55 protein-coding genes and 4 tRNA genes (1 of these 59 cut by a window edge) are annotated in these 57,541 nt (G+C 51.2%); 17 read left to right on the top strand and 42 right to left on the bottom strand.

Annotated features, from left to right (window positions below):
- Both tamB and B3Z23_RS06230 read right to left on the bottom strand, forming a co-directional pair.
- Positions 1–3,232 carry the 5' portion of an autotransporter assembly complex protein TamB gene (gene tamB, locus B3Z23_RS06235; RefSeq protein WP_294904354.1) on the bottom strand. The gene continues 659 nt to the left of window position 1, outside the view, so only the first 3,232 of its 3,891 coding nucleotides appear in the window; the start codon lies at positions 3,230–3,232; its stop codon lies off the left edge, out of view.
- Positions 3,229–4,974 (bottom strand): autotransporter assembly complex protein TamA, encoded by a 1,746-nt coding sequence (locus tag B3Z23_RS06230; protein WP_414716466.1) that lies wholly within the window; start codon positions 4,972–4,974, stop codon positions 3,229–3,231. Before B3Z23_RS06230 ends, tamB begins: the two co-directional genes overlap by 4 nt.
- Positions 4,975–5,468: 494 nt before the next feature.
- Between B3Z23_RS06230 and B3Z23_RS06225 the strand changes: the two genes are divergently transcribed.
- Positions 5,469–6,812, top strand: coding sequence for a hemolysin family protein (locus tag B3Z23_RS06225; RefSeq protein ID WP_294904349.1), 1,344 nt, complete (start codon positions 5,469–5,471; stop codon positions 6,810–6,812).
- 37 nt (positions 6,813–6,849) lie between these two features.
- On the opposite strand, the gene B3Z23_RS06220 is transcribed toward B3Z23_RS06225, so the two are convergent.
- The 3 genes from B3Z23_RS06220 to fklB all read right to left on the bottom strand — a co-directional run bounded on the left by B3Z23_RS06220 (position 6,850) and on the right by fklB (position 9,077).
- Positions 6,850–7,056, bottom strand: a complete 207-nt coding sequence (locus B3Z23_RS06220) for a DUF1107 domain-containing protein (protein ID WP_294904346.1) — start codon at positions 7,054–7,056, stop codon at positions 6,850–6,852.
- Positions 7,057–7,511: 455 nt separating this feature from the next.
- On the bottom strand, positions 7,512–8,258 hold the full coding sequence (gene cysQ, locus B3Z23_RS06215; protein ID WP_294904343.1) for a 3'(2'),5'-bisphosphate nucleotidase CysQ: 747 nt from the start codon (positions 8,256–8,258) through the stop codon (positions 7,512–7,514).
- A 198-nt stretch (positions 8,259–8,456) separates the two neighbouring features.
- Positions 8,457–9,077 (bottom strand): FKBP-type peptidyl-prolyl cis-trans isomerase, encoded by a 621-nt coding sequence (gene fklB, locus B3Z23_RS06210; protein WP_038023492.1) that lies wholly within the window; start codon positions 9,075–9,077, stop codon positions 8,457–8,459.
- A gap of 325 nt (positions 9,078–9,402) precedes the next feature.
- Here fklB and B3Z23_RS06205 point away from each other — a divergent pair, with 325 nt between their 5' ends.
- Positions 9,403–9,945, top strand: a complete 543-nt coding sequence (locus B3Z23_RS06205; RefSeq protein ID WP_294904340.1) for a LysM-like peptidoglycan-binding domain-containing protein — start codon at positions 9,403–9,405, stop codon at positions 9,943–9,945.
- A gap of 83 nt (positions 9,946–10,028) precedes the next feature.
- Here the strand turns inward: B3Z23_RS06205 and rplI are convergent, their stop codons facing one another.
- From rplI to rpsF, 4 genes are read right to left on the bottom strand one after another with little or no spacing between them, the layout of a single operon-like run.
- Positions 10,029–10,481 carry a 50S ribosomal protein L9 gene (gene rplI, locus B3Z23_RS06200; RefSeq protein ID WP_294904337.1) on the bottom strand — a complete coding sequence of 151 codons (453 nt, stop codon included), beginning with the start codon at positions 10,479–10,481 and terminating at the stop codon, positions 10,029–10,031.
- A gap of 39 nt (positions 10,482–10,520) precedes the next feature.
- A complete protein-coding gene (gene rpsR, locus B3Z23_RS06195) occupies positions 10,521–10,748 on the bottom strand; it encodes a 30S ribosomal protein S18 (protein ID WP_000135199.1) in 228 nt (75 codons plus the stop codon).
- Between the two features lie 4 nt (positions 10,749–10,752).
- Positions 10,753–11,073, bottom strand: a complete 321-nt coding sequence (gene priB, locus B3Z23_RS06190; protein WP_294903029.1) for a primosomal replication protein N — start codon at positions 11,071–11,073, stop codon at positions 10,753–10,755.
- A gap of 3 nt (positions 11,074–11,076) precedes the next feature.
- Positions 11,077–11,472, bottom strand: coding sequence for a 30S ribosomal protein S6 (gene rpsF / locus B3Z23_RS06185; protein WP_038023514.1), 396 nt, complete (start codon positions 11,470–11,472; stop codon positions 11,077–11,079).
- A gap of 347 nt (positions 11,473–11,819) precedes the next feature.
- Here rpsF and B3Z23_RS06180 point away from each other — a divergent pair, with 347 nt between their 5' ends.
- Both B3Z23_RS06180 and bsmA read left to right on the top strand, forming a co-directional pair.
- A complete protein-coding gene (locus B3Z23_RS06180; RefSeq protein WP_294903026.1) occupies positions 11,820–12,287 on the top strand; it encodes an Ivy family c-type lysozyme inhibitor in 468 nt (155 codons plus the stop codon).
- A gap of 104 nt (positions 12,288–12,391) precedes the next feature.
- Positions 12,392–12,742 carry a biofilm peroxide resistance protein BsmA gene (gene bsmA, locus B3Z23_RS06175; RefSeq protein ID WP_294903024.1) on the top strand — a complete coding sequence of 117 codons (351 nt, stop codon included), beginning with the start codon at positions 12,392–12,394 and terminating at the stop codon, positions 12,740–12,742.
- On the opposite strand, the gene rlmB is transcribed toward bsmA, so the two are convergent.
- The 14 genes from rlmB to nnr form a co-directional block, all read right to left on the bottom strand.
- On the bottom strand, positions 12,743–13,480 hold the full coding sequence (rlmB, locus tag B3Z23_RS06170) for a 23S rRNA (guanosine(2251)-2'-O)-methyltransferase RlmB (RefSeq protein ID WP_294903022.1): 738 nt from the start codon (positions 13,478–13,480) through the stop codon (positions 12,743–12,745).
- Positions 13,481–13,555: 75 nt separating this feature from the next.
- Complete coding sequence (gene rnr / locus B3Z23_RS06165; RefSeq protein WP_294903020.1) at positions 13,556–16,057, bottom strand: ribonuclease R; 2,502 nt, start codon at positions 16,055–16,057, stop codon at positions 13,556–13,558.
- Between the two features lie 14 nt (positions 16,058–16,071).
- Positions 16,072–16,515, bottom strand: coding sequence for a nitric oxide-sensing transcriptional repressor NsrR (gene nsrR / locus B3Z23_RS06160; RefSeq protein WP_038023521.1), 444 nt, complete (start codon positions 16,513–16,515; stop codon positions 16,072–16,074).
- 192 nt (positions 16,516–16,707) lie between these two features.
- The gene (locus B3Z23_RS06155; RefSeq protein WP_294903017.1) at positions 16,708–18,006 is read right to left on the bottom strand and encodes an adenylosuccinate synthase; all 1,299 of its coding nucleotides are present in this window, start codon (positions 18,004–18,006) and stop codon (positions 16,708–16,710) included.
- Between the two features lie 148 nt (positions 18,007–18,154).
- A complete protein-coding gene (locus tag B3Z23_RS06150) occupies positions 18,155–18,343 on the bottom strand; it encodes a DUF2065 domain-containing protein (protein WP_038023527.1) in 189 nt (62 codons plus the stop codon).
- Positions 18,344–18,400: 57 nt separating this feature from the next.
- Positions 18,401–19,405: a protease modulator HflC gene (hflC, locus tag B3Z23_RS06145; protein WP_294903014.1), complete on the bottom strand. Its 1,005-nt coding sequence runs from the start codon at positions 19,403–19,405 to the stop codon at positions 18,401–18,403.
- Positions 19,405–20,643 (bottom strand): FtsH protease activity modulator HflK, encoded by a 1,239-nt coding sequence (gene hflK / locus B3Z23_RS06140; protein WP_294903012.1) that lies wholly within the window; start codon positions 20,641–20,643, stop codon positions 19,405–19,407. Before hflK ends, hflC begins: the two co-directional genes overlap by 1 nt.
- 91 nt (positions 20,644–20,734) lie before the next feature.
- Positions 20,735–22,015 carry a ribosome rescue GTPase HflX gene (hflX, locus tag B3Z23_RS06135; protein WP_294903010.1) on the bottom strand — a complete coding sequence of 427 codons (1,281 nt, stop codon included), beginning with the start codon at positions 22,013–22,015 and terminating at the stop codon, positions 20,735–20,737.
- Between the two features lie 77 nt (positions 22,016–22,092).
- Positions 22,093–22,392 carry an RNA chaperone Hfq gene (gene hfq, locus B3Z23_RS06130; protein ID WP_038023537.1) on the bottom strand — a complete coding sequence of 100 codons (300 nt, stop codon included), beginning with the start codon at positions 22,390–22,392 and terminating at the stop codon, positions 22,093–22,095.
- Between the two features lie 99 nt (positions 22,393–22,491).
- Positions 22,492–23,442: a tRNA (adenosine(37)-N6)-dimethylallyltransferase MiaA gene (gene miaA / locus B3Z23_RS06125; RefSeq protein WP_294903007.1), complete on the bottom strand. Its 951-nt coding sequence runs from the start codon at positions 23,440–23,442 to the stop codon at positions 22,492–22,494.
- On the bottom strand, positions 23,435–25,312 hold the full coding sequence (mutL, locus tag B3Z23_RS06120) for a DNA mismatch repair endonuclease MutL (RefSeq protein ID WP_294903005.1): 1,878 nt from the start codon (positions 25,310–25,312) through the stop codon (positions 23,435–23,437). Before mutL ends, miaA begins: the two co-directional genes overlap by 8 nt.
- A gap of 51 nt (positions 25,313–25,363) precedes the next feature.
- A complete protein-coding gene (locus B3Z23_RS06115; RefSeq protein ID WP_294903002.1) occupies positions 25,364–26,947 on the bottom strand; it encodes an N-acetylmuramoyl-L-alanine amidase in 1,584 nt (527 codons plus the stop codon).
- Positions 26,944–27,420 carry a tRNA (adenosine(37)-N6)-threonylcarbamoyltransferase complex ATPase subunit type 1 TsaE gene (tsaE, locus tag B3Z23_RS06110; RefSeq protein ID WP_294903000.1) on the bottom strand — a complete coding sequence of 159 codons (477 nt, stop codon included), beginning with the start codon at positions 27,418–27,420 and terminating at the stop codon, positions 26,944–26,946. The genes B3Z23_RS06115 and tsaE overlap by 4 nt, the downstream gene beginning before the upstream one ends.
- 14 nt (positions 27,421–27,434) lie before the next feature.
- On the bottom strand, positions 27,435–28,931 hold the full coding sequence (gene nnr / locus B3Z23_RS06105; protein WP_294902998.1) for a bifunctional ADP-dependent NAD(P)H-hydrate dehydratase/NAD(P)H-hydrate epimerase: 1,497 nt from the start codon (positions 28,929–28,931) through the stop codon (positions 27,435–27,437).
- A gap of 814 nt (positions 28,932–29,745) precedes the next feature.
- On the opposite strand from nnr, the gene B3Z23_RS06100 reads away from it, so the two are divergent.
- Positions 29,746–30,603 carry a branched-chain amino acid aminotransferase gene (locus tag B3Z23_RS06100; RefSeq protein ID WP_294902997.1) on the top strand — a complete coding sequence of 286 codons (858 nt, stop codon included), beginning with the start codon at positions 29,746–29,748 and terminating at the stop codon, positions 30,601–30,603.
- A 142-nt stretch (positions 30,604–30,745) separates the two neighbouring features.
- Here the strand turns inward: B3Z23_RS06100 and B3Z23_RS06095 are convergent.
- Both B3Z23_RS06095 and B3Z23_RS06090 read right to left on the bottom strand, forming a co-directional pair.
- Positions 30,746–30,821: transfer RNA gene (locus B3Z23_RS06095), tRNA-Gly, on the bottom strand.
- A gap of 224 nt (positions 30,822–31,045) precedes the next feature.
- Positions 31,046–31,984 (bottom strand): LysR family transcriptional regulator, encoded by a 939-nt coding sequence (locus B3Z23_RS06090; RefSeq protein ID WP_294902995.1) that lies wholly within the window; start codon positions 31,982–31,984, stop codon positions 31,046–31,048.
- Positions 31,985–32,092: 108 nt separating this feature from the next.
- Here B3Z23_RS06090 and B3Z23_RS06085 point away from each other — a divergent pair, with 108 nt between their 5' ends.
- Together B3Z23_RS06085 and B3Z23_RS06080 are read left to right on the top strand one after the other, a co-directional pair.
- A complete protein-coding gene (locus B3Z23_RS06085) occupies positions 32,093–32,530 on the top strand; it encodes a DMT family transporter (RefSeq protein ID WP_294902992.1) in 438 nt (145 codons plus the stop codon).
- Positions 32,531–32,532: 2 nt separating this feature from the next.
- On the top strand, positions 32,533–33,009 hold the full coding sequence (locus B3Z23_RS06080) for a DMT family transporter (RefSeq protein WP_294904413.1): 477 nt from the start codon (positions 32,533–32,535) through the stop codon (positions 33,007–33,009).
- Positions 33,010–33,175: 166 nt separating this feature from the next.
- On the opposite strand, the gene B3Z23_RS06075 is transcribed toward B3Z23_RS06080, so the two are convergent.
- The 3 genes from B3Z23_RS06075 to orn all read right to left on the bottom strand — a co-directional run bounded on the left by B3Z23_RS06075 (position 33,176) and on the right by orn (position 34,064).
- Positions 33,176–33,251, bottom strand: a tRNA-Gly gene (locus B3Z23_RS06075).
- A gap of 39 nt (positions 33,252–33,290) precedes the next feature.
- A tRNA-Gly gene (locus tag B3Z23_RS06070) sits at positions 33,291–33,366 on the bottom strand.
- Between the two features lie 149 nt (positions 33,367–33,515).
- The gene (orn, locus tag B3Z23_RS06065; protein ID WP_087489682.1) at positions 33,516–34,064 is read right to left on the bottom strand and encodes an oligoribonuclease; all 549 of its coding nucleotides are present in this window, start codon (positions 34,062–34,064) and stop codon (positions 33,516–33,518) included.
- Between the two features lie 103 nt (positions 34,065–34,167).
- Between orn and rsgA the strand changes: the two genes are divergently transcribed.
- The 3 genes from rsgA (at position 34,168) to mscM (ending at position 39,553) form a co-directional block, all read left to right on the top strand.
- Positions 34,168–35,220, top strand: a complete 1,053-nt coding sequence (gene rsgA / locus B3Z23_RS06060) for a small ribosomal subunit biogenesis GTPase RsgA (RefSeq protein WP_294902989.1) — start codon at positions 34,168–34,170, stop codon at positions 35,218–35,220.
- An 87-nt stretch (positions 35,221–35,307) separates the two neighbouring features.
- Positions 35,308–36,204 carry an archaetidylserine decarboxylase gene (gene asd, locus B3Z23_RS06055; RefSeq protein WP_294902986.1) on the top strand — a complete coding sequence of 299 codons (897 nt, stop codon included), beginning with the start codon at positions 35,308–35,310 and terminating at the stop codon, positions 36,202–36,204.
- A 16-nt stretch (positions 36,205–36,220) separates the two neighbouring features.
- On the top strand, positions 36,221–39,553 hold the full coding sequence (gene mscM / locus B3Z23_RS06050) for a miniconductance mechanosensitive channel MscM (RefSeq protein ID WP_294904410.1): 3,333 nt from the start codon (positions 36,221–36,223) through the stop codon (positions 39,551–39,553).
- A 62-nt stretch (positions 39,554–39,615) separates the two neighbouring features.
- Here the strand turns inward: mscM and epmA are convergent, their stop codons facing one another.
- The 4 genes from epmA to efp all read right to left on the bottom strand — a co-directional run bounded on the left by epmA (position 39,616) and on the right by efp (position 41,822).
- Positions 39,616–40,593 carry an elongation factor P--(R)-beta-lysine ligase gene (gene epmA, locus B3Z23_RS06045; RefSeq protein WP_038023567.1) on the bottom strand — a complete coding sequence of 326 codons (978 nt, stop codon included), beginning with the start codon at positions 40,591–40,593 and terminating at the stop codon, positions 39,616–39,618.
- A 234-nt stretch (positions 40,594–40,827) separates the two neighbouring features.
- Complete coding sequence (locus B3Z23_RS06040) at positions 40,828–40,962, bottom strand: entericidin A/B family lipoprotein (RefSeq protein ID WP_038023569.1); 135 nt, start codon at positions 40,960–40,962, stop codon at positions 40,828–40,830.
- Between the two features lie 111 nt (positions 40,963–41,073).
- Entirely contained in the window at positions 41,074–41,205 is a 132-nt protein-coding gene (locus tag B3Z23_RS06035; protein WP_294902982.1) for an entericidin A/B family lipoprotein, read from the bottom strand.
- A gap of 50 nt (positions 41,206–41,255) precedes the next feature.
- Positions 41,256–41,822, bottom strand: a complete 567-nt coding sequence (efp, locus tag B3Z23_RS06030; protein WP_038023571.1) for an elongation factor P — start codon at positions 41,820–41,822, stop codon at positions 41,256–41,258.
- A gap of 40 nt (positions 41,823–41,862) precedes the next feature.
- Here efp and epmB point away from each other — a divergent pair, with 40 nt between their 5' ends.
- Positions 41,863–42,891: an EF-P beta-lysylation protein EpmB gene (gene epmB / locus B3Z23_RS06025; RefSeq protein ID WP_294902980.1), complete on the top strand. Its 1,029-nt coding sequence runs from the start codon at positions 41,863–41,865 to the stop codon at positions 42,889–42,891.
- Between the two features lie 148 nt (positions 42,892–43,039).
- Positions 43,040–43,468, top strand: a complete 429-nt coding sequence (locus tag B3Z23_RS06020; RefSeq protein WP_294902978.1) for a DUF1090 domain-containing protein — start codon at positions 43,040–43,042, stop codon at positions 43,466–43,468.
- An 83-nt stretch (positions 43,469–43,551) separates the two neighbouring features.
- Here B3Z23_RS06020 and B3Z23_RS06015 read toward each other — a convergent pair whose 3' ends face one another.
- From B3Z23_RS06015 to B3Z23_RS06000, 4 genes are all read right to left on the bottom strand, one after another.
- Positions 43,552–43,905 (bottom strand): DUF4156 domain-containing protein, encoded by a 354-nt coding sequence (locus B3Z23_RS06015; protein ID WP_294902976.1) that lies wholly within the window; start codon positions 43,903–43,905, stop codon positions 43,552–43,554.
- A gap of 308 nt (positions 43,906–44,213) precedes the next feature.
- Positions 44,214–45,860 (bottom strand): chaperonin GroEL, encoded by a 1,647-nt coding sequence (gene groL, locus B3Z23_RS06010; RefSeq protein WP_038023581.1) that lies wholly within the window; start codon positions 45,858–45,860, stop codon positions 44,214–44,216.
- A 47-nt stretch (positions 45,861–45,907) separates the two neighbouring features.
- Positions 45,908–46,201 (bottom strand): co-chaperone GroES, encoded by a 294-nt coding sequence (locus B3Z23_RS06005; RefSeq protein WP_029686522.1) that lies wholly within the window; start codon positions 46,199–46,201, stop codon positions 45,908–45,910.
- 320 nt (positions 46,202–46,521) lie between these two features.
- Complete coding sequence (locus B3Z23_RS06000) at positions 46,522–46,992, bottom strand: FxsA family protein (RefSeq protein WP_038023585.1); 471 nt, start codon at positions 46,990–46,992, stop codon at positions 46,522–46,524.
- A 368-nt stretch (positions 46,993–47,360) separates the two neighbouring features.
- Between B3Z23_RS06000 and aspA the strand changes: the two genes are divergently transcribed.
- From aspA to dicD, 4 genes are all read left to right on the top strand, one after another.
- Positions 47,361–48,794 carry an aspartate ammonia-lyase gene (aspA, locus tag B3Z23_RS05995; RefSeq protein WP_294902971.1) on the top strand — a complete coding sequence of 478 codons (1,434 nt, stop codon included), beginning with the start codon at positions 47,361–47,363 and terminating at the stop codon, positions 48,792–48,794.
- A gap of 136 nt (positions 48,795–48,930) precedes the next feature.
- On the top strand, positions 48,931–49,254 hold the full coding sequence (gene cutA, locus B3Z23_RS05990) for a divalent cation tolerance protein CutA (RefSeq protein WP_294902969.1): 324 nt from the start codon (positions 48,931–48,933) through the stop codon (positions 49,252–49,254).
- On the top strand, positions 49,230–50,966 hold the full coding sequence (locus B3Z23_RS05985) for a protein-disulfide reductase DsbD (protein ID WP_294902967.1): 1,737 nt from the start codon (positions 49,230–49,232) through the stop codon (positions 50,964–50,966). Before cutA ends, B3Z23_RS05985 begins: the two co-directional genes overlap by 25 nt.
- 51 nt (positions 50,967–51,017) lie before the next feature.
- A complete protein-coding gene (gene dicD, locus B3Z23_RS05980; RefSeq protein ID WP_294902965.1) occupies positions 51,018–51,584 on the top strand; it encodes a division control transcriptional repressor DicD in 567 nt (188 codons plus the stop codon).
- Between the two features lie 37 nt (positions 51,585–51,621).
- On the opposite strand, the gene B3Z23_RS05975 is transcribed toward dicD, so the two are convergent.
- From B3Z23_RS05975 to B3Z23_RS05950, 6 genes are read right to left on the bottom strand one after another with little or no spacing between them, the layout of a single operon-like run.
- Positions 51,622–52,458 carry a phosphodiesterase gene (locus tag B3Z23_RS05975; protein WP_294902963.1) on the bottom strand — a complete coding sequence of 279 codons (837 nt, stop codon included), beginning with the start codon at positions 52,456–52,458 and terminating at the stop codon, positions 51,622–51,624.
- Between the two features lie 5 nt (positions 52,459–52,463).
- Positions 52,464–53,432 carry an ABC transporter ATP-binding protein gene (locus B3Z23_RS05970; RefSeq protein ID WP_294902961.1) on the bottom strand — a complete coding sequence of 323 codons (969 nt, stop codon included), beginning with the start codon at positions 53,430–53,432 and terminating at the stop codon, positions 52,464–52,466.
- 12 nt (positions 53,433–53,444) lie between these two features.
- Positions 53,445–54,242 carry an ABC transporter permease gene (locus B3Z23_RS05965; protein WP_294902959.1) on the bottom strand — a complete coding sequence of 266 codons (798 nt, stop codon included), beginning with the start codon at positions 54,240–54,242 and terminating at the stop codon, positions 53,445–53,447.
- Positions 54,239–55,114: an ABC transporter permease gene (locus tag B3Z23_RS05960; protein ID WP_294902957.1), complete on the bottom strand. Its 876-nt coding sequence runs from the start codon at positions 55,112–55,114 to the stop codon at positions 54,239–54,241. The genes B3Z23_RS05965 and B3Z23_RS05960 overlap by 4 nt, the downstream gene beginning before the upstream one ends.
- Positions 55,115–56,122 carry an ABC transporter substrate-binding protein gene (locus tag B3Z23_RS05955; protein ID WP_294902955.1) on the bottom strand — a complete coding sequence of 336 codons (1,008 nt, stop codon included), beginning with the start codon at positions 56,120–56,122 and terminating at the stop codon, positions 55,115–55,117.
- A complete protein-coding gene (locus B3Z23_RS05950) occupies positions 56,115–57,140 on the bottom strand; it encodes a LacI family DNA-binding transcriptional regulator (RefSeq protein WP_294902953.1) in 1,026 nt (341 codons plus the stop codon). Before B3Z23_RS05950 ends, B3Z23_RS05955 begins: the two co-directional genes overlap by 8 nt.
- 299 nt (positions 57,141–57,439) lie before the next feature.
- Between B3Z23_RS05950 and B3Z23_RS05945 the strand changes: the two genes are divergently transcribed.
- Positions 57,440–57,515, top strand: a tRNA-Phe gene (locus tag B3Z23_RS05945).
- The last annotated feature ends 26 nt before the right edge of the window (positions 57,516–57,541 follow it).

Genomic DNA, 57,541 nt, shown 5'->3' with positions numbered 1-57,541 from the left:
GCCGGACATTATCCCCTACATGTATGATTAAATTACTGTTTATCGGAATTGATGCGGTTTTAGGCTGAATCGGCTTCAGATTATCATCCAGCATCACTTCATCAGAAGAAACACCTACAGCGCTCTCCGGGACCTGTTGTACGGTAATTCTTGCCCAGGGGACATCCACTTTACCGTCCAGATTGAAAGCCGATGGCGTGGCCTCAAATACCAGGTCCGGCGAGACATCCATCCTGACCATTGGCGGGACAGTCACCCGGACTTTTTCACCTTTGGCGGCGATCCGCGCCCGCCAGTTATCCAGCTGAGCCCAGTCGGCATTACCTGTCAGATTCAGAGAACCCTGTCGGGTCTGGATCTGTCCCTGCAGGGTCGAGCTGACTCCGGAGAATATCAGTTTCAGGTTTGCTGCGGTCATCTCTACCGGCATAAAATTGCCGCTTAGCACCATGTCAGTTAAGGCCGTCTGGCCGAATACCCGTGGATTTTGCAGATTACCGGCCAGCCGCAACTGACTATTCAGCATCCCCTTAATCTGTTCACCTTTCGCCAGGGCCGGATTAAACATTGCCAGTGACAGGTTAGCAATATTGACCGTACCACTGAGGTTACGCACCTTCTGTGGATCATTAATCAGAATGTTGCCGTCCAGTTGCCCATTATTGGCAATCTTCACCAGCCATCCCAGTTGGGCTTTACCCCCTACCAGTGAGGCTTTCAGGTTCAAAACATCAAAGGCGATCGGTAAAATATTGCCCTGAACATTCTGTTTTACCTCAACACCTTTACCGGTCAGGGTGACATTACCGGTAGGCAAGCCACCGGCCGCCGTCCAGTTCACCCGGGCATCACCACTAAATACCCCTTTAAGCTGGGTATCTGCCGGCAATACCGGCTTAAGCATCGCCAAATCGAAACGACTCAGTTGAATGCGTGCATGCCCGTCAGCACCCGCTACCACCGGTTCCGGAATACAAATCTGCGCATTCGGATTCAGCCAGCAATGGGGACCTACCGTAATGGTTTTCTGCACATTTTTATAATCCAGGCTGATGGCCTTACTTAGCCGCCACTCGCCCACAGGAGTGTCAAACCGTGTATTGCTGAGAGCGCCCTGCCAGCGTTGGGTCTGCCGGTCAAAACTCCCGTTTAGTTGCAATTGACCCGACACCGGTTCGCCTGCCACCGTCAGCTTCAGTTGGTGCTGTTTTTCGCTGCCACTGGCATCGAGCACAATACTGCTAATTTTTAATGCCGCCTGTTGTAGCTGCGAGACACGTAATGCCAGCTTACCGGCAATTTGCTGTGCCGAACTGACATTCCCTTTCAGGCTAAAGCTGCCGATACTCAGTTGCTGCCAACGCAGACCACGACCATTAAGATCGGCTTGCAGTTCCGGCTGTTGCAGCGTACCGCGGGCATTAATTGCTCCTGTCACTACTCCACCCAGTCCTGGCAGAGCATTGTTAAGGTGTGAGGCATCGATAGTAGCATCAAGGTTAATTTTATCGGCCAGGGTACCTTTCACCTCCAGCCGGTTTTGCCCCAGCAACAGGCTGATCCCCGGGATATTCCACTGGTTGTAGCTATTGCCGTAAAGCGAACCTTTTACGTTTACCGCATTCTGTTTCACATTACCGGTCAGCGAGAGTGATGGCACCCGAACCTGCCAGCTACCGCCATAAAGACTGCCGCGGGTCGTCATACTACCGTCAAGTTTCGCCGGCCAGTCCGGATACTGTTTAGTGGTATTAATGCCGCTCAGTGTCAGCTGGCTGTTCCAGCTAATCGCTTTGGTCCAGTCCACCAGCGCATGAAGATCAACATTGCCCTGTAACGCAGACACCCGTAACTTATCCAGAGAGAACTGATCGGTATTCCCTTTACCATCGAGGGCAATATCTGCAGGGGGTATGGAGCTACCGGACACCGAGGTCCGTAATGAGATGGTATAATCCGTCGCTTTACCCCCCGTATTCAGCGCCAGGTTTTTCACCAGCCAGTCAGCCTGACCCGTCAGCGGCCAGCGCAACTGAGAACTGTTAAGAGATAACGAGAACGGCAGCCCGGTCACTGCTGGCTGAGCCATTGCCTTCAACTGAGCCTTCACCGGTCCGGAAAGATTAAGATTCAGACTGACTTGTTTTTTGGCCGCTCCCTGCATCACCAGCTTCACTTTCTGGCCTTTCACCGGGTCCATATTGACATCACTGTTCAGTGTCAGATTCAGCGGCCAGTCACCACTCAGGGTCGCCTGACCGGTCACACTGAGTATTCCCTGCTGAGCATTCACTTTCAGGGTTTGTAAATCCACCTTATTATCGACGGCCTGAGCTTTCAGTAGCAGTTGGTTGACAGTGAGATCGGTATCCCCGGTCAGGCGCAGGTTTTCCCCGCGGATCTCTTCAATAGTCAGATCCAGCGGTAAACGAAACTCAGGCAGATTCAGTAATGGTTTAGCAAACAACGCTCTCAGCATCTCTGACGGTGATTGTTCCGGTACCGGCTGAGGTTTCGTCGTTGCGGTTTTCGGCTCTGAAGCCGCAGGATCATCGGTGCCGTTCGCAGCGGTTGCTGTCGGAGTTGTGGGTTGCCCTGCTGTCGCAGCAACATTCTGCTTCAGCTTATCCGTCTGTTTAGCCACTGCTTCTTCAGAAGCCTTTTGAGTAGTCGCTTTCGCTTTGGGTAGTGCCAGCAGCAGATCGGCGATTTTGGTCGGTGTCAGCGTTAGCTGACGCCCCTGCCAGTTAAGCCCGGTAGAGAAACTTCCAAGGGCAATTGCAGTATCATCAATTTTGACACTGACATTATCTAAACCAAGATGCCGCAATATAATGGGATAAGGTGTGGAGATATCCCCGCTACTGCTCTCTTCTTCCGGTTTCTGTGGCGAGGCGGGAGCCATCTGACTACTGTCCACCACCACGCTGACATCTTTCAGAGAAATATCGTTAACACAGACTGAAGAGTGCAGCAGGCATGAAGCATCCAGCGACAGGTGCAGTTCATCACCGGACACACTCACCCCGGGCATCTGGTATCTCAGCCCTTTGAGAGTAAGGTTGCTCCAGCCACCTTCTACCTGCTGTATTTGCAGCCCGGGCACCCAGCGAGCGGCACTGTTAAGCACCAGATGCAGGCCGGGTGCTGTACCAATCAGAAAACCCACCACCATCAGCAGCAGCAATAAAAATATCAGGATCCCTGTCAGGACTTTCTTCCATCGCGTCATAGTTCCGGCCCCAGCCCTATATAAAACTGTACTCCGTGATTATCTTTATCACCCACCGGGGCGGCGATATCCAGTTTGATAGGGCCCACAGGAGACGCCCAGCGGATACCAAATCCGGTCCCGGTTTTAATATCTGTATCTTTAAAATTATTCACCGCTTCACCAGAGTCAACGAACACCGCCCCCCACCATTTCCCGGTGAAGTTGTACTGATATTCAATTGAGCCGGTAGCCATCTTCGAAGCCCCGGTCAGCTTGCCGTCTGAATCACGTGGCGAAACTCCCTGATATTTATAACCCCGGATACTGCGATCCCCCCCGGCGAAAAAGCGCAAATCAGGAGGTATACGTTCAAAGTCACTGGTTTCTATCCAGCCAAAGTTGCCACGGAAAACAAAACGATGTTTTTCCGCCAGCGAGCGGATCCAGACATTTTGTGCCTGAAAAATAACAAAATTAACGTCTGATGCCCAGGTAGTGTCAGACACATCGACCGAATAGCGCTGAGAATCGCCCCAGGTCGGCATCATCCCGCCGCGCGAACGGGTTCGGTTAACACTCACCCCGGGATAGATCAGCATAGTCTTATCTGAAACGCTACCCTGGGTATAGTTGTCCAGACTCCAGCGTAAATTGAGCGCTTTTTGCCAGCCCGACTTATTTTCCCAGTAACGGGAAACCGCCAGCGTCGAGGTGTCTGATTTGGTATCATTCAGGTCAATACGCTTTAAGCCCCCCTGCAACAGATAATATTGCTCCAGCGGGCTTTTCAGTAATGGGATCTTGTAACTCGTGTCCAGCTGTTGCTCAGGCTGTGACAGGTAAGTGTTAACCGACAGACTGTGACCGTATTCATTAACCCAGGGTCGTTTCCAGCTTGCTTTAACATGCGGTCCGACATCGGTGGAATAGCCGATACCAGTCTCCACCGAGTTTTTAACCGCCGGAGTTAACGCTGCATTTATTGGCAAAACTTTAGTGGTATGAGCTTTATCAAACTCAGGAGCGGCCACGACTGAGCTGAACCAGCCCGTAGCAGATAACTGGCGGTTTAATTCCGCCAAATCAGAAGAACTGTAATAATCACCTTTATGGAAAGGGATCAGCTTGCGCAGATATTCTTCACGAATATTCGAGCCTTCAAAGCTGACATCTCCGAAGCGATAACGCGGCCCACTGTCATAATCGAGATCCCAGAAAGCCTCATGCCGGTCAACCGAAACACCCAGCTGGCTTTTTTTGAACTCACCGTCAAAGTAGCCTTTGCGCATGGCGATACTGGAAAAACCGCTTTTAAAACTGTCGTATTGTCCGTGATTCAGTACAGTCCCATTTTTCGGCCGCCCTTTATTCACCCACTGAGTGTAATCAGGATCTTTGCTGCCAGCCCCTTCGACCAAAATGGTACTGCCGGCAATTTTCACCGGGGGTCCTGCATCCACATTCACACGGATAACCGTATTTTTACCTGCCAACGCGCCAGGTGGTGTTGGGAAGGTGATTTCCGGCTGGTAATAGCCTAATGCTCTGAGACTCTCTTTAATCGAGTCGGTCAGGCGAGCCTCAAAACGAGTGTCATTGGAGACTTCTTCACTAGCTATTGCCGCCAGGCGAATCCGGACATTGTTTTGTAATTCGCCTGAAAGCCCTGTCAGCTGCAACTTAACAGTTGCAGCGGGAAGCGAAGGGGCTGCCAAAAGCAATACCGTCACACTATATAGCGATAAACGTAGACGTGGCACGCAAACTCCTGTTAATACCGGCCGTTTTCCCGGAGTCATCGCCCGGAATATATTTAAATACCTTATCTACAGCGTAGTCGTCCATCCGGCCCCGGGGGAAAAAACAACAAAAAAAGATAAAAATAACAGACTCATTGGGTATTGTCGGTAAATGCATCAATTAACACAACACCCATAGTAAGATAAAAAACCAATCCAGCAATTTTAAGCTGCAAAGTCACCCAAGAAGCTAAGATAAAAAACTGCCATTTTTCCTTTAACGATACATTCCCCTGGTGATGAAAAATTGTTCACCTTTCCCTCTGGCGGCGTCTCTGTGGCTGCTGTTATAATCGGCGCTCAGGAAAACCTGAATCGTTTCTGTCTGAGAGGTACGCTATTGAGCTGCCGGACAGACATTTTTGGCGCGGATAGCCGGTGTGGCCTTAATGCCATACGTGGATGTTTCTGTTGCCCACGCCAAAAATGACAAAAGTATAAAAATTGGACCTTTTATGTTAGATAGCTTATTTGTCATCTTATTACTGATAGTGATCAGTTCCTTCTTCTCTCTGTCTGAAATTTCGCTGGCAGCCGCCCGCAAAATTAAACTCAAATTACTGGCAGATGAAGGAGATGTGCGGGCGCAACATATCCTGAAAATGCAGGAATCGCCGGGCATGTTCTTCACCGTGGTACAGATTGGCCTGAATGCCGTCGCCATTCTTGGCGGTATCGTCGGCGATGCTGCGTTTTCTCCGGCCTTTAACTCGCTGTTTTTGCGTTTTTTCTCGCCGGAAATTGCCGACCAACTGAGCTTTATCTGCTCCTTTACCATCGTCACCAGTTTGTTCATTCTGTTTGCTGACCTGACACCGAAACGCATCGGTATGATTGCGCCGGAAGCAATCGCCCTGCGGATCATCCACCCAATGCGTTTTTGCCTGATGGTATTTCGCCCGCTGGTGTGGTTCTTCAACGGCATGGCGAACAATATATTCCGCCTGTTCAAAATACCGATGGTCCGTAAAGATGACATCACTCCTGATGATATCTATGCGGTGGTAGAAGCTGGTGCTCTTGCAGGGGTGCTCCGTAAGCAGGAACATGAACTTATCGAGAACGTATTTGAACTGGAATCACGTACTGTTCCATCGTCGATGACCTCCCGTGAAAATATTGTCTGGTTCGATCTGAACGAAGATGAAGCCACCCTGAAGTCGAAAATTGCACGCCATCCGCATTCAAAATTTTTGGTCTGCAACAACGATATTGACCATATAATCGGTTATGTCGATTCCAAAGAGTTATTGTTACGTGTACTCGGCAACCAGAGCCTGACCCTCAACAGTGGGGTGCAGATCCGCTCGGCACTGATAGTCCCGGATACCCTGACCCTGTCAGAAGCGCTGGAAAGTTTTAAATCAGCAGGTGAAGACTTTGCAGTCATTATGAATGAATATGCGTTGGTCGTGGGTATCATCACCCTGAATGATGTGATGACAACTCTGATGGGAGACCTGGTAGGCCAGGGCTTTGAAGAACAAATTGTCGCCAGAGATGCAAATTCATGGTTAGTTGAGGGTGGTACGCCTATCGACGATGTGATGCGGGTATTGCATATCGATGAGTTCCCGCATAACGGTAATTACGAAACCATCGGTGGCTTTATGATGTATATGCTGAGGAAAATACCGAAACGGACTGACTTTGTGATGTTCTCAGGCTATAAGTTCGAAGTGGTGGATATCGACAGCTATCGTATCGATCAACTACTGGTCACGAGGATAGACGAGCGACCTGCCGTTGTGGCTCCGGCGGGAACCGTGGTTGCTGAAGAGAGTACGACGGGCAACTAAACCCATAATCAGGGCGCCTGACGGCGCCCTGGCTTTTTTAACGATATTCTGCCTGTAAGCGCAGTACCAGCCGGTTAATCTCCGACATCACATTCAGTTGCTGCTTATCTTTTACAGACGGCAGTAACAGCCTGCCTTTATCGAAGTCAAAAGCCCCTATACCAGAAATATACAAACTGCCTTTAAATAACGTTTTGACGTATTTAGCGATTTGCAGAGGGTTATATCGCTGAAAAATCTTCATCCTTATGATCCTTACTTGCTGATGCCCTGACAGTCAGAGATCCATTAGCGGATTTCACTGTTATGACCACAACTTACTAAAAAAGTGCCCCACCGCTCAATCAGATAAACCACAAAATCATCATGGAATAGTCTTATATTTTGTATATTTATTATAATACAGTATAAAACCAATATCTGTGCAGTATCACACAAATCATTAACAACTGGTGAGCGCGTATCATGCAGGGAATATATTTCAGTAAAATGAAACAAGGATAAAATAGCAGGTAAGCGGTGCAGTTAAAGACCGGGTAAGGCAGTGTTCGCGGCAGATAACGAGGTTAAAGAAATATTTCTGCCGCACAAAAAACCACAACATCACACCCGCGAGGCCCCTGGCGTCTGCTGTTTTCCTGTGTTTTGAGCCTCTGCGGTAAGCGAAAGCAGCAGTTTATTCCGGGTAAACAGTGATTATCAGAACAGACTAACGCGAAAACCAGGGTTCAGGAACGACTCCCGGGGTGTGTAATCCAGCGTTTTTCCGGCCCAGTCCGTCACATGGGCTCCAGCCGCTTTTGCCACGGCATGGCCTGCTCCGGTATCCCAGATATTGGTGGGCCCGAAACGCGGGTAGAGCTGGGCCTTACCTTCAGCCACCAGGCAAAATTTCAGCGAAGACCCCACCGAAACGGTTTGATGTTCACCCAGCTGGCTAAGGTACTCTTTCAACTCGCTGTCAGCATCCGCATGCGAGCGGCTGACAACCACCAGCGGAGGGCTGGCCTGCTGAACATGAATCTGGCTGCGAACCCCCAGCTCTTCTTTCCACGCCTTACCCTCAGCAGCAAAATACATCAGATCACTGGCAGGTGCATAAACGACCCCCGCGACGGGTTCACCCTGTTCAATCAGAGCGATATTCACGGTAAATTCACCATTACGACGGATAAACTCTTTAGTACCATCCAGCGGATCAACCAGCCAGTAGCGCTGCCATTGCTTACGCTCTTCCCAGGAGACCGGGGACTCTTCCGACAATACCGGAATGTCCGGGGTCAGTTCCGATAACCCATCGAGGATCACATGATGAGCAGCAATATCCGCCGCGGTGACCGGTGAGTTATCCGCTTTGTGCAAAACTTCGGCGGGCTGGCTGGCATCATAGATCTGCATAATTTCCGCCCCGGCCGCTCTCGCCAACTGGCAAAGTTGTTCCAGCATGATTCACCTCGTTACAATCGGCATCCCGTGACAGAGATGCATCATTAATTTCAGTTTTTCAGTGTAACGTATTTTTCAGGGCGTGCAGAAGGCTGTTGATTGCAAAAGCCCGTGCTCCAATCCCCTTATATCGGCTGTATCACTAAATTTAAGCCAAAAAAAACCGGCACATCGGCCGGTTTATACTGAGCATTAGAATTACAGGATTTCCAGTAACTCAACTTCAAAGACCAGTGTGCTTAGCGGAGGAATCGATGCACCTGCGCCACGCTCACCATAAGCCAGCTGCTGAGGGATCACCAGTTCCCACTTCGAGCCTACCGGCATCAGGGTTAATGCTTCGATCCATCCAGCGATAACACCGCTGACCGGGAATTCAGCCGGTTCGCCACGCTGCACTGAGCTGTCGAATACCGTGCCATCGATCAGTTTACCGGTATAATGAACACGAACCCTGTCCTGACGTGAAGGAATAGGGCCCTCGCCCTGAGTCAGTACGCGAAATTGCAGACCAGATTCGGTGCTGCTGACACCTTCACGCTGGCGGTTCTCTTCAAGGTATTTCAGACCTTCGGCAGCCATCACCTGAGTACGTTCCTGACGTACGGCCTCAGCACGCTCATGAACTTCGCGCAGTGCACGGTGTACGACGTCCACAGGGACAGCCGGCGAGTTTCCTTCCAGAGCATCACGCAGACCGGCCAGTAAGGCTTCAGGCTGTAATCCCTGTAATCCTGATTCCAACAGCTGCTGCCCAACCTGCAGTCCAATACCGTAACTTGCCTGCGCTTCAACGCTATCAAAAGAAAGAGTCGTCATTTCCTGTTCCTGTTTTATCCTGGATAATTGAGACGGCAGCATAACAGCGCACGGCTCCGGGGTAAAACCGAACCTGCAACTGGTGACTTTTTTTTCTGAAAGAGAAACAATAGCAGGCATAAAGTGCAACTATCTGCGGGTCTGCTATAAACAATAGGTCAGAGTCGTAACGCAACAATCATTCGCCGTATAATAAGAGAGAGTACAAATGGGCCATTTTGCCCGCCGTCAGCACCCTACTATCCGAAGTCGCGTTGCAGATGCCATCAGGGCTATACAGCCCCATAGCCTGCGCCGTTTGTTCACTTCGTCAGAGGAAACAAGTATGCGGAAACAGGAAAATACCGCCGGCCAGTCTTCCCTTCTTAGTTCTGTCCGGCATTGGCCCCGGAAATTGCACTGGATGGATCCTCTGCCACTCAGCCATCGCTGGGGAATTTTTGCCGGCCTGATGCTGGTAGTCATCGGTTTTTTATTGCCAGGTCAGTCACAGCAGTTTCCGGTACAACGGCCGCTGAATCACAACTCAACAGTGATGCAGGCACAACTGGATAACAGCAGCGACAGCTCATCCTCTGTTCCGGCTCCGTCGTCAGATGACCCGCAGGGACAATGGCACAACTATCAGATAGCCGAAGGACAGACACTGGCCCAGTTATTCAGAGACAACAATTTGCCGGTCAGTGATGTGTTTGCGATGGCCAATGTTGAAGGGGCGGATAAACCGCTCAGTAATTTACAGACAGGTCAACAAATCCGGTTGCGAATCAATGCCAGAGGTACAGTCACCGGATTAACCCTTAACGGTAGCAACGGACCGGTGCTGTTTGTCCGTCAGAGTAACGGCAGTTTTATCCAGGCCCAGTAAAATCAGCGTGCGTCCGGCCTGGTCCGGCAAACGACAGAAACAAAAACGCCGGCATAACGCCGGCGTTTTTGTTGCACTGCAAATTAAGCAGCAGCAACGACATTAATCACCAGTTTAGCAACAACGTCGCTGTGAACCTGGAAATTAACTTCGTATTCACCGACAGAGCGCAGAACGCCTTCCGGTAAACGCACTTCGCTTTTAGCAACTTCAACGCCAGCCGCATTCACTGCGTCAGCGATGTCGCGTGCGCCGATAGAACCAAACAGTCTGCCACCGTCACCGGCTTTAGAATTGATGGTTACAGTACCCAGTGCATTGATTTTCTCTGCACGGGCGTTGGCAGCAGCCTGAGTTTCAGCTTGTTTAGCTTCCAGCTCAGCACGACGAGCTTCGAAAAACTCGATGTTGGTTTTGGTTGCAGGGACAGCTTTACCCTGTGGAACCAGGAAGTTACGAGCATAGCCCGATTTTACGTTAACCTGATCACCCAGGTTACCCAGGTTTGTTACTTTATCAAGCAGAATAACTTGCATTACCTTATCCTCTCAAAGTCGTTAATGGACAGTGGCCGATTACTGATGACGATCAGTGTACGGCAGCAGAGACAGGTAGCGCGCGCGCTTGATAGCACGGGCCAGCTGACGCTGGTATTTTGCGCGAGTACCGGTAATACGGCTCGGTACAATTTTGCCACTTTCAGTGATGTAGTTTTTCAGCGTTGCGATATCTTTATAATCGATCTCTTGAACGCCTTCCGCGGTGAAACGGCAGAACTTGCGACGACGGAAATAACGTGCCATTAGGCTAGTCTCCAGAATCTATCAATTCAATCTGCTCGGCATGTAACACTATTCTGCTTTGTCCTGTTTTTGCCTGATGACAATGCAGGAAACCGTCAAGAATGAGTGACGTGCCGACCGTTATATGTTGAGTAATCTGCAGATGTTCAGTACCACTGATAATGACAGGGATACGACACCGTGCATGCCGGGATAATCCGGCTTCCTCCTGCAGTGACTGGTGCTCAAGCACGAACTGACAGTGAGGAATTCCTGAGGGGCTGGTCTTTCTGACAACATTGCCACAGACAGTGCCGGACAAGCGCAGATGATTAGCCACCGTCATGGATTACTCTTCAGAATCCTCAGCATCTGAGTCATCAGAGGTTTCGTTAGCAAAGTCTTCACGACGATCACGACGTTCTTCTTTTGCTTTAACCATTGGTGACGCTTCAGTTACCGCGTTTTTAACGCGCATAACCATGCTACGGATAACGGCGTCGTTGAAGCGGAAGTTAGTTTCCAGCTCATCGATAACACTCTGCGGTGCTTCAACGTTCAGCAGAACGTAGTGTGCTTTATGCAGTTTGTTGATCGGGTAAGCCAGCTGACGGCGACCCCAGTCTTCCAGACGGTGGATCGTGCCTTCAGCACCGGTGATAGCACCAGTGTAACGCTCGATCATACCTGGAACCTGCTCGCTCTGGTCAGGATGGACCATAAATACGATTTCGTAATGACGCATCGGTTGCTCCTTACGGATTATTCAGCCTCCTGTCAGGGTCAGCCGCGGCCCATGGAAGCAAGGAACGTTTTTAAGTGCGGCTGAAAAATTGACGCGTAATAATACTGGCCGGGCGGGTGAAACTCAAGCAAATAAATCAGACCAACGACAGAAAACAGGTGACTGGTCGACAACAAGCGGCTGACGGTCAGGCTTAAGCCACATCATTACAGGACACGCAGTTCCGTAAATCTTCCCTGCAGGCCACCATAAGCAACGCCATCAGGTGAACAACGCGCCAACGTGCTATGATTTCCGGATCACCCACAACAATTCAGAAATGGCTACTGACTAAACAGGAGTAAGTGATGAATATGACATTCCGTAAAGCCTGTGCTGTCGCACTGCTCTCTGCGACTACCCTGCCCGTTGTTGCACAACCACTGCCAGGCCTCAGTTCCCTTATCGATAGCCAGCAAGGTCGCCGGGCCTTTTCACAGCTGATTGCCGGGCAGCATTTACCGGGCTGGGTAAAGAAAGGAGGAGTCGAAACGCCGATGCAGGAAGTGACTCTCAACAATACCACTTACCAGGTTTACTACAGTTGCAAACCTCATGATTGTGCCGCGGAACGTTTTGCCCTGATCTATTCACCGGCAGACAATAGCATGAGCGGATTATGGTCGCGTAATGATGAAAAACATCACAAAGAACAACTGCGATGGTTAAATATCAGTGATAAGTTTTCCGTGGATGGCAAGACCGTACTTTATGCAGCCATTAGCGGTAGTCTGGCTAATCATCCGCATGACTTTAATTTTTCTAACCAAAACTGAGTCCACTTTTCCACCGTGCGGCAGCAGATTCCTGCGGCCGCTATTGGATATCCGCAAGCCACACTGTGATTGCTGCCATTTGTTCTGCCAGGGTGAATGATAAAATGCCGCTACGTGTACTGTTCCTGTTTTCTGCGCTACTGCTGAGTAGCTGTGCTCTGGTCAATCCCACGCCGGTGCCACGTCCTCCGCTAAAGCCTTATGCCCAGGAACTGAGTCTGGCCCAGACGCTGGATTTGTGTAAAACAGCCAATGTGCACGTCACTGTGTACGGCTCGCCGGATGATGCCGAACGGACAATTTATGCCATGGCTAATCAGGCCGGAGTTCGCTGGTATCGGATTATTATGGTGAGTGACACGGTGGTACCAGGCAGGTGGTACAGTGAGGCAATCTTTTACAGTACTCAGCCCACAACCCGCAATGTCGGAAGCACAACGGGCGGGGGCTGCTAATCAGGAAGTCTGGCGCTGGCGCACGGCTTCAAACAGACAAACGCCGGTGGCGACCGATACATTCAGTGACGATACGCTGCCTGACATAGGAATACTGATCAGTTCATCACAATGCTCGCGGGTCAGGCGGCGCATACCATCGCCTTCTGCCCCCATCACCAGTGCCATCGGCCCGGTCATTTTACTTTGATACAGGTTGTGGTCTGCTTCACCCGCAGTCCCCACAATCCAGACGTTATACTCCTGAAGCAGACGCATGGTGCGTGCCAGATTGGTGACCCGAATCAATGGCACAGACTCTGCGGCACCACTGGCTACCTTTTTGGCGGTCGCATTCAGTGAAGCGGAGCGATCTTTCGGTACTATCACCGCGTGAACTCCGGCAGCATCAGCACTCCGCAGACAAGCACCAAGGTTATGCGGGTCAGTCACGCCATCCAGAATCAACAAAAATGGCTGTTCGATTTTTTCCAACAGATCGGGAAGATCCCCTTCCTGATAATGGCGGCCGGGTTTCACATTAGCAATGATCCCCTGATGTACCGCCCCTTCGGCTTTGCTGTCCAACCACTGACGCGTAGCCACCTGCACCACAATACCCTGACCTTCCAGTGCTGTGACCAACGGCTGCAGACGACGATCATCGCGTCCTTTCAGAATAAATACTTCCTGAAAACGTTGTGGATCACGCTCCAGTAAGGCCTCGACGGCATGAATACCAAAAATAATTTCGCTCATAACTCAGTTCAATGGTTGGACGTTGAATAACAGACATCTGTCGGGGGAGCGACAGATGTCCTGGAATAAAGGCCGTTAGTCAGCTTTTTTAGCCGCCGACTTTTCCTTTTTAGCTGCACGTTTCGCTTTAGTGGCAGCGGCGATTTTACGTGTTTTCTCCGAGACTTTTTTGACTTTCTTTACCGGAGCCTCAGCATTACTGCTGTTTTGCGTGGTTTTCTTTTTTGAACCGCGCTTTTTTGCCGGTTTCTTACTCTCAGTCCGGAAAGCACTGTCTGGCTCGAAGTTAGCCGCAGAACGGACTGCACGACGACGTTTACCGGCAGCCCCGGCGGTGGACGTTTTTTTCGCTTTTTCGCGGGCGGTTTTACCTGCCCCACGGGGCTGACGCTGGCTCGAGACTAACGCAAAGTCTATCTTACGTTCATCCATATGCACGGCTTCAACCCGAACTTCGACAATATCGCCCAGCCGGTAGGTATGAGCACCGGACTCACCGATCAATCGCTGCCCAATAGCATCAAACCGGTAGTAGTCATTATCCAGCGTCGAAACATGCACCAGACCATCGATAAACAGATCATCCAGCCGTACGAAGAAACCAAACCCGGTGACACTGGAGATAACACCGTTGAAGGTATTACCGACCTGGTCCTGCATAAAATCACATTTCAGCCAGTCAGCGACATCACGGGTCGCTTCATCAGCACGACGTTCAGTCATAGAACAGTGCTGACCCAGTTGTAGCATCTGTTGCAGATCGTAATGGTACCCCCCGGTCGGAGTCGTATTCCCTTCCAGTTCACCGGCATTTTTCGCCAGCAGATACTTAATCGCACGGTGCAGCAGCAAATCCGGATAACGGCGGATTGGTGAAGTGAAATGTGCGTAAGAAGTCAGGGCAAGGCCAAAATGGCCGCGGTTCTCCGGATCATAAACGGCCTGCTTCATGGAACGCAGTAGCATTGTCTGAAGCATTTCGGCATCCGGCCGATCGGAAATTTTTTCGAGTAATTCTGAGTAATCCAGAGGTGCTGGCTTAGTACCGCCGGACAGGCTGAGTCCCAGTTCGCTCAGCACAGTGCGGAAACTTTTAATGCTGTCATCAGACGGACGATCATGATCACGGAACAGTGCCGGTTCCTGATATTTTTCGACAAATTTCGCCGAGGCAATATTGGCCAGAATCATGCATTCTTCGATCAGCTTATGCGCATCATTACGGGCTGTACGTTCGACCCGCTCAATCCTGCGCTCGGCATTAAAGATAAATTTCGCTTCTTCGGTCTCAAACGAAATTCCACCACGTTGGGCCCGTGAAGTTTCCAGTACCTGATACATACGGTGTAATTCTTCCAGATCCCCGACCAGAGGCGCATATTGTTCCCGCAGCTCCGGATGGCCCTGCAGAATGCTCCACACCTTGTTATAGGTCAGACGGGCATGGGAGTTCATGACAGCTTCGTAGTGCTTATAGCCACTGAGTTTTCCTGAAGCAGAAATGGTCATTTCACAGACCATACACAGGCGATCCACCTGTGGATTCAGTGAACAAAGACCGTTAGACAGCACTTCCGGCAGCATGGGAACGACCTGAGAAGGGAAGTAGACCGAGGTTCCGCGGAGCTGTGCTTCATTGTCCAGTTCAGTGCCAGGGCGCACATAATAGCTGACATCGGCTATTGCCACCCATAACCGCCAACCACCACCACGTTTTTTCTGGCAATAGACGGCATCATCAAAATCACGGGCATCTTCACCGTCGATGGTGACCAGAGGCAGCTTGCGCAGATCAACACGACCAGCTTTGGCTTTTTCCGGGACCTGCTCGCTCATGGCGGCCATTTGCTGTTCAACAGTTTCCGGCCAACTATGGGGGATTTCATGGGTCCGCAGTGCCATATCCACTGCCAGACTGGTACCCATGGTATCGCCAAGAACCTCGATCACCCGACCAATAGCTTTGGTACGGCGGGTAGGACGTTTCTCCAGCTCCACCACTACCACCGCCCCCATCCGGGCATTAAGGGTGAACTCCGGCTCAATCAGAATATCGAAACTCAGACGGCTGTCATCCGGCACCACAAAACCAGCGCCGGCATCGACAAAATAACGCCCGACAATCTGGCTGTTACGGGGTTCAAGCACCCGTACAACCCGGGCTTCACGGCGGCCTTTACGATCAGCGCCTCCCGGCTGAGCCAGGATAACGTCGCCGTGCATGCAGAATTTCATCTGTTCGGCCGATAAATAGAGGTCGTCTTTGGAATTTTCTATCCGCAGAAAACCGTAACCATCACGGTGGCCAATAACTTTGCCACGTAACAGATCCAGACGCTCCGGTAAGGCATAGCACTGACGGCGGGTAAAAACCAACTGTCCGTCACGTTCCATGGCTCTCAGACGGCGACGCAAAGCTTCTGTCTGCTCTTCGCCACTGATATCCAGTTCGCGGGCCAGCTCTTCACGGCTGGCAGGTTTTTCCCGTTTATCTAAATGGGCAAGAATAAATTCCCTGCTAGGGATCGGATTTTCATATTTTTCCGCTTCCCGTTGCTGAAAAGGATCTTTTGACATAGGTTCCTCCAATGTCATGAATGTGTATTTACCACAGCGGCATCCGTGATAAGAATCTTATATAAATTGTCGTTATTTCGAACGATATCCGCCAGCGTATAGTTATCCAGTTCGCTCAGAAATTGTTCCATTGCACTATTTAACGCTGCTTTCAGGCGGCAAGCCGGGGTAATAGCACACTCCTCACAATTCACCAGTTGCAAAGGTTCCAGTTTCCGCACCACATCACCAAGATTAATCGCCTCTGCTGGCATTCCAAGGCGGATCCCACCATTTTTGCCCCTGCTGGCACGGACAAAGCCTTCACGACTTAACTGATTAATAATTTTAACCATATGGTGCCGCGAAACACCATAGACATCCGTCACCTCCGTGATACTGGTCATCCGGTGTTCCGGTAACGCCGCCATAAAGATGAGTGCCCGTAGGCCATAATCTGTAAAGCTGGTGAGCTGCACTGTTCCCTCGTCGTTTCTGCCGGACAAAAACTGTGTAGTGATTAAGAGAAAACCTCTGTCTACTGATAATAAACCAGAGCGCGGGGTTACGGAGAATTATTTAAAAAACCGGAGAACCAGGTCAGCAAACGGGGAGAAAGGAAAATGCTGGCAGGAAAGACAAAGGCCGGAAATATTCCGGCCTGAGTATGATTATGCATCAAACGGGTCGCGCAAAATCATAGTTTCACTGCGGTCAGGACCGGTTGAAATAATATCAACCGGAACGCCAGTCAGTTCTTCAATACGGCGGATGTAATCATGTGCTGCTTTTGGCAGACCTTCCGGTGTTTTCACACCAAAAGTACTTTCACTCCAGCCAGGCATGGTCTCATAAATGGGTTCAATCCCTTCCCAGCGTTCAGCAGCCAGTGGCGTGGTTGTGACTTCACGGCCATCCGGCATCCGGTAACCGACACAGATTTTCACGGTTTCCAGGCCATCCAGCACATCCAGCTTGGTCAGACAGAAACCAGACAGAGAGTTGATTTGCACTGCACGGCGTACCGCAACCGCATCCAGCCAGCCGGTACGACGACGGCGGCCAGTAGTTGCACCAAATTCGTTACCTTTTTGACCCAGGAACTCACCGATGTCATCAAACAGTTCTGTCGGGAACGGACCTGCACCCACACGGGTAGAGTATGCTTTCACGATACCCAGTACATAGTCAACATAACGTGGACCCAGGCCTGAACCGGTCGCCACGCCACCTGCGGTGGTGTTAGAAGAAGTGACATACGGGTAAGTGCCGTGGTCGATATCCAGCAGTGTCCCTTGAGCGCCTTCGAACATCACCAGATCACCGCGTTTACGCGCATTATCCAGCAGTTCAGAAACATCCACCACCATACCGGTCAGGATATCAGCAATCGCCAGCACATCATTCAGGACAGTCTGATAATCAACCGCTTCCGCTTTGTAGTAGTTCACCAGCTGGAAATTGTAATACTCAACAATCTCTTTCAGCTTGATGGCGAAAGTCTCTTTATCGAACAGATCGCCAACACGCAGACCACGACGGGCAACTTTATCTTCATAAGCAGGACCAATGCCACGTCCGGTGGTACCAATGGCTTTATCCCCACGCGCTTTTTCACGGGCCAGGTCCATCGCAACATGGTATTGCAGAATTAACGGGCAGGCTTCAGATAACAGCAGACGTTCGCGTACCGGTATCCCGCGATCTTCCAGGCCTTTCATCTCTTTCATCAGAGCTTCAGGTGACAACACTACGCCGTTACCAATAATACTGGTGACGTTTTCACGCAGAATACCTGATGGAATTAAGTGGAGGACGGTTTTTTCACCGTTGATGACAAGTGTATGGCCTGCATTGTGGCCACCCTGATAGCGAACAACATATTTCGCACGTTCAGTCAGAAGATCTACGATTTTACCTTTGCCTTCGTCACCCCATTGGGTGCCAAGTACGACGACGTTCTTACCCATTTTCCAAAACCACCGATTGCTTAAAAAAGGATTCTACCATCTGAAAACCGCTCTTTCAGCATTTTTAGCATACGATTGCGCACTTTTTTTGCCCGATTTTTGCCCGGTAGCACAAAACTCAGTCAGGCCGGTCTGTTCCGCGAAAAGTTTACCGGGTCACCATGTAATAGATAACAATACCCGCGACCACCAGACCGCCGCCAAACCGTCGCAGCATGGTGTCCGGGAGTTTAGTCATAGCCGCGATAAATTTTCGCCATGCCCCGGGATAGAGCATCGGCCCCAGGCCTTCCAGCACTAATACCAGTGCTAACGCCATCCAGACTGTTGTATTCATTTCTGATATTCCATAAAAAAGGCCGGCTAACGCCGGCCTGCCATGATTAATCGCTGATTAATGTGCCGCCGCAGCCGGGGGTTTCATAAAACGCAGGAAATCGTTATCAGGGCTCATAACAATCACGTCCTGATTCCCTTTAAAGCTGTTTTCATACGCAGTCAGACTTCTGACAAAAGAATAGAAATCCGGATCTTTACCAAAGGCATCGGCAAACAGTTTCGCTGCCTGAGCATCCCCTTCACCGCGAATAATCAGTGCCTGACGTTGTGCTTCTGCCAACGTAGTGGTGACCTGGTAGTCCGCCTGAGCACGCAGTTTTTCCGCTTCTTCCTGACCTTGTGAACGCTGGCTACGGGCGACCGATTCACGCTCTGCACGCATGCGGTTGTAGATAGCGTCCGACACTTCCGCCGGCAGATTAATCTGTTTGATCCGCACATCGACCACATCGATCCCCAGAGCGGCCATACTGTTAGGATTCACCGCAGCCACTTTTCCCTGAGTCTCCTGCTCTACCCGTGCCGCTGCACTGGCTATCGCATCATCAGCCGCCGGAGTCTGCACGTCATCATCATTACCAGCGCTGCCGGTATTCAGGGCATCACGCACATCCGTGGTCAGGCGCCCACGGGAATCAGTGACGATATCCCGCACATCCAGCCGGCCAATCTCGGAGCGCAGACGGTCACTGAACTTACGTTTCAGCAACAACTCAGCCTGGGAGATATCACCGCCGCCGGTCGCCAGATAGTAACGACTAAAATCGCTAATCCGCCACTTAATGTAGGAATCGACAATCAGGTCTTTTTTCTCTTTCGTCACAAACCGGTCGGCCTGGTTATCCATGGTTTGAATCCGGGCATCCAGTGTCTTAACCGTCTCAAAGAAAGGCATTTTAAAATGCAATCCCGGGGTATAGACCAGTGGTTTATTTTCGTTGTCCCGCAGGACTTTACCGAAGCGCACCACAATACCGCGTTGCCCTTCCGGGACCACAAACATAGAGGTGAATAACAACACCAGCACGACAACGATCGCTACAATTACAGAATTACGCATTACTCATCTCCTCCATCACGCTGGCCATCATTGCGAAGCGCATTTGCTCTGCGCTGGTCCAGGACACTTTCCGGTGAATAACCAGAACTGCTCTGGCGCATGCTGACATCAGAAGATGTGTAAGATGAAGGCTTCAACGGGGTCACCGGCGTCGCGGTCTTACCCGATGTCGCGGCCGCTGCGGCGCCACCTTTCAGCAACTGGTCGAGTGGCAATACCATCAGGTTATTACTTTTATCACTCACGATGACCTTACGGGTATGCGACAGCACCCGTTCCATGGTATCCAGGTACAGACGCTCTTTAGTAATCTGCGGAGCAGCTTTGTATTCCGGTAAAATTTCGGCAAAGCGGGCGACTTCACCCTGTGCTTCCAGTACTGTCCGTTCTTTATACGCTCTGGCTTCTTCCAGAATACGCTGCGCCTGACCGTTGGCTCTTGGCTGAACTTCATTGGCGTAAGCTTCAGCTTCACGGACATACTGTTCACGGTTTTCACGCGCCGCAATCGCATCATCAAAAGCAGCTTTAACTTCTTCTGGTGGACGGGCCGCCTGGAAGTTCACATCCAGTACGCTAATCCCCATATTGTAAGGACGAATCGTCTCCTCGATCTCTCGCTGAGTTTCACTGCGCACAACAGTCCGTCCTTCCGTCAATACCCTGTCCATCGTTGAGCGGCCAATCACCCCACGTAATGCACTGTCAGTCGCCTGACGCAGGCTGTCGTCTGCATCTGTGACAGAATACAAATAACGTTCAGGATCAGTGACACGGTACTGGACGTTCATTTCCACGCGCACGACGTTTTCATCCGAAGTCAGCATCACCCCGGAAGTGGCCAGTTCACGCACAGCTTCCACATTCACCGCACGGACCTTATCGATAAAGGTTGGCTTCCAGTTTAACCCTGGCTCTACCAGGTGGCTGTACTGCCCAAAACGGGTAACGACCCCCCGCTCTGCTTCACCGATAGTGTAAAAACCACTGGCGGCCCAGACCACCACCGCAACGGCCACCACAACTGCGGCAATTTTTCCGCCGTGCTGACCCTGCCCATCAGATTTTCCGCCACCGAATCTGCCCAGCTTACTGCTGAGCTTGCGGAAAATATCATCCAAATCAGGAGGTCCCTGATCGCGACCCCCACGATTATCCCCGGAATTGCCGCCTTTATTATTGCTGCTTCCCCAGGGGTCGCGGTCCTGTCCGTTATTACCGGGCTGATTCCACGCCATGCTTGTACTCCATTTATAGTAGTGCGGTGATAATTTAACGTATGTGCGGTGGTATCTGATGCTGCGATACGAGTTAAGGTATTAATAAAAATCAGACAATATAATCAATTACTGAAGGTTCCTGTTTGCACATTCTCCTCCAGTCAACAATTGGCATCCGGATTTGCATCCCGGTGCTGCCATCTTCTTCGTTCCACTCTCTTTCTATCGCCTGCAACTGATAAAAACGGCTGCGTAATTTACCCGCACCCGGCGGCAGACGTAGCTCATAACTGGCAATTTCCCCAGCCAGACGTTCAGACAGTGCCTGCCACAGCAAGGGTATCCCGGCCCCGGTATGTGCAGATAACCAGACACGGACGGGGATATTTTCTTCATTACGATCAATACGCGGCTCGAAATCTTCCAGCATATCGATTTTATTCATAATCAATAATGTTGGAATTTCATCGGCTTCAATTTCAGCCAGTACCTCATTCACCGCATCAATATTTTCGTTCACCCGCAAATCTGCAGCATCTATCACATGCATCAGTAATGACGCCTGTCGGGTTTCCTGCAATGTCGCTTTAAAAGCCGCGACTAAATCATGAGGCAGATGGCGAATAAAACCGACCGTATCCGCCAGAACAACTTCTCCGACATCCGCAATCTGTAGCCGACGCAATGTCGGATCCAGGGTAGCAAATAACTGATCCGCGGCATAAACACCGGCGGAGGTCACGGTATTAAACAGGGTCGACTTTCCGGCGTTGGTATACCCCACCAGCGAAACCGTGGGAACATCGGCTTTCGCCCTGGCCTGTCGTCCTTGTTCACGCTGTTTTTCCACCCTTGATAATCGCGATAATATCAGGCTGATACGGTTACGCAGTAATCGACGGTCAGTTTCCAGCTGTGTTTCACCGGGCCCACGTAAGCCTATTCCGCCTTTCTGACGCTCAAGGTGGGTCCAGCCTCTGACCAGTCGGGTCGCCAGATGGCGCAGCTGGGCTAACTCAACCTGGAGTTTACCTTCATGAGTACGCGCTCGTTGTGCAAAAATATCCAGAATCAGCCCGGTGCGATCAACCACCCGGCATTGACATAAACTTTCAAGATTTCGTTCCTGGGCAGGTGATAACGCATGATCAAACAGGACCACTGAGGCCCCTGTTGCCTTCACCGCATCAGCAATTTCTTCTGCTTTGCCTTCACCAACGAAATATTTGGGATGGGGGGCTTTACGGCTTCCGGTCACTACCTGGAGTGATTCAACACCTGCTGAAGAGACAAGTGTTTCGAATTCCTGTAAATCTTCAACATCCCGGTCCTGTGTAAACCAGATATGGACCAGTACGGCCTGCTCGCCGGCATCATAACGCTCAAACAAGCGACAACCTCTCTTAAAAAAAGACCAGGGTGGGGGACTAAAGACTTGTCACCGACCCTGGCATTGCGGATTACTAATTACTCTGCGTTGTCACCGTCTTGCTGTGACTGAGCCGGTGCTGACCCATTGTTATGATAGTTACTGCTTCCTGCCGGTGCATTAGTATGATGAGAGACCGGACGGGAAGGAACTACCGTCGAAATTGCGTGCTTGTAAACCATCTGGCTCACGGTATTTTTTAACAGAATGACAAACTGATCAAATGACTCAATCTGACCTTGCAATTTAATGCCATTCACCAGATAAATTGAAACCGGTACACGTTCGCGACGCAATGCGTTTAAAAACGGGTCTTGTAATGATTGCCCTTTAGCCATTCTATCTTTTCCTTATATGCTTGTTGTTTATTATTGCAGAACCAACAGTGTAAAAATTGCGAAAAATTTTGCGCACGGTAACCAATCAATTGTACACATTCACCGAATGTTAGCACTAACTACCTGCATAATCGCATCTTGTGCCAATAAGGGCTGATCACTGTCAAGCCAGTGAACATTTTGCCAGCCGCGCAACCATGTCATCTGTCGTTTTGCCAGCTGGCGGGTCGCCACAATTCCGCGAAAAACCATCTCATCGTAATCGGTTTCACCCGATAAATAAGACCACATTTGGCGATAACCTACGCAACGAATTGAAGGCATATCGGTATGCAGATCACCTCGCGCGAATAATTCCCGCACCTCAGTCTCAAATCCTGACGCCAGCATCTGTCGAAACCGCAACTCAATACGCTGATGTAACAATTCGCGTGTCACAGGGGCAATAGCAAATTGTATGACATCGTAAGGCAGCGCTTCTCCGGAAACTTGTGTCAGCTCTGTTAAAGTTTTACCTGAAATAAAAAAAACTTCCAGTGCCCGCGAGAGTCTCTGTGGATCATTCGGATGAATACGCATTCCCGATTGCGGATCAATCTGGCACAGGTCACGATGCAGTGACTCCCAGCCTTCGTTTCTGGCTCTGTCTTCAATCTGCTGACGGACTTCGGGGTTCGCCGCCGGTAACGGTGACAATCCCTCAAGCAGCGCTTTGAAATACAGCATAGTCCCACCCACAAGCAAAGGAATACGCCCCTGCTGTACAATCTCATCCATCTCTTTCAGCGCATCACGGCAAAAGTCCGCAGCCGAATAAGCCTCTGCCGGATCACGGATATCCAGTAACCGGTGAGGTGCCTGTGCCAGCTCCTCTGCCGAAGGCTTTGCCGTACCAATATCCATTCCTCTGTAAATCAACGCAGAATCGACACTGATGATCTCGACCGGTACTTTCTGACGTAACGCAATCGCCTGTGCTGTCTTACCCGAGGCGGTAGGCCCCATCAAAAATATCGCCTTCGGCCGGTCAGCCAGGTTTATATTACTCATGTTCAAACGCTTCAAAGATATTATCTAAATTCACTGCCTGTAATAATCCGGCAGGAGGAGCTGACACCAGCGCGGGTGTCAGGCGTTCCAGCTCAGCCAACAGAGCAATCGCCTGGGTATGATTCCATTCGGGATGCGCAATATGGCAACGTAAGGCCAGCCATTGTGCGAGGTGATCTGCACTGCTTTCTGCCTGCAGGGAAAGATAGCCTAACAGTTCCGGAATCAAGATTTGTAAATTTTGTGTGCGCAATGGTAAAGGCACCCCACGCAAAGTGACATGCTGAGCATCCACCGCAAAATCCAGGCCAAGAGCCTGCAAACTTTCGGCATGACGCGCTAAGCAGTGACGTTCCTGTTTTTCTGCTTTTAATCGTACCGGAATCAGTAATGGCTGCGAACGTAACGCTCCGTCAACAGGTTGTAACTGAGCTCTGACCAGCCAACGTGCGGCCACACTTAGCGAAATGACACTCAGCCCGCCAGGCCCTTCTGTCAACGCATACGACTGCCTGAGCACGCTTAACACCCGGCCAAAACTTTGCTGGTGAGATGTCAGAGGTGCCGGTGCGGGTTCTCCGACAGCGGGTTGCGTCCGGGCGGCCGTGCTCAACATCTGTTGATACAGTGCACCCTGTTTAGCCTGATATCCCGGTGTAGTGAATGCGGACGCCGGAACACCACCGGAAGCATTTCGGTTCCCTGTCACTGCTCCGGAGCGTGGTGCTGCAGATGACAATTGCCCTGGTTCAGTAGCAGCAGGTGCTGTCGCCGGAGGCAGTGAAAACCGGTTACTTCCGGCAGCACTTCGGTTGGCCGGGGCATACATCCCTCCCTCCTCTGGGGCGGAGGGTTCATCGGGCAACACCTGCGCTGCACTTTGCAATGCACTCAATACCCCCTGATAGATAAAATCATGGACCAGACGGGATTGATGAAAGCGGACTTCATGTTTGGCCGGATGCACATTCACATCCACCTGATGCGGATCAATCTGCAAATACAGGACATAGGCAGGCTGATGATCTTCGCCGAGTTTATCCTGATAGGCCTGACGGATGGCATGATTGATCAGCTTATCCCGCATCATGCGGCCATTCACGTAACAATATTGCAGGTCAGTGACTTGTCTGGCCCCTGCGGGGTCTGCTACCCAACCGGTCAGGTTCAGTGCATCGTGTTGCCACTCAAGATGCAGTGCATGCTCCAGAAAAGCCGAACCACAAATGGCCGCTAAACGACGTTCCCGTTGTCGTTGGTCAGTCGCAATCCGGTAATGCCTGACCGTTTTTCCGTTATGGCTTAACAACAACTCCACATCAAAACGAACCAACGCAATGCGGCGAATGATTTCATCAATGTGGGCAAATTCGGTTTTCTCGGTACGCAGAAATTTTCGCCGGGCCGGGGTGTTATAAAACAGATCCAACACTTCGAGCGTAGTCCCACAAGGGTGTGCAGCGGGCTTCAGCGTAACTGCCATGTCCCGGCCTTCGGCATATGCCTGCCAGGCGCCACTCTGCTCAGCAGTACGTGAGGTGAGTGTCAGTCTTGACACCGAACTGATACTGGCCAGTGCTTCACCGCGAAACCCCAGACTCATGATGGCTTCAAGATCATCCAGACTGGTGATTTTGCTGGTAGCATGACGTGCCAGTGCCATCGTCAGTTCATCTTTGGCAATTCCCGCGCCATTATCCCGAATGGAAATACGCTTTGCGCCACCTTTTTCAATATCAATTTCAATTTTTGTCGCACCTGCATCCAGACTATTTTCCACCAGCTCTTTAACCACCGATGCCGGGCGTTCAACCACCTCACCGGCAGCTATCTGGTTAGCCAGTTGCGGCGGTAATATCTGTATTGCCATCGCCGTTCCTCACAAAAATTGCGTCCGGGCAACCTGTCGTTGCCGGAACATTTATGGCTGCGAAATAGTCAGAGTCTGGCCCAGCATGACATTTTCTGAGCGCATATGGTTTTGCTGCATGATGGTTTTGCTACTCACACCATAACGCGAGGCAATACTACTTAATGTATCTCCCCGTACCACTTTATGTCTGACCACAGCAGGTTTGCGCACTCCCGTGGCCGGAACAGTTTTGGCAGTAGCCATGACTTTCAACCTCTGCCCTACCCAGACACCGGGTTTCTTCAGTTTGTTCAGTTCTGTCAGTGCACTAACGCTGACACCATAACGTTGTGCAATCCCTGATAAGGTTTCACCACGCTGTACCACATGAATCTGTATTGCGGCGCTATTCGCTGACTGTGAGCGGGTGACCGGCAGAGCCTTATTCTCTTTCCCCGGGATATTTTGCATCGGGTGAGCTTTAAAGTAGTTAGACACCCCATAATAAATCGCTTTTGCTATTTTATCCTGGTAGGCATTGCTACTGAGTAGACGTTCCTCATTACGGTTACTGATAAATCCGGTTTCTACCAGCAACGAAGGGATATCCGGTGAACGTAAGACCCCCAGGCTGGCATGTTCCGGTAGCCGTTTATGCATCGGTGTCACTGCCCGCAGTTGCTGGATCACTTTAACCGCAACGTCGTATCCAACCCGTTGGGAATAACCAAATTGCAGATCTAATACTGCCTGACTGAAATAAGGGTCTGCCTGGTTATTGGCCAGTAAATCCCCGGCACCGCCCAGTAATTCAGACTGATTCTCGGTTTTTTCCAGCCAGCGGGCCATCTCAGAATTCGCCCGGCGGTTAGACAGTACCCAAACCGAAGCCCCGGTCGCCCTGTTGCTGGGTGCTGAATCGGCATGGATAGAGACCAACAGGTTAGCATTCTCCTTACGCGCTACTTCAGAACGCCCCATCACCGACACATAATAATCACCCGTACGGGTCATAACGGCCTTAAACTTTCGGTTAGCGTTAAGCAATTTCTGTAATTTACGGGCAATCGAGATGGTAACGTTCTTCTCTTTCAGACCATTTTGCCCAATAGCTCCCGGGTCCTGACCACCATGCCCGGCATCAATAGCCACAATCACCTGGCCACTGGTGGCAACCTGACTTACCGGGGCGGCAATCTGAGTAACGGGATTGACGGATGGGTTAGCAGAAGCTGACGGTGTCGGAGAGTTAACAGCCCCCTTGCCACGCAGTGAAAAAATAACCTGATACAGATTACCTTTTTGCGCCACACGCACCACATTGCTGGCTGGCGTTGCCAGTTCAAACACCAGGCGGAAACTTTGCTTATTTACCGGCCGGCTGGTACGAATACGTTTGACGAGATTCTGGCCACTGAAGTTGAGCGGCAACCCTTTCATCGTCCCTGCCTGCCGAATATCCAGAACGATCCTCTCCGGATTATGCAGAGGAAACCACGTATAGCCTGGTTTACCATTAAAATTAAGCGTCACGGTAGTCAGTGACTGACCGTTATCCACCTTGATATCAGACAGGGAAGCCGCAGACGCCAGCCCTGGTAACAGTAAAAGTAACAGTGTTAATCCATACCAGCAACGGCACGTCCATGTCATGCGTTTTTCCCGTCTGTAGTGAGCTTATCCATTAGCATCTGACCATACGTATTTCCCGCGGTAATCTCCGCCTGTCGGGCATCGCCGTCATAGCTCATCGTTACGATTAAGTCTGGCTCAGGAAGAAAGCCCTGCCCCTGCTGCGGCCATTCCACCAGACAAACAGCGTCCCCGCCAAAATAGTCGCGGACGCCCATAAATTCGAGCTCTTCAGGATCAGCCAGTCGATATAAATCAAAATGATAAATTGCCCGTTCATCAATCACGTAAGGTTCTACCAGAGTATAAGTCGGGCTTTTCACATTTCCCCTATGGCCAAGTGCCTGGATAAAACCCCGACTGAAGGTGGTTTTCCCGGCGCCCAGAGAGCCGTGCAGATAAATGACGGTTGCCTGACGGCAAACCTGAGCCAGAGCTGCGCCTAAAGCGAGCGTTGCAGATTCTTCAGGTAAAGAGATGACAGTGGTATTCATTATTTGTTTTAGATTCATTCCGGATTAACTAATCGCCTGAGCGGTTCAAACAAATCGCTGGCTAACATACCTCGCATTCCATGCTTGCGGGCTACCCAATCGGCGGCACCACCGTGGGCGACCACCCCTGCACAGGCTGCATCATAGAGAGAGAGTTTCTGACCAGCAAGAGCAGCAATAACACCACTCAGTACATCTCCCATCCCACCGGTCGCCATCCCCGGGTTGCCGACATCGGCAATGACTGTTTCTCCGTCGGATGAACTGATAACAGTTCCGGCGCCTTTCAGTACGACCACCCCGCCATATCGTTGGACTAACTGACGCGCAGCCAGTAAACGATCGTTTTCAACACTCTGCACCGATGTGCCTAATAATCTTGCAGCTTCTCCCGGATGGGGAGTAAGAATCCGATTCTGACGTGTATCCGGATCGATTGCCAGAAGGTTGAGGGCATCAGCGTCCCAAAGTGTCTGTTTTTTACTTTTTTTTACCTGGCTGAAGACAGTTTTTCCCCAGGCCTGCTGTCCCAGACCGGGTCCGATGACCACGGTATCGGCCCATTCCAGACTTTCTTCAAGCTGTTGTTCAGACATCGCTGCGGTCATAAGTTCCGGTCGTGCCGTCACTAATGCAATGACGTTATCCGGATGTGTCAAAACCCGCACCAGCCCGGCACCACTCCGCAGTGCCGCTTCTCCCGCCAGACGGATAGCTCCGCCAGTGCCCTTATCACCCCCAATAAGCACAAGTTTTCCATGATCGCCTTTATGCGCTGTCGCATTGCGGGAAGGCAACCAGCCAGCCAGATGACTAACATCCTTACGCCATACCGGGGGATCGACATGGGTTCCTGCCAGATCGGGCCCTAAAGGATCTGTCAGGATCGTTCCACAATAATCACGGGCTTTACCGGTCAGCAATCCGGCTTTCAGGCCAATAAATGTCAGCGTGACATCCGCTTTAATCGCCACACCAGGGACTGTTCCGCTATCGGCCATCACCCCGGAGGGGATATCCAGAGCAAATACCGGCACGGATCGTTCCCGTACTTTCTCGATCAACTGTCGGTAAGGATTTTCCGGTGCGCGGTTCAGTCCGATCCCCAGCAGTGCATCAACGATCAGATGCTCTTCACCGATCCAATCGCTGTCAGCCGGCAGACATTCACCACCACAGGCCAGCCATTGCTCCCGGGCATGCTGTGCTTCTTCCGGTAATCGCGCGGAATCACAAGCAATTAATGTCACCCGCAAACCCGCCTGCTTAGCCAGACGCGCCACGACATAACCATCACCGCCGTTATTCCCGCTACCACAGAGAATCCGCCAATGGCTGGCCTGTGGCCATAACCGGCAGATATGCTGAAAAGCCGCATGTCCCGCCCGTTCCATCAACGTCCGCGTAGATATCCCGCAGAGGCTACAGAGTTGCTGTTCGAGTGATGGAAATTGACTGGCTGGCCAGACGGCCCCGGAAAGTGACGGCAAGTTGAGGGTATTCACAGACATTAACCACCTCTGACCAGTAAAAGAAAAGGAGTCACAATATCATACCAAAGGTCAAAAAGGGTTTACCCGGGATTATCCTGACAACCGCGATACACGATATTTTCGTCTGGGTCAGAAACTAATCTCAGAGCCTGACAGGCCGTTTTTTTCTGCTGTGGATAAAAAATAAAAAAGCTCAGACATTCAAGGGCTACGGATGAAATATGACCGGGGTCACATTCAGCAGCACCGGAAAATATAAATAATTAAATCAATATATTATATCGTTCAGGTACGTCCGGGACTGAAGAGAATTAATATGAAGAAAATGAGCCGTGATTGTGGATAACTCTGTTTACAGACTACAGAATAAAACCACGGTTTTTATCCGATTTCAGGAGATTTATCCGCAAAAAATATCCCGTTGAATGCTGTTTCGTACGGGTGGTCTCTGTCGGTGCCTTTCGGGGAGGCGCATTATGCAGCTATCCTCCCCTGATAGCAATCAACAAATCTCCTGCCACAGACTGTTTGCTTAGTCTCTGTACAACAGCTGACATCTGTCTGGTACCTTATCCGGCAATCACGGTAGCAAAAAAATAGAGGGATCAGCAGGATACACAGAGGATCATGCGATCCTTTCATCATGACCCACGATCCCGCGGAGGATCACAGGTCATCTCACCAAAAAGATCGCGATAAAATCATCCCTCAGGAAACTATTCACCCCGCCATATTTCTTGGTATGCTGCATTTAGCTGTTGTTCTAACTGGTAAATACTTTCCATACGAAACAGTTTCGATAAAAATTAAATAAGCAACCTGGAAAAAAACAATGAATAGTCGCGAAATCATTTGGTTTGATGGAGAGTGGAGTACAACGGACAAGCCGGTTATTGGATTAACCGATCATGCACTATGGATGGCTTCAGGTGTGTTTGATGGCGCACGCTCTGTCAAAGGCTATCTGCCCGACCTTGAACCACATTGCCAGCGGGCGATCCGCTCCGCAATCACTATGGGTATGGAGCCTAAGATTTCTGCAGAACAGATAGCAGATTTGGTGCGTGAAGGACTGAAACAACTGCCTCATGACACGGATTACTATATTAAGGTCCTGTTCTTCTCTCCGGGCGGTTTCCTGTTACCCGATCCGGATACCACGACTTTCGCATTACATATTTTTGAAACCGCCCTGCCCGAAGATAACGGTTTCAGTGCCACCTTTAGCCCGTTCCGTCGTCCGGATGCCACTATGGCCCCAACCGAAGCAAAAGCATCCTGCCTGTACCCGAATACACAGCGTATTATCCGTGAAGCTAACCAGCGTGATTTTAATACCGCTGCAGTGCTGGATGCAGAAGGCAACATCGCTGAGTTTGCCGCGGCTAACCTGTGGATGGTTAAAAATGGAATCGCCTACACTCCGGTACCCAACGGTACGTTCCTGAACGGGATTACCCGCCAGCGTGTGATCAAACTGCTGCGTGAAGACGGAATTACCGTCGAGGAAGTCACTCTGACTCCGGAAGACGTTCTGAATGCCGATGAAATTTTCAGTACCGGTAACCACGGAAAAGTTCTGCACTGCAACCGCATTGAAGATAAAGTATTAACCCGCGGCCCTGTGAGTGCCCGCGCCCGGGAACTGTATCAGGAGTTTACTCTGCAATCAGAGAAAATTGCCGGATAACACACAAAGCTTATCTGTTAAGGCTGGCGTCGCTACGCTGGCTTTTTTTATGCACCGGAGATTTGTCAGAGATGAGAAATTACGCCAGATCAGCAGAAAAAAAGGCAGACAGTGACAAAAAAACAGAAGATACCGAAAAAACTGGAGCGGGAAACGAGACTCGAACTCGCGACCCCGACCTTGGCAAGGTCGTGCTCTACCAACTGAGCTATTCCCGCATTGGAAGGTGTACTGCTAAACTCCTGTGACTATCAACTTACCGGAGAATCTTGGCTAACCCTTTGATTGAAAGGTGTTTTTTAGTTCCCCGTAACAGGATGGACAGTATTATGGACTAACTTTTCGAAGACGGCAAGCCTCATGCCATCTTTTTTTTCTTACTGGTTTTAACCGCCCTGGTCGCCTGATTCAAAGTCGTTGGCGATAAACTCCCTGCTCCGATTTATTGTTTCGCTGGCTGAAATTTCCAGTATGCCGGGCTGCCAAATTTATCGGCGAAAAAGTCGATGACCGTACGTACATTCAGCGGCATAAAACGCGCGTGCGGGTAAAGCATTGCAATCACCAGTTCCTGCTGGCTGACAGCGACCTGGTAATCAGGCAGCAACCGCTCCAGCTGGCGCTGTTTCAGTAATTCGCCAATTAACCAGTCTGGCATGGCGATAATGCCGGCCCCCTGTAATGCAGCATTAAGCAAAGTCTCCGCATTGTTAGATAACAGTACCCCCTGCGGAGCCTGAATTTCCGTCGCCTGACCTGGTTTGGTGAAAAACAGCCGTTGAGCTCCCATGACGCCTTTGTAGACCAGGCACCGGTGATCCTCCAGATCATCCGGCGCTTGCGGTGTGCCATGACGGGCAAGATACTCCGGGCTGGCTGCCAGATGATAGACAGAAGTATCCACCACCCTGAAGTGCAGACCAGAGTCCTGTAGTGGCGCAATACGAAACAGCAGATCAGCAGCATCACCAAGCGGATCGATAAAATCGTCGGTCTGAGTCAGTTCAATACGCAATCCGGGATATCGGTCAGTCAGCTCTGCCAGCCACGGTGCAATATGCCGGTATCCAAAAACTACCGGAGCATTAATCCGTACCAACCCTGCCGGCTGACGCTCACGATCCAATAGCTGCTGAGTCGTACTGCTAAGTTCCTCCAGAACCCGGCGAAAAGTATTGCCATACAATCGTCCGGCCTCTGTCGGGACAATCGTCCGCGTATTGCGGAACAACAGCTGTAATCCCAGTTCATCTTCCAGCTGGCTGATAATACGCGATACCGATGAAGGTGACATTGATTCCCTGCGCGCCACTCCTGAAAAATTTCCGGTATCAAGAACAGCGACGAACAACTGCATTGCCCGGGTGCTAATACTCATCATGATCTATCTGTGCATAAAACGCATAAGTGTTATGCAATCTTCCCTGTTTTTAGAAAATCACTCAAATATTATTATTGGTTTTTTCTGACTATCCGGAAGTTAAACACCATGAAATTAGCCGCAATCATGCTGGTGATACTGGCAGGGATGGGACTGTCGGTAGAGGCCGGTATTCTCGGGCCGCTGGGTGAACGTGTAGGACATTACTGGGCAAGCCTGAGCCTGTTTGGTGTTGAAGCCGCGCTGACCTGGCTGCTGATGCTATTTTGGGGGCCCAGAAACCCTCAGCCCTTCCTGGCTTCACCTGGCTGGCAACTGACAGGGGGGATCTGGGGGCCGATGTACGTCATTATTCTGACGGTCGCCACCCCGGTGACGGGAATTACCCTGCTGATGACAGGAGTGCTGGCCGGACAAGTCAGTAAAAGCCTGCTGATTGACCATTTTGGCTGGTTTGGTGCACAGCGTCGGCCGGTGAATGTAAAAAGGCTGACAGCCCTGCTGTTTGTGGCTGCGGCCCTGATCCTGATTGCCGGAGGCAAATGATGATGATTATTTTGATGGTGATACTCGCCGTTATTGGCGGTGCGTTACTCAGTGTTCAGGCCGCGGTTAACGGGAAACTGGGGGCGACACAAGGGGCTATTCGTACCACCTTTCTCACCTTCCTTTGTGGGACAGCAGTCAGTGCCCTGCTGGTCATCTTCCTGGAACCTGCACACAGCACTACCCTGTTCGAGGTCCCGAAATGGCAGCTGACCGGGTCATTTCTCGGTCTTGCCTATGTACTGACCATGGTTTTTGCCGTGCAGCGGATTGGCACTGCCGTCGCCACTGTGGCGGTAATTCTTGGGCAACTGGCGATGTCAATGATGATTGACAGCTTCGGCTGGCTGGGCAATCAGGCCATTCCCCTGTCGTGGAACCGTATCCTGGCGGCGGTGTGCCTGGTGATTGCGTTAGGCTTTATCTACAGCGGAAATAAGACGGCAGCCTCTGTCAGCCAGAAAACTCATTCTGGCTAATCAGCGGTAGCCTTGTCCTGAATGTCAGATTCGGGACAAGGTACTGCACCATCGGGAGTGACTGTCATGCAAAAGGGTTCGGGCGAAACGCACAAACGAAAAAAGGACCCGAAGGTCCTTTTTTCTGTGACAGACAGAGGGAATTTCCGGTCTGTCTGTCTGAATCTGGAGCGGGAAACGAGACTCGAACTCGCGACCCCGACCTTGGCAAGGTCGTGCTCTACCAACTGAGCTATTCCCGCAGGGTGGTACTTTTACATCGTTTATTTCACATCTTAATCTGGAGCGGGAAACGAGACTCGAACTCGCGACCCCGACCTTGGCAAGGTCGTGCTCTACCAACTGAGCTATTCCCGCGCCGGTAACGTATAAAATTCTTCATCGTTACGGGGTGCGAATTATACGAGAATAATTTCCCGGCGCAAGCCCCGCAGAGGATATTTTTCCTGCCTGGTGACTGACTGCTGATTTAATCGTCAGGTTGATGCCAGATTAGACAATTCAGCTTAAAGCTTAAGAAAATTTTCGCGATAGTAACGCAGTTCAGCCACTGATTCACGAATGTCGTCCAGCGCCTGATGGGTACCGGCTTTTTTAAAGCCTGGCAAAATCTCCGGTTTCCAGCGACGCGCCAGCTCCTTGAGCGTACTGACATCCAGTGCGCGATAATGGAACCAGGCTTCCAGCTCCGGCATATATTTATATAAAAAACGCCGGTCCTGGCCAATACTGTTGCCACAGATAGGTGAGGCATTCGCCGGCACCCACTGTTTTAAAAACTCCAGTGTCGCCAGCTCTGCCGCGCGGTCGTCATACTCGCTGCGTTTTACCCGATCCACCAGACCACTGCCGGTGTGAGTACGAACATTCCAGTCGTCCATCAAAGCCAGCTGAGCATCTGACTGATGAACGGCAATAACCGGTCCTTCGGCCAGAATATTCAGGTCAGCATCAGTGACCAGTGTGGCGATTTCTATGATCCGATCCTGCTCCGGCTCCAGGCCGGTCATTTCAAGGTCGATCCAAATCAGGTTATTTTCACTTGCTGTGGACATGGGTATTTCTCACCGTTGCTAAAATCGTCTATTGAACGCTATTAATGGTATCATAGCCGTTTTGCATCGTCGGGTCGAAGTCCGGCAAGTCATGAGAGGATGTGTGAGCAAAAATAAACTGTCAAAAGGTCAGCAACGCCGTGTTAATGCGAATCATCAGCGGCGCCTGAAACCACGGGTTGAGAAAGCCGAGCCGGATGACAGCCTGTTTGGCGAACCGCAGGAAGGCATTGTAATAAGCCGCCTGGGAATGCATGCCGATGTGGAAGACAGCGAAGGCCAGATACTACGCTGTAATCTCCGCCGTACGCTTCGTTCACTGGTGACCGGTGACCGTGTGGTCTGGCGAGCGCCAAAGAGTGGTACCGGCAAAGGTATTGTTGAAGCGGTGCATGAGAGAACTTCTGTACTCAACCGTCCTGACTATTATGATGGCCTGAAACCGGTGGCCGCGAATATTGATCAGATTGTTATCGTTTCGGCCATCCTGCCTGAGCTGTCACTGAATATCATCGACCGCTACCTGGTTGCCTGCGAAACACTGGGGATTGCTCCGCTACTGGTCCTGAATAAAACCGACCTGCTGGATGATGAAGCCCGGCGGTTTGTCGACAGCCAGATGGATATCTATCGGCAGATAGGCTACCCGGTACTGATGGTATCCAGCCATAGCCAACAGGGTTTGCAGCCACTTGAGCAAGCACTCACTGACCGGATTAGTATTTTTGCCGGCCAGTCCGGTGTGGGAAAATCAAGCCTGTTGAATACACTGCTGGGGCTGAGCGTCGAAAGTGAGAATGAAATTCTGACCAATGATGTTTCTGATAACTCAGGCCTGGGGCAACATACCACCACGGCAGCGCGCCTCTACCATTTCCCGAAAGGTGGAGATGTGATCGACTCTCCGGGAGTGCGTGAATTCGGTTTATGGCATCTTGAGCCCGAACAAATCACCCGGGGGTTTGTCGAATTTAACGACTATCTCGGCCACTGCAAATTCCGCGACTGTAAACATGACACAGACCCGGGATGTGCCATCCGCCAGGCCGTGGAGCAAGGAAAGATCAGTGATATTCGTTTCGACAGTTATCACCGTATTCTGGAAAGTATGGCTTTAGTTAAAGTCAGAAAAAATTTTTCTGTCAGTGAGGACTGACTGACATAACGGCGGGTTCGCCAATACACTCAGGCATCACTCTGTTTCGCCTGATTATTTTAACGTCGTGATTACGCAGGAGGCAAAATGCTGGATCGTATCAAACTTGGCATTAATGCAATTTTACCCAAAAAACATTTAACCGAACTGGCCGGATGGGCAGCCAGCCGTCGTGGTGGCTGGCTGACCCGCGCCGTAATCGATCTTTTTGTCTGGTATTACAAAGTCGACATGACGGAAGCTAAACAAAAAAATACTACTGCCTACCCGACGTTTAACGACTTTTTCGTGCGTCCGCTGAAAGAAGATGCCCGGCCCATTGATCAGGATCCTAATCATCTGATTCAACCGGCCGATGGTGCTGTCAGCCAGGCCGGACGCATCGAAAATGACCAGATATTCCAGGCCAAAGGTCATTACTATTCCCTGGAAGCTCTGCTGGCAGGTAACGATCAACGGGCCAATGCCTTCCGTGACGGACAATTTATTACCACCTACCTCGCACCGCGCGATTATCACCGCGTGCATATGCCTTGTAACGGGATTTTACGTGAGATGGTGTATGTGCCGGGCGATCTCTATTCAGTTAATCCCCTGACAGCGCGAAATATTCCCAACCTGTTTGCCCGCAATGAACGCGTAATCTGCTATTTCGATACCGATTTCGGACCAATGGCACAGATTCTGGTGGGTGCAACCATCGTTGGCAGTATCGAAACCGTCTGGGCCGGAACTATCACGCCACCACGGGAAGGTGTTATTAAGCGCTGGCACTACCCGGACGCAAATTCCGAAGGAGCCGTGGTCCTGCTCAAAGGCGCAGAAATGGGACGTTTCAAACTCGGTTCCACGGTAATTAATCTGTTTGCCCGCAATAAAGTTATTTTCAGTGAGTCACTGGAAGCGGAATCCAAAACACGCCTCGGTCAACCACTGGCGACACCGTTCACGGCAGAAAGCGCTGACAGTTCGGTCACTGGCTAATCCGGAGAACAATACCGTGCGCTCGATTGTGGTTTTACTGCTGGGCTTTATGCTCAGCTTTTCACTGTATGCCGCCGCTCTCCCGGACGCCACACAGTTAAAGCAGGCACTGGAAGAGGCAAAAAATGTTAAAAACAGTGCCGCACAGACCGAACAGATACAGTCACTGCAGGCAGCACTGGAATTTGTCGATCAGCGCACAGCCTCCATGGAACAGGCCCGTCAGTACCAGTCGGTGATTGATAATTTTCCTAAATTATCAAAACAATTAAGACAGCAGATCGCTGTTGTCACCGGGACGCCAAAAACCGTCAATACCTCACTGAACAGCAGTGAGCTGGAGCAGGAAATCCTGCAGGCCAGCAGCCAGCAGTTGGAAGAAGGCCGACAGGCCCAGCAGGAACAGGACAGAGCACGCGAAATCAGTGACTCTCTGGCACTTTTACCACAGCAACAGACCGAAGCACGACGGGCTCTGGCCGACAGCGACCGCCGTCTGCAGGGATTACAAACCCCACCCACGGCTTTGGGGCAGGCTAAAATCTGGGCCAGAGAAACCGGCAATGCGGCGAATAAAGCCAGAGTTACCGAGCTGGAACTGGCTCAGTTATCAGCCAGTAACCGTCTGGAACTGGCACGTCTGCGGGCTGAACTGCATCAGAAAACCATGACGCAACTGGATGCCTATCTTCAGGCGCTGCGTAATCAACTGAATACGTTACGGCAGCAGGAAGCTCAGCAGGCGCTGGAACGTACCGAACAGTTGGCAGAAAACAGTGGTGAGCTGCCGCCGGGTATCAGTGATCAATTCAATATTAACCGCGATCTCTCTTCTGACCTGAATCAGCAGGCTCAGCGTATGGATCTGGTAGCCTCCCAACAACGACTGGCCGCCAACCAGACCCTGCAGGTACGTCAGGCACTCACCACCTTACGGGAACAGTCGCAATGGTTAGGGGAATCTAACTTACTGGGAGAAGCCCTGCGTGCCCAGGTCGCCAGGTTACCGGAAGTCCCTAAATCTCAGCAGATTGACAGCGAGATGGGAGAACTACGGGTGCAACGTTTGCACTACGAGGATTTACTTAACCGTCAGGCAAGTTTGCACTCACTGACCCAGGAGAACGGGGCAGCACTGACCAGCGATCAGACACGTATTCTGGATGCGCAACTGAAAACACAGCGGGAATTACTGAACTCGCTGATTTCGGGATGCGATTCCCTGATCCTCGAAATTACCAAACTGAAAGTTTCCAACACTCAACTCCAGGATGCATTAAACGAAGTCAAAGATGCCACCCACCGCTACCTGTTCTGGACAGCAGATGTCGGCCCCGTCACGCTGCACTATCCGGTACAGGTCGTTCAGGACCTGTCGCGGCTAATCTCGCTGGATACCTTCAGCCAATTAGGTAAAGCGTTGATCATGATGTTTACCACCCGCGAATCTATCCTTCCGGTGATTGGAGCCTTATTTCTGGTGGCTGTCAGTATCAGCTCACGCCGCCATTACCGTGCCTTTCTGGAGCGGGCCGCGGCAAAAGTAGGCAAGGTAACGCTGGACAGCTTTAGCCTGACTGTCCGGACGGTTTTCTGGTCTATCCTGGTGGCACTGCCACTGCCGGTACTATGGGCGGCGCTGGGTTACGGGTTGCAGCATGCCTGGCCCTATCCTATCGCTGTCGCGATAGGCGACGGGGTAACTGCCACCTTGCCGGTGTTGTGGGCCTTTATGATCAGCGCCGCGTTTGCCCGGAACCACGGATTGTTTATTACCCATTTTCGCTGGCCACAGGCCAGTGTTGCCAGGGCAATGCGTTATTACTCGCTGACCGTCGGGGTGATTGTTCCGCTGATCATGGTACTGATTACGTTTGATAACCTTGAGGATCGACAATTCTCGGCTTCTCTTGGTCGTCTGAGTTTTATCTGTATCTGTATTGCACTCACTGTGGTGACTAACGCCCTGAAGCGTGCCGGACTGCCACTCTACTTTGACCGGCAGGGCAACAGTGACAATATGACCAATACCCTGCTCTGGGATGTGATGATGGCCATCCCACTGGTCGCCGCCCTTGCCTCCTGTGTCGGTTACCTGGCGACTTCTCAGGCACTGCTTGCCCGGCTGGAAAGTTCACTGGCTATCTGGTTTGTGCTGTTGGTTGTCTATCATATCATCCGCCGCTGGATGTTGATTCAGCGACGCAGAATCGAATTTGACCGTGCCCGGCAGAAGCGTGCCGATAAACTGGCCAGCCGAGCCCGTAGTGGTGAGGAAGAAAAAGAGCACCATGTGGCCGGCACCGAAAGTTACGAGATTGAAGAACCGGTAGTCGATCTGGATACCATCAGCGCACAGTCACTGCGTCTGGTACGTTCACTACTGACCCTGATAGCCCTGGTTTCGCTAATCCTGTTGTGGTCTGAATTACATTCAGCCTTTGCTTTCCTTGAGAATATTCCACTATGGGAGGTCTCTTCCTCGCAGGGCGGAGAAAATATTCAGTCGGTCACCCTGGGAGCAGTTCTGATTGCTATTCTGGTGCTGGTTATCACCCTGCAACTGGTGAGAAACATGCCAGCCCTGCTGGAACTGGCAATACTGCAGCACCTGAGCCTGACTCCTGGTACCGGTTATGCCATCACCACACTGACCAAATATGTACTGATGATCATCGGGGTGATGACCGCGTTTTCGATGCTGGGTATCGACTGGGCTAAACTACAATGGCTGGTCGCGGCTCTGGGTGTCGGACTGGGCTTCGGGTTACAGGAAATTTTTGCTAACTTCATCTCCGGTCTGATCATTCTGTTCGAAAAACCGATCCGTATTGGTGATACGGTCACCATCCGTGAACTGACCGGCACCATTTCCCGGATAAACACCCGCGCCACCACGATTACCGACTGGGACCGCAAAGAAATTATTGTGCCGAACAAGGCGTTTATTACTGAGCAGTTTGTTAACTGGTCACTGTCCGATGCCGTGACCCGTGTGGTTCTGACCATTCCGGCACCTGCCCACGTAAACAGTGAGCTGGTCACAGAAATACTTAAGCAGGCCTCTGAACGTTGCAGCTACGTACTGGATACGCCTGCTCCGGAAGCCTTCCTGGTCGATCTGCAACAAGGAATACAGCTGTTCGAATTGCGTATTTATGCCGCGGAAATGGGACACCGGATGCCATTGCGCCATGAACTTCATCAGCTGATTTTACATGGCTTCGGGCAGAATGATATCGAAATGCCTTTCCCGCCGTTCCAGGTCAGGATGGAAAAAGTAGGCAGCGCATCACCGGCCACTCAGGGAACACCAGCCACCAAAACCTATAAGTCCGGTGGATTATAACGGTTAAGTGTATAACAGAGGTCAGCAATAAAGGGTCCTGCCGGAGGGCAGGACCCGAAGGATTAGCAGCGATCGACCGGGAAGGCAATCACTTCGCTCAGTGATTCTGCTTTCAGTGCCAGCATAATTAACCGGTCAACCCCCAGGGCGACGCCTGAACAATCGGGTAATCCGTGTTCCAGTGCATCCAGCAGAAACTGGTCAATCGGCTGTTGTGGCAGACCTTTCTCCGCACGTCGCCGGTTATCCTGCATAAAACGCTGACGTTGCTCGCGGGCATCGGTCAGTTCACGGAAACCATTCGCCAGTTCAATACCTTTGTAATAGACCTCAAAACGCTCGGCAACACGATGATCTTCGGTACTGATCTCGGCCAGTGACGCCTGAGAGGCCGGAAAATGGTAAACAAATGCCGGCTTATCCTGACCAATCTTCGGCTCCACCCCAAGCATAAATAATAGCTGTAACAGGGTGTCACGGTCCTCTTCTGCAGCAGCCAGATCGCCCACACCCAGCGTCTCAGCCACTGTCACCAACGCCTCTTTTTCAGCCGATAGCGGATCGACGTTCAGACAACGAATAAAGGCCTGCTGATAAGAGAGTGTCTCTGCACTGTCGCACTCAAGGATCTGTTGTAACAGATCGTCTACCTCATTCATCAGCCGGTACATATCGTAATGCGGCCGGTACCACTCCAGCATAGTGAACTCAGGGTTATGGTGACGACCCGCTTCCTCATTACGGAAGCTCCGGTTCATCTGATAAATCGGACCACTGCCGGCAGCCAGCAGGCGCTTCATATGATATTCAGGGCTGGTCATCAGCCATAAATCCAGTCCCTGCGAAGCCCCCGGGCCAACAAAACGGGTTTGGAAAGGGACCAGATGAATATCGGTAACCGTGGCCTGGCTCATCGCCGGAGTATCAACTTCAAGGACACCGCGATCTGCGAAAAAGCGTCGGATATCCGCTAAAATAGCCGCACGTTTAAGTAGATTAGCAACAGGGGCACTGGGTTGCCAGGTTGCGGTTTCGTTCATGTCTGGTACTCCGGATCTCACAAAAGTGAGGAAGTCTACATGCAACTTAACCGACAAACAATGGCGGGCTGACGGGCGTTAGTATTCTGTCGCAGGCCGCCGCCGGACCGTTACCGGAAGTGATTCAATGGTAGTAACCGTTAAGTCACTCAGAAGAAAAGAAAACCAGTGGAAGAATGACTCAGAAGAGGGGCCGGCAGCGCCGTCCCCGTAACACAGAAAGAATATTACGCTTTACTGGGCTGTGCGTTGAATAGCTTTCCCTCCGGCTTCAACATCTTCACCAACACCACGGGTGGTATTACAAGCCGTCAGAACCGAAGAAAGCAGAATGACCGAAACCAGAGCTAACACGCCTTTAGCAATCATATAAATTCCCTCATGACAGAAATGACAACAAAATGACCAGCAACTAAAGGATAGCTGCTATTTGGAAATTTGTGCGCCAACTGAATGAGGTAGTTCACAAAATTTAGTTTTTTAGTTCGCAGCCCTGGCGATGGCATTGCCGAGATGAGAAACGTCTTCACCAAAACCATGAAAAGTATTGCATCCGTTCAGTGCCGATGCCAGTAAACAGAGCAGCAGCAGCTTCCAGAATCGCTGTTTCATTGTCTTCAATCCGTGATTCAGGCGCATCCCGGGGATGCGCCTGACAAAACTTATTTAACGCGGGAAACGTACTCGCCGGAACGGGTGTCAACTTTAATGACTTCACCGATCTGGACGAAAAGTGGAACTTTAACCACGGCACCAGTAGACAGCGTTGCAGGTTTGCCACCTGTCCCCGCAGTATCACCTTTCAGGCCAGGATCGGTTTCGGTAATTTCTGCTTCGATGAAATTAGGCGGGGTAATGGTAATTGGGTTACCGTTCCACAGAGTAACGATACATTCCGCCTGATCCTGCAACCATTTGCCATTTTCACCGACGGCTTTTTCATCCGCGGCCAGCTGTTCAAAAGTACTGTTGTTCATGAAGTGCCAGAACTCACCATCGTTGTACAGGTAAGTCAGGGTAACATCGACAACATCAGCACCTTCTGCGGTGTCGGTCGATTTAAATGTCTTTTCAATCAGTTTACCGGTCAGCAGACGACGCATTTTTACACGCGCAAATGCCTGGCCTTTGCCTGGTTTCACGAACTCACTCGCTTCGATGGCATAAGGTTCGCCATCTAACATAATTTTAAGACCGTTACGAAAATCGTTGCTAGAATATGTTGCCATGAAGGCCCTCGACAAATGGATACTGGACTAAGCCAAAAAAATGGCAAACATTGTAACCCTAAATACCCCTTCCAGAGAAGATTGGTTGCATCAACTTGCGGAAGTTGTTACCGAACCCAATGAATTACTGAAACTTTTAGATCTGGAACATCTGCCGGCATTACATGCCGGAGCCGATGCACGCCGATTATTTGCCTTACGGGTACCACGCGCCTTCATTCAGAGAATGGAAAAAGGTAATCCTGACGATCCGCTGTTACGTCAGGTGATCACCGATCAGGAGGAGTTTATCGTCACCCCGGGTTACAGTACCGATCCGCTGGAAGAGCAGCAAAGTGCGGTGCCGGGTCTGCTGCATAAATACCGTAATCGTGCACTTTTGTTGGTGAAAGGCGGCTGCGCAGTAAACTGTCGTTACTGTTTCCGCCGCCACTTCCCGTATCAGGACAATCAGGGTAACAAACGAAACTGGCGTACCGCTCTGGACTACATCAGCCAGCATCCGGAACTGGATGAGATCATTTTTTCCGGCGGAGACCCGCTGATGGCTAAGGATCACGAACTGGACTGGCTCATCACTGAACTGGAAGCTATCCCTCATCTTCGCCGCTTAAGGATCCACAGCCGGTTACCGGTGGTCATTCCGGCCAGGATCACTGATGCACTGTGCCGTCGGTTAGCGGAATCCCGGTTACAGGTCATTATGGTGACCCATATCAACCATGCTAATGAAATAGACAGCTCACTGGCAGAAGCCATGGGACGTCTGAAACGCAGTGGTGTCACCTTACTGAACCAGAGTGTATTGTTGCGTGGGGTAAATGATAACGCCGCAACGCTGGCTGAACTCAGTAATGCGCTGTTTGATACCGGAATCATGCCTTACTACCTGCATGTGCTGGATAAGGTACAGGGTGCAGCCCATTTTTATGTTTCAGATGATCAGGCCCGGCAGATTATGCGCCAACTGCTGAGCATGGTTTCTGGCTATATGGTACCTAAACTGGCAAGAGAGATTGGTGGAGAGCCCAGTAAAACCCCGCTGGATTTACAACTCAGACAACAATGAAAGGCCATAATTACTGATCCAACGCAGCTAAAACTCTGCAACAAACCACTATTATCCGGTGATTACTGTCAGGCCGACTCAGCGGCCCGACAGCGTTATGAGTGATTATTGTTGGCACCCACGGATACACCCTACCAAAGGATAATTTATGCAAAAGACATTGACCGCATTAAGTATGACCCTGATTGCTTTGCTGGCCATTAATGCAGCCAGTGCCGCTGAAACCTGTGCCGAAAAACGTGACGCGATTGAAAAACAAATGAGTTATGCGCGCCAACATAACAACAGTTCCCAGCTGGCAGGGTTGCAGAAAGCACTGGATGAGGTGAAGACTTATTGTACACCGGAGTCAGTGCGGGATGATGCGCGTCAGGAAATCACCCGGGCAGAAATGAAACTCGCCGATAAAAAACAGGATTTGCGTGAAGCAGAAGACGATCTGAACCAGGCTGTTGCCCGTGGAAACAGCAGTAAGATAAAGAAATACCGGGAAAAAGTGGCGGAGAAAAAACAGGATATTGAAAAACTGAACCGTCAGCTAAATCAGGCTAACCAGGACTTTAAACGCCTGAATTAAATAACACAGGCAGGAAAGCCTCCCCTGCCTGTCGCCGCCTGGCCCACGGTGGATACCACAGCCACCGTCGGGCTAACCGAATGTTAAGGGCACTTGTAGATCTGACCAGACATTTTGGTCGCCACTGGCACAAAACTGGAAATTATAGACAGACCCGGAGTGCTGGCGCCATAGATCACATTACCGCCCATTTCGGCTGCTTTGTTACGTAAATCATTGGCTGCTCCGCGCATCGAGTTCCCGCCCTCAGCGCCCTGGTTAGACAGCCAGTTACTCTGTTCTCCGGTGGCGGTTCCCAGGAATTTACACTGTGCTGCGGGTTGTTGATCCACAAAACGTACACTCTCGCCACTGGAAGTCAGTTGATTACCGGTAGAACTACATCCCGTTAGCATTGCAGTGGCAAAAAGCAGCCCCGCAGAGATTTTTAAACGCATATTCTTCCTCATTATTTTCATTATGCCAGAACTGACAACCGTGGCAGCTTTCAACCAGAGAGTGGGAAATATAATCCGCAAATCAGATTAACACCATAGCGCCGGTAAAATTAAAAAACCAGCCACAAAATACTTTGCCGCGAAATTGTTACATGATGCCTGTTCTGAATGTATTAACACACCCGTCTTAAGAAAAAAAAGACCCGGTTCCTGAGGATACCGGGTCCGTGGAGAAATGATGCAACAGGAGGCAACCTGGACCGGTTGCCGTTCTGTTTGTGCACTTAACAGAGTAAGTGCAACGTAAATTACATCATGCCGCCCATACCGCCCATGCCGCCCATACCGCCAGCAGCACCTAAGTCAGCTTTGTCATCTTTAGGCAGATCAGTCACCATGCATTCGGTGGTGATCATCAGACCAGCAACAGAAGCTGCGTACTGCAGAGCAGAACGGGTCACTTTAGTTGGGTCCAGGATACCAAAGTCAATCATGTTGCCGTATTCTTCAGTAGCAGCGTTGTAACCGAAGTTACCTTCACCGTTTTTCACTTTGTCAGCAACCACAGAAGGTTCTTCACCGGCGTTAGCAACGATCTGACGCAGTGGAGCTTCCATCGCGCGCAGAGCAACACGGATACCCACGTTCTGGTCTTCGTTTTGACCGGTCAGGCCAGCTATCTGTGCAGCCACACGAACCAGCGCCACACCACCACCAGCAACCACACCTTCTTCTACCGCAGCACGGGTCGCATGCAGGGCATCTTCAACGCGGGCTTTTTTCTCTTTCATTTCAACTTCAGTTGCGGCACCCACTTTCAGCACAGCAACACCGCCGGCCAGTTTAGCAACACGTTCCTGCAGTTTTTCTTTGTCGTAATCAGAGGTCGCTTCTTCGATCTGCTGACGGATCTGAGTGACACGGCCTTTGATGGCAGATTCTTCACCAATACCATCGATGATGGTGCTGGTATCTTTGTTGATCACAACGCGTTTAGCCTGACCCAGATCTTCCAGGGTAGCTTTTTCCAGTTCCATACCGATCTCTTCAGAGATAACAGTACCACCGGTCAGGATAGCGATATCCTGCAGCATTGCTTTACGACGGTCACCAAAGCCAGGAGCTTTAACCGCAGAGACTTTAACAATACCACGCATGGTGTTGACTACCAGAGTCGCCAGCGCTTCACCTTCAACATCTTCAGCAATAATCAGCAGAGGTTTACCTGCTTTAGCTACCGCTTCCAGAACTGGCAGCAGTTCACGGATGTTAGAGATTTTCTTGTCAGCCAGCAGGATGAAAGGCTGCTCCAGTTCAACAGAACCTGTTTCTGGTTTGTTGATGAAGTAAGGGGACAGGTAACCACGGTCGAACTGCATACCTTCAACCACGTCCAGCTCGTCCTGCAGGCCGGTACCTTCTTCAACGGTGATAACACCTTCTTTACCGACTTTTTCCATCGCCTGAGCAATCAGAGTACCGACTGATTCGTCAGAGTTTGCAGAAATAGTACCAACCTGAGCCACTGCTTTAGAGTCTGAACAAGGCACAGACAGAGCTTTCAGTTTTTCAACCGCAGCAACGACTGCTTTGTCGATACCACGCTTCAGGTCCATTGGGTTCATACCCGCAGCCACAGCTTTCAGGCCTTCGTTCACGATAGACTGGGCCAGAACGGTTGCAGTAGTGGTACCGTCACCGGCAGCGTCGTTAGCTTTAGAAGCCACTTCTTTAACCATCTGGGCTCCCATGTTTTCGAACTTGTCTTCCAGTTCGATTTCACGGGCAACAGAAACACCATCTTTAGTGATGGTCGGTGCACCAAAAGATTTATCCAGAACCACGTTACGGCCTTTCGGGCCCAGGGTAACTTTTACTGCATCTGCCAGTACGTTCACACCGCGCAGCATTTTTACCCGCGCGTCACTACCGAATTTTACGTCTTTAGCTGCCATTTGAAATATTCCTTAAATTGAGTTCGTTGGTGGAATAGGTTGCCAGATTACTCTGTCACAACGGCCAGGATATCGTTCTCTGAGATGATCAGGACTTCCTGATTATCAATTTTCTCAGCTTTTGCACCGTAACCTTCGTTGAAAATCACAACGTCACCCACTTTCACATCCAGTGGTTTAACTTCGCCGCTTTCAAGGATGCGGCCATTGCCTACGGCCAGCACTTCACCACGGGTAGATTTGCCCGCAGCAGAACCGGTCAGAACGATGCCGCCAGCAGATTTAGCTTCTACTTCTTTACGCTTGACGATAACGCGATCGTGCAATGGACGAATTGTCATTTGATAGCTCTCCTTTGAAATGCCCAGTCACTGGTTTATTGAGGTTGAATACCGGCACGATACCGCCCGGCTTCGTGCTTTCAGAGATAAGGTCAGGACAAAGGCCTTTCAAGGGTAAAAAAATAATTTTTTTTAATTCGACAACAACCACTCTGGTAAAGGCAATTTCAGGGGGATTGTGCTGAAAGGGAATATGTCTCAGAAAGGAAATTATTCAATAGTGCAGTCGGGGCAGAAGTCTGCGTCATCAGCAAACTGTGTTGCCTGTGGGAGCCGGTGACCGGCAGCATCCGTCAAAGGTGGTGAGCTGCCGGACAGAGTTAAGGCTTGCGGGAGGAACTATCATCCTGATGTTCAATCACATCCTGCGACTTACGTTCATACTCCCCTTCAACGGTAAAACCACTGTCATTAGCAGCACCCGGGCCGCCCCGCCACACCTTCAGATACGGCATAACTTTCAGTGTCAGATGTTTCTGCACCGGAGGCAGTAGCAGTAAAAGTCCGAGAAAATCGGTAAAAAAACCCGGTAATACCAGTAAAAAGCCAGCGATAATTAAAGACACACTTCGGGTCATCTCAGCGGCCGGATTTTCGTGACGGGCCAGCTTTTCCTGTAATAACATAAAATTTTTCATCCCCTGATTTTTGACCAGGGAAATGCCAACAGCAGAGGTAAAAATCACCAGTATCAGCGTCAGCAGAACGCCAATCACATGAGCGACCTGAATAAATATCGAAATTTCGATCCAGGCGAGCAGAAAAAAGAGAATAAACGGTAACCAGCGCACGGCGGTCTCCTGTAAGTGAAGGCCCCGCCATGTGGCAGGGCAGCAAAATCAGTGACATCGTAATGATGATAAAATTATAGATGGGTATAACAAAAAGTGATTTCAACCGCGCGACGGTAATTCGTTATAACTAGCCCTGCGGCTGTTCGTATTATCACTGTTTCATAAATCGGGCCACGTTGAGCTGTTATGTTAAATAGAAGTGATTGAAAAGTGATCTGCATTGCTTATTTAATCTATAAACAGAAGATGATCGTGCTGATAAACTGATATGCAGATAAAATCTCGGCATCAGACAATCACAACAAAATGATCACATAACCTGTGACACATCGCTTCAGTAAGAAAGCACACACAAGAAGGTTAACATGGCTAACAATATTCGTATCGAAGAAGACCTGCTCGGCATGCGAGAAGTTCCGGCGGATGCTTATTACGGAATTCATACGTTACGTGCAATTGAAAACTTTTACATCAGCAGTAATAAAATCAGTGACATCCCTGAATTTGTCCGTGGCATGGTAATGGTGAAGAAAGCGGCAGCCATGGCCAACCGGGATCTGCAAACCATCCCCCGTAATATTGCTGATACGATAATCAGAGCCTGTGATGAAGTACTGAACAATGGTACCTGTATGGATCAGTTCCCGGTCGATGTCTATCAGGGCGGTGCGGGAACCTCGGTAAATATGAATACCAATGAGGTGCTGGCGAATATCGGTCTGGAGCTGATGGGCCATAATAAAGGTGAATATCAGTATCTTAACCCCAATGACCACGTCAATATGTGTCAGTCAACCAATGACGCCTACCCGACCGGATTTCGTATTGCGGTGTATAACTCGCTACTGAAACTGGTGGATGCTATCAATTCGCTGGCGGATGGTTTCCAGCGCAAATCAGAAGAATTTAAAACCATCCTGAAAATGGGCCGTACCCAGCTTCAGGATGCGGTCCCGATGACACTCGGCCAGGAGTTTAATGCTTTCAGCATACTGCTGCGGGAAGAGACCCGCAGTATTCTGCGCACCGGCGAGTTATTGCTGGAAGTGAACCTCGGGGCCACGGCTATTGGTACCCGCCTGAATACACCTGACGGTTATCAACCACTGGCCGTCAGGCATCTGGCTGAAGTCAGCCGTCTGCCGGTCGTGGCTGCCGAAGACCTGATTGAAGCGACCTCTGATTGTGGTGCCTACGTGATGGTCCACTCGTCATTAAAAAGGCTGGCGGTGAAACTGTCGAAGATCTGTAATGACCTGCGGTTGCTTTCTTCCGGTCCCCGTGCCGGGTTAAACGAAATTAACCTGCCACAGTTACAGGCCGGCTCGTCCATTATGCCGGCTAAAGTGAACCCGGTAGTACCGGAAGTCGTCAACCAGGTCTGCTTTAAAGTGATTGGCAACGACACCACCGTGACCATGGCTGCAGAGGCCGGACAACTCCAGCTGAATGTGATGGAACCGGTGATTGGTCAGGCTTTGTTTGAGTCCATCAGCATTCTGAGTAACGCCTGCTTTAACCTGCTGGAAAAATGTGTCACCGGCATTACCGCTAACCAGAAAATCTGTGAGTCATACGTATTCAGCTCTATCGGTATTGTGACCTATCTGAACCCGTATATCGGCCACCACAATGGTGATATTGTCGGGAAAATCTGTGCTGAAACAGGTAAAAGCGTGCGTGAAGTCGTGCTTGAACGAGGGCTTCTGACAAATGAGCAACTGGATGATATTTTCTCGGTCGATAACCTGATGCACCCGGTGTACAAAGCTAAACGTTATACCGAAGATAACGAATAACGGCTTCCCGGTCCGGCCTCAGCTGCCGGACCAGAGCTTCCCTGTCCACCCTCCTCCTGAATTTTTCTGTTACGGTCTGCATTCTGTTGTTGCCGAAAAAAAATGCTATCATGCCAGCCTGACTCAGGAGTGCGCAATGAATCCATCCTCTGCCATTATTGTGTTATGCACCACCCCCGATAAAGTGACGGCAACGGCTCTGGCGCGACTAGCCATTCGCCGTAAACTTGCGGCATGCGTTAATCTCCTGCCTGGTATGACCTCTATATATCACTGGCAGGATCAGCTGGAATGTTCCGAAGAAGTACAACTGATTTTTAAAAGTGATACGGAGCATCAACAGGACTTATTGTCACTGCTGAAACAGGAACATCCTTACGATATCCCTGAATTACTGGTGATCCCTGTACAACACGGAGATAGTGAATACTTGTCATGGTTACACGCCTCACTCGCCTGATTTTACTGGCACTGACTCTCTTCAGCCTGCATGCGCAGGCGGGCTTATTCGACAGCGGATCATCGCCACATTTTGTGACGGTGAATCAGGCCTTCGGTTTCGATTTTAGCCAGAATAACCATAATGTTGTGCTGCGCTGGAAGGTGAAATCCGGTTATTACCTGTATCGCCAGCAATTCAGTATCACCGGCACCAATGCGGTGATCGCCGGGATTGATCTGCCCTCCGGCCAACCCCACGAAGATGAATTCTTCGGCAAAAGTCAGATTTTCCCTCAGGATGTTCAAATTCCCGTAACACTGAAAAGCGCCCGTCCCGGAGCGACCCTGAAAGTCAGTTATCAGGGATGTGCGGCTGCCGGATTCTGTTATCCTCCGGAAACCCGTGAGATTCCATTATCGCAGGTCAGCACAACCAGCAGCGAAACCCCGGCAACGGCAGCTGCCACACCAGCCCCCGTACCGGAACCTCAGAGCGGCCCGGCAGTGTCACGATTACCTTTTTCACCGTTGTGGGCGCTGCTGATCGGCATCGGGATTGCGTTCACCCCGTGCGTACTGCCGATGTACCCGCTCATTTCGGCCATCATCCTCGGTGGACGCCGTGATGTCAGGGCATCGCGAATTCTGTTGCTGGCTTTCGTCTATGTGCAAGGCATGGCCCTGACCTATACCTTGATGGGTATCGTCGTCGCGGCTGCCGGACTGCGTTTTCAGGCAGCACTGCAAAGTCCTGTCATATTACTGACCCTGTCTGCGGTGTTTATCCTGCTGGCTTTGTCGATGTTTGGACTGTTCTCACTGCAACTGCCCTCATCACTGCAAACCCGGCTGACACTCTGGAGCAACCGCCAGCAGGGCGGTTCGCTTAGCGGTGTGTTTCTGATGGGGGCTTTAGCGGGATTAATTTGCTCGCCCTGCACCACTGCGCCGCTAAGTGCCATCCTGCTGTATATCGCCCAAAGCGGTAACATGTTGGCCGGTGGCGGCACTCTGTACCTTTACGCCCTGGGGATGGGGTTGCCGTTGATTATTGTGACGCTGTTTGGCAATAAACTGCTGCCAAAAAGTGGCCCGTGGATGCAGTCAGTGAAAGAGGGTTTTGGCTTTGTTATCCTGGCATTACCGGTATTTCTGATAGACCGCGTCGCCGGTGATCTCTGGGGAATGAGGCTCTGGAGCCTGTTAGGGGTAGCATTCTTTGGCTGGGCGTTTGCACTCAGCCTGAAGAGTCCAAAAGGCTGGATGCGGGTATTACAGATTGTCTGGTTGCTGGCCGCCCTGGTGGCCGCCCGTCCTTTGCAGGACTGGGCCTTCGCGACCCCGGGTGTAACGACATCACAGGACCAGGCCCTGCCGTTCCAAAACATCGGTACGGTGGCTGATCTGCAACAGCAACTCAGTCAGGCTCAGGGAAAAATCACCATGGTTGATTTATATGCTGACTGGTGTGTAGCCTGTAAAGAGTTCGAAAAGTATACCTTTACCGATCCACAGGTACGACAGGAGTTTTCTCAGTTCCGGCTGGTACAGGCCAATGTCACGGCCAACAGCGCACAGGATAACGCCCTGCTGACAAACCTGAATGTGCTGGGGCTACCGACGTTACTGTTTTTTGATGCCAACGGACATGAAATCCCTGATTCACGGGTCACCGGCTATATGAACGCCAGCCAGTTTTTGGCCCATCTGCGGAAACTGCGCGCTGAATAACATAACCAACTGCGCCGGCTAACGACCGGTGTGGAACTCACGGAGGTTAATGTGTCTCAGGAACAAGTACATGAGCAGATACTACTCATTCTGGAGCAGCAAGGTCTGGCCGTTACCGGCAATCTGAAACAGCAATTGCAGGACCGGGGGATCACCGCGGATGAAGCACTTTCTGAAGAAATATTGCTGCGCGATGCACTGGAATTTCATGGCCGCCAGATCGGCGAATGGCGAAAGCAGATTGAACACAATACTGAACTTAGCCAGATTCAAAAATTACTGATGCGTTACACTCTGCTGGAAGAGCATGTGCAGCGCGGTCGTTTTCCCGGCTGCCTGTTTATCGCCGCATGCAGTGTGTTTCCCGCGCCTCACCACCCGATTCATCAGGTGGCCGAGCAACAAAAACAGGCTTCCTGGCAATATACTCACCAGAACCTGATAGCTCTCGAACTGGATAACCCAACCATGGTGGCCGATCAGCTGGAACTGGTGCTGGAAGGCTGCCTGAGCAAATTACTGGTGAAACGTAACCTGCAGGATATTGCCACCGCGCGACGGTTAGCAGAAGATATCCTGCAAATGGCGTTATGCCGACAGAACGGCGCCCTCAGTTAACCCCGTCACCGGGCCAGCAGGCCCGGAGTCAACCTGATTAGTCTATCAGCTGTCCTTTCTCATCATAAAATGGCCAGGGTCCCGGGTAGCTTCCAACGGGCAGATAATGTGTCACCAGTGGCTGTAACGGCTGCCAGCGATGCACCAGAAAGCCTGCTGGCTCCAGCACAAAACAGGCGGCACCGTCAGCACTGAAATCCGGCGCGACCTGATGAGAGGTACCGGGGGCCGTGCATACCAGCGTGTTTCCGAGACTACTGACCATATAACGATGAACATGGCCACACAGCAGGCGAACCACCTGCGGATGTCTGCTGATAATCTTCTGTAAATCATCAGGATTTTCCAGACGCTGCCGGTCCATATGGCCGATTCCACTGATAAACGGTGGGTGGTGCAGCATAACGATCGTGGGTCTGTCGGGCGCCTGCAGTAATATCTCATCCAGCCACTGCAATGTCTTTGACTCAAGCCTGCCGCCGGGTTTCCCGGGAATCGTTGAATCGAGGCCAATCAGTCGTACCGGAAAATCGTCGTTCACCCAGTTTAATGCCGGGGCGGGTACCGGACACCACGACTTGTCAGCGAAAGCACCATAAAAGGCCTGTCGGTCATCATGATTCCCCGGAATGGCAAACCACGGCATCTGAAGTGTATCCAGCAACTGACGCACCTGACGGTATTCATCATCGCGGCCAAAATCGGTTAAATCCCCGGTGATCACTACCGCATCCGCTGCTGGCCGCATCCGGTTAATCTGCTCAGTCACCTGTTGCAACGCATGATAAGTATCGACAACTTTATAGGTCAGCTGACCCGCAGCTTTAATATGTAAATCACTGATTTGCACCAGCGTGAATGGAGTATCTCTCATGTTGTTCACATCCTTTTCCCTGCCCTGAATAACGCCTCTCCCGCCAGATGCAAACCGACATGCTGCCCCGCATGCCATTGTTCACGCGGCGGACAATCAACACTGACCTTATGCTGGCTGCCGGTATCCACGGTAACCCTCAACACCTGCCCGAGAAACACACTCTCCACCACCTGACCCGTCAGTGTGGCTCCGCTGATACTTCCCAGACGAATATCCTCCGGCCGGCAATAATGATCGCCGATTCGGTTTATGGCACCGATAAAGTCGGCGACGAACGCCGTTTCCGGATGGTGATAAATTTCGCGGGGAGTTCCAATTTGTTCGATACGCCCCTGGTTCATCACCGCAATCCGGTCTCCCAGCGCCATGGCTTCCTGCTGGTCATGGGTGACATAAACGGCTGTGATAGACAGCCGGTTGAGTAACCGACCAATATCATCCCGTAACCGGTCACGGAGCTGTGCATCCAGGGCCGCCAGAGGTTCATCAAACAATAAAACGCCGGGTCTGGCAGCCATCGCCCGCGCCAAAGCAACCCGCTGTTTTTGTCCCCCGGAAAGCGCCTGTACCGGACGCTGAGCCAGTGCGCTCAGATCCACCATCTCCAGCATTTCTGCCACCCTTGAGCGGATGACTTCAGAGGGCAGCTTTTGGATCTTCAGGCCGTAGGCAACGTTCTGCGCCACATTCAAATGAGGAAACAGTGCGTAATTCTGAAACACCATACCCACATGACGCTTTTCGATGGCGACATTCGTGACATTACGATCACCAAACCATATTTGACCACCAGGATCGCACTGTTCCAGTCCACTGATAATCCGCAGAGTCGTGGTCTTGCCACATCCGGAAGGGCCCAACAGCACCAGGGTTTCTCCCGGGATAATCTCCAGGCTGAGCGGGTGCAAGGCAATATGTTGATTGAAGGTCCGGGAACAATTGGTTAACCGGATACCCACAGGCTGAGACATCGTCTCTCTCCTCTATTTATTGTCCCGAAAAAATCGTTTTTGCAGTCGGGGTAAGGCATACATGGCCGTCAGTAGCGGCATGATCATGATCAGGAATAAGGTGGTGTACGAAGAACCGTTTTCCAGACGCATTGAGGCATAGCTGTCGGCCAACCCGACCGGCAGAGTTTTGGTCAGCGGCGTGTGCAGCATCCAGGTAATATTGAATTCGCCAATCGACAAAGTAATCACCATAAATGCCCCCGCAATAATCCCCGACCAACAGTTAGGGATCACCACCGTCATCAAACGGTACAGGCTGCCGGCACCCAGGCTGGATGCCGCCTCTTCCATCACCGAAATTCCTGATGACTTCATCACTGCCAGCACCGGACGCACCATAAATGGCAGGGTAAACAACACGTGGCCGCTCAGAATAAACAGCCAGCTACCGCGAAAATCATGAAACCGGCCATACAGCAGCAGCATACCCAAAGCCGTCGCCAGCCCGGGAATGGCTACCGGCAGGAGCAGACACTCTTCAATGACTGTCTGCTGGCGTCGTGGTAGTTTTAGCAATCCCCAGGCCGCCGGTATCCCCAGCAACAGGTTACACACCAGGCAGGCCATCGCAATTTTCAGCGTCAGCCAGAAGGTACCGGAATACATCGACCACACATCCGTCAGCCAGTGAAGCGTGAATCCACCGCTGATACCGCGAAATGCGTTCTGCATAAAGCCGGTCATCACCGACATGACTACCGGGACTATCAGAAACAGGCACACCAACAGGGTCAGCAATGCCTGGCCGCCAGATAATAGTTTCTTCATGCTGAACCTCCCGCAGGGATTTCCGCCAGACGCCTGGCCAGCAGTAATACGCCCCAGGTAATCGCACCGAGAATCACCGACAATGCAGCCGCGGTGGCAAAATTGGCATAATTGGTGAATTCACCATAAATCGTCAGCGGCAGCACGTTTAGCTGGGTTCCCAGGGTAAAGGCGGTTCCAAAAGCACCGACACTGGTCGCAAAACAAAGCGCGGTACTGGCAATCAGTGCCGGAGCCAGCCCCGGTAAAATAACATCCCGGGTGATCTGTAATGGCCCTGCCCCCATGGCCCTGGCCGCTTCTTCCAGCGAGACATCCAGTTTTTCACAGGCGGCATACAGGGTCATAATGACCCGTGGAATCGAAAAATAGAGATAACCGAGGAATAATCCACCCAGGCTATAAGCAAAGGTGAACCGCTCCCCCGTCAGCAGAACACTCAGTTGCGCCAGTAATCCCTGACGTCCTCCCAGCATCACCATCAGAAATCCGACCACCACTCCGGGAAATGCTAACGGGAAAGTCAGCAGAGCCAACAGAACCCCTTTACCGGGTACTGCATGGCGGGCCAGATAACAAGCCACCACCGCACTGATAGCGACGGCCACCACCGACACTACTGCCGATAACAGCAATGTGGTGCCCAGACTGCTCAGATAACGTGACCGCGTGAGGACCGTCAGATAAGCATTAAGATGGGTGCTGTTATCCGGTTCTGTTCCCATCACGACCAGATAAACAAAGGGTATTGCCCAGAAGGCGACGAATACCGTCAGTGCCGGTGCCAGCGCATAGATCCGCACGCCCGGCCGTAACCTTCTGGCTGACAGCCCCCGTCGTGCAGGGGACTGTCCGGCGAACAACTGCCGCATTTAGTGAACCTCACTCAGATATTCTGCAGAAAATGCCTTTTGTACATCCGCCATTTGCTGGTAATTCACGGTATGTGCCCTGGCATAATCGCTGTCTGGCAGGAATCCTTTTTTACTCATTCCGGCGGTTTCTATCACCGGACGTAACCAGGCATTTGCCCACAACTGCTGCCCTTTTGGCGACAGAACATAGTCAATAATCTTCTTGCCTTCAGCCAGGTGCGGGGCATTTTTAACCAGGCTTATCACATAAGGTACCTGGATGGTTCCTTCCTGAGGGATCACAAACTGTACATTGGCTTTATCGCTATAACGTGCCCGGTAAGCATTAAAGTCATAGTCCAACAGAATCGGAATCTCACCGGAAAGCACCCGCGCATAAGCTGTCTGTTTCGGCACTATCGGGCTGTTTTTACTTAACTCCTGAAAATAGTGAATCGCCGGGCTGAAATTATTTAAAGAACCGCCCATTGCCTGATTCACGGCCACTGCGGCGGCATAACCCACAAAAGCACTGGCCGGATCCAGATAACCGATCATGCCTTTATATTCCGGCTTCAGCAGATCTTTCCAGGAATGGGGAACCGGCAGCCCTCCCAGCGCATCTACATTCACCATAAAGCCGATAGTCCCGGAGTGAAGTGCAATCCACTTCCCATCGGGATCCTTCATATCTTTGGGGATCTGATCCCAGTTGGCGGGCTTATAACCTTCAACCACCCCTGATTTTGCCGCCTGGATACCAAAGGTAATGCCCAGATAAGCAACATCGGCTACCGGATTATTTTTTTCTGCCACCAGTTGTGCCAGTGCCTGGCCGGAGTTTTTATCGTCCTGCGGCACCTGGATCCCCAGATCCTGGCGAATATGTTTTAGCTGGGTTCCCCAGTCAGCCCATTCCGGCGGACAGTTGTAACAGATAGCGGTTGATACGGCGGCCTGGGCCTGTGCGGTGATAACCAGCGAAGTCGCCAGCAATGCACTGCGGATAAAAACAGATTTATTCATAATTTCCTCTGGTGTGGGCAATATTCCGGGGGGCCGCGACGCTTTCCCCCTGACGAATTTCAAAATCCAGCTGACGTGATACCGCCTGCTGGCCCTGGATAAGTTGTAAGAGAGTGCTGACAGCACAGGCACCCAGTGCTTCACGCGGCTGTACCACCGAACACAATGACGGTGTCACCATCTGCCCGAGAGCGATGCCATCGAAACCGACCACCGACAGATCCCGGGGTACATGGATTCCACGCCGTTGCAGCTGACCGATCAGACTGATCGCCAGCAGATCGTTTGAACACAACACCGCAGTCAGCGGTTGTGGACTCCCGAGTAACTCCTGCAGATAACCCACATCACTGCGGGTATGTTCCGGCATTTCGATCAATGGGGCGGGAACCAGTCCGGCCTCAGTCATTGCCTGGCAATATCCCTGATAACGCCTCGCTGCCCGGTCAGACTGCTGCAACGGCCCGGCGACCATCGCAATCCGCGCATGCCCTTGCTGTTGCAAAAAACGGGTGGCTTCGGCCATCGCCCGGCAGTTATCAATACTCAGGCAGACCACTTCTCCGGCAGCAGACTCGTTGTGTACCAGTACCACCGGCAACGGCGGCCAGCCACTGCCTGATTCGCTCAACTGCTCTCCGCTGCTGGCTACCGTCATTACCAGTCCGTCGACCTGCCGCGACAGCATCTGCTCAAGGGTTTGCTGCTCACGCTGTGGGTCATAGCCGGTGGTGGCGACCAGTAACGAATAGCCTGCCTGACGGGCCACCTGCTCCATGGCACTGAGTTGCTCGTTAAATACCGGGTTATCGAGTGTCGGCACCATCACACCAATCAGATGAGTGGTGCTGGTACGCAGCTGCCGGGCGACCAGGTTGATGCGGAACCCTGACTGCTGCGCAGCGGCATAGATTTTTTCACGGGTCGCCGGTTGTACCATTTCGGGGCTGGAAAATGCCCGGGCCGCTGTGGCCCGCGACACACCGGCCAGTCTGGCGACTGTATTCAGATTACTCATCACTTCTCCACGACCAATGAGATCGATCTCATGGCGGCAAGCCTAAGTGGAGAAAATGACAATAATGTGTCATTCCGGTGAATTTGCAGACACGCGGTACGGAAGATATCTCATCGTTGAACTGTGGCTGGTATCACAAAATAAAAAGCGTCACAGGCGTTACTGCGGGTGTTTACCGCAGGAAAAAACAGCAAAAGGAGGGTTTTCGTATAGAAAGCAATCAGTCAGTGGTATTTTTACATTTCCCCCGGTAAAAAGTGTTGACGAGCCAGGGCCATTACGGTTTAATGCGCCCCGTTGCCCGAATAGCTCAGTCGGTAGAGCAGGGGATTGAAAATCCCCGTGTCCTTGGTTCGATTCCGAGTTCGGGCACCACTTCTTTAGAAGAACCCGCCTCTGGC

Origin of the sequence: Tatumella sp. UBA2305, assembly GCF_002345795.1 — a bacterium.
Lineage (GTDB): Bacteria > Pseudomonadota > Gammaproteobacteria > Enterobacterales > Enterobacteriaceae > Tatumella > Tatumella morbirosei.
Note: the sequence above shows the minus strand (reverse complement) of the source record. Positions and strands in the feature narration are given on the sequence as shown.

Bases quoted from the DNA above. Each gene is read 5' to 3' on its own strand.
- B3Z23_RS06015 (WP_294902976.1), bottom strand. From the start codon at position 43,905: ATGCGTTTAAAAATCTCTGCGGGGCTGCTTTTTGCCACTGCAATGCTA.
- B3Z23_RS06090 (WP_294902995.1), bottom strand. From the start codon at position 31,984: ATGATGAGTATTAGCACCCGGGCAATGCAGTTGTTCGTCGCTGTTCTT.
- aspA (WP_294902971.1), top strand. From the start codon at position 47,361: ATGGCTAACAATATTCGTATCGAAGAAGACCTGCTCGGCATGCGAGAA.
- hfq (WP_038023537.1), bottom strand. From the start codon at position 22,392: ATGGCTAAAGGGCAATCATTACAAGACCCGTTTTTAAACGCATTGCGT.
- B3Z23_RS06035 (WP_294902982.1), bottom strand. From the start codon at position 41,205: ATGAAACAGCGATTCTGGAAGCTGCTGCTGCTCTGTTTACTGGCATCG.
- rpsF (WP_038023514.1), bottom strand. From the start codon at position 11,472: ATGCGTCATTACGAAATCGTATTTATGGTCCATCCTGACCAGAGCGAG.
- hflC (WP_294903014.1), bottom strand. From the start codon at position 19,405: ATGCGTAATTCTGTAATTGTAGCGATCGTTGTCGTGCTGGTGTTGTTA.
- epmB (WP_294902980.1), top strand. From the start codon at position 41,863: ATGGCAAACATTGTAACCCTAAATACCCCTTCCAGAGAAGATTGGTTG.
- groL (WP_038023581.1), bottom strand. From the start codon at position 45,860: ATGGCAGCTAAAGACGTAAAATTCGGTAGTGACGCGCGGGTAAAAATG.
- B3Z23_RS06225 (WP_294904349.1), top strand. From the start codon at position 5,469: ATGTTAGATAGCTTATTTGTCATCTTATTACTGATAGTGATCAGTTCC.
- epmA (WP_038023567.1), bottom strand. From the start codon at position 40,593: ATGAACGAAACCGCAACCTGGCAACCCAGTGCCCCTGTTGCTAATCTA.
- B3Z23_RS06155 (WP_294903017.1), bottom strand. From the start codon at position 18,006: ATGGGTAAGAACGTCGTCGTACTTGGCACCCAATGGGGTGACGAAGGC.
- miaA (WP_294903007.1), bottom strand. From the start codon at position 23,442: ATGAGTAATATAAACCTGGCTGACCGGCCGAAGGCGATATTTTTGATG.
- rplI (WP_294904337.1), bottom strand. From the start codon at position 10,481: ATGCAAGTTATTCTGCTTGATAAAGTAACAAACCTGGGTAACCTGGGT.
- rpsR (WP_000135199.1), bottom strand. From the start codon at position 10,748: ATGGCACGTTATTTCCGTCGTCGCAAGTTCTGCCGTTTCACCGCGGAA.
- B3Z23_RS05955 (WP_294902955.1), bottom strand. From the start codon at position 56,122: ATGAATAAATCTGTTTTTATCCGCAGTGCATTGCTGGCGACTTCGCTG.
- B3Z23_RS05960 (WP_294902957.1), bottom strand. From the start codon at position 55,114: ATGCGGCAGTTGTTCGCCGGACAGTCCCCTGCACGACGGGGGCTGTCA.
- priB (WP_294903029.1), bottom strand. From the start codon at position 11,073: ATGACGGTGGCTAATCATCTGCGCTTGTCCGGCACTGTCTGTGGCAAT.
- B3Z23_RS06205 (WP_294904340.1), top strand. From the start codon at position 9,403: ATGCGGAAACAGGAAAATACCGCCGGCCAGTCTTCCCTTCTTAGTTCT.
- B3Z23_RS06040 (WP_038023569.1), bottom strand. From the start codon at position 40,962: ATGATTGCTAAAGGCGTGTTAGCTCTGGTTTCGGTCATTCTGCTTTCT.
- rlmB (WP_294903022.1), bottom strand. From the start codon at position 13,480: ATGAGCGAAATTATTTTTGGTATTCATGCCGTCGAGGCCTTACTGGAG.
- B3Z23_RS06020 (WP_294902978.1), top strand. From the start codon at position 43,040: ATGCAAAAGACATTGACCGCATTAAGTATGACCCTGATTGCTTTGCTG.
- fklB (WP_038023492.1), bottom strand. From the start codon at position 9,077: ATGACGACTCTTTCTTTTGATAGCGTTGAAGCGCAGGCAAGTTACGGT.
- B3Z23_RS06080 (WP_294904413.1), top strand. From the start codon at position 32,533: ATGATTATTTTGATGGTGATACTCGCCGTTATTGGCGGTGCGTTACTC.
- B3Z23_RS05965 (WP_294902959.1), bottom strand. From the start codon at position 54,242: ATGAAGAAACTATTATCTGGCGGCCAGGCATTGCTGACCCTGTTGGTG.
- B3Z23_RS06150 (WP_038023527.1), bottom strand. From the start codon at position 18,343: ATGAATACAACAGTCTGGATGGCGTTAGCACTGGTATTAGTGCTGGAA.
- B3Z23_RS05985 (WP_294902967.1), top strand. From the start codon at position 49,230: ATGGTTACACGCCTCACTCGCCTGATTTTACTGGCACTGACTCTCTTC.
- B3Z23_RS06115 (WP_294903002.1), bottom strand. From the start codon at position 26,947: ATGACATGGACGTGCCGTTGCTGGTATGGATTAACACTGTTACTTTTA.
- B3Z23_RS06085 (WP_294902992.1), top strand. From the start codon at position 32,093: ATGAAATTAGCCGCAATCATGCTGGTGATACTGGCAGGGATGGGACTG.
- B3Z23_RS06100 (WP_294902997.1), top strand. From the start codon at position 29,746: ATGAATAGTCGCGAAATCATTTGGTTTGATGGAGAGTGGAGTACAACG.
- mutL (WP_294903005.1), bottom strand. From the start codon at position 25,312: ATGGCAATACAGATATTACCGCCGCAACTGGCTAACCAGATAGCTGCC.
- rnr (WP_294903020.1), bottom strand. From the start codon at position 16,057: ATGTCAAAAGATCCTTTTCAGCAACGGGAAGCGGAAAAATATGAAAAT.
- B3Z23_RS05950 (WP_294902953.1), bottom strand. From the start codon at position 57,140: ATGAGTAATCTGAATACAGTCGCCAGACTGGCCGGTGTGTCGCGGGCC.
- tsaE (WP_294903000.1), bottom strand. From the start codon at position 27,420: ATGAATACCACTGTCATCTCTTTACCTGAAGAATCTGCAACGCTCGCT.
- cutA (WP_294902969.1), top strand. From the start codon at position 48,931: ATGAATCCATCCTCTGCCATTATTGTGTTATGCACCACCCCCGATAAA.
- B3Z23_RS06220 (WP_294904346.1), bottom strand. From the start codon at position 7,056: ATGAAGATTTTTCAGCGATATAACCCTCTGCAAATCGCTAAATACGTC.
- B3Z23_RS05975 (WP_294902963.1), bottom strand. From the start codon at position 52,458: ATGAGAGATACTCCATTCACGCTGGTGCAAATCAGTGATTTACATATT.
- B3Z23_RS06180 (WP_294903026.1), top strand. From the start codon at position 11,820: ATGAATATGACATTCCGTAAAGCCTGTGCTGTCGCACTGCTCTCTGCG.
- B3Z23_RS05970 (WP_294902961.1), bottom strand. From the start codon at position 53,432: ATGTCTCAGCCTGTGGGTATCCGGTTAACCAATTGTTCCCGGACCTTC.
- efp (WP_038023571.1), bottom strand. From the start codon at position 41,822: ATGGCAACATATTCTAGCAACGATTTTCGTAACGGTCTTAAAATTATG.
- nnr (WP_294902998.1), bottom strand. From the start codon at position 28,931: ATGTCTGTGAATACCCTCAACTTGCCGTCACTTTCCGGGGCCGTCTGG.
- asd (WP_294902986.1), top strand. From the start codon at position 35,308: ATGCTGGATCGTATCAAACTTGGCATTAATGCAATTTTACCCAAAAAA.
- orn (WP_087489682.1), bottom strand. From the start codon at position 34,064: ATGTCCACAGCAAGTGAAAATAACCTGATTTGGATCGACCTTGAAATG.
- cysQ (WP_294904343.1), bottom strand. From the start codon at position 8,258: ATGCTGGAACAACTTTGCCAGTTGGCGAGAGCGGCCGGGGCGGAAATT.
- hflK (WP_294903012.1), bottom strand. From the start codon at position 20,643: ATGGCGTGGAATCAGCCCGGTAATAACGGACAGGACCGCGACCCCTGG.
- bsmA (WP_294903024.1), top strand. From the start codon at position 12,392: ATGCCGCTACGTGTACTGTTCCTGTTTTCTGCGCTACTGCTGAGTAGC.
- B3Z23_RS06005 (WP_029686522.1), bottom strand. From the start codon at position 46,201: ATGACAATTCGTCCATTGCACGATCGCGTTATCGTCAAGCGTAAAGAA.